This window comes from Streptomyces tagetis, from assembly GCF_018069565.1.
In the GTDB taxonomy this organism is placed as follows: domain Bacteria; phylum Actinomycetota; class Actinomycetes; order Streptomycetales; family Streptomycetaceae; genus Streptomyces; species Streptomyces tagetis.
Genome location: NZ_JAGPNL010000007.1, coordinates 283,127 through 339,730, shown reverse-complemented (window position 1 = coordinate 339,730; position 56,604 = coordinate 283,127). Strand labels below are relative to the sequence as shown.

The following is a 56,604-nucleotide window of genomic DNA, read 5'->3' as shown; positions in this document are numbered from 1 at the left end:
GGTGAGCTGGTTGGCGTGGACGCGCGGGCGCAGGCCCCGTTCCCGGCCGGCGGTGAGGACGGCACGCGCCTGGTCGCCGTCGAAGGCGCCGCGTTCGCAGAAGACGTCGATCCAGCCGGCGTGCGGGGCGCAGGCGTCGAGCATCTCCCCGGTGACCAGGGCGACGTAGCCGGCGGGGTCGTCGGCGTACTCGGGGGCGACGATGTGGGCGCCGAGGTAGGTGACCTCGTCGGTGTGGTGGGCGGCGATGCGCAGCGCGCGGGCCTCGTCGTCGACGGTGAGCCCGTAGCCGGACTTGGTCTCCAGGGTCGTGGTGCCCTGGCGCAGGGCCTCCCGCAGGTGCCGGACGAGGGTCGCCTCCAGTTCCGCGTCGGTGGCGGCGCGGGTGGCGGCGACGGTGGTGCGGATGCCGCCGGCGCTGTAGGGGCGGCCGGACATGCGGGCGTTGAACTCCTCGGTGCGGTCACCCGCGAAGACCAGGTGGGAGTGGCTGTCGACGAAGCCGGGCAGGACGGCCCGGCCGCCGGCGTCGACCCGGTTGTCAGTGGCGGGTGCTTTCCTGGTCTCACCGGTCCACACGACACGGTCGCCGTCGATGACGACGGCCGCGTCGCGGACCAGTCCGAGGGGGTCGCCGTCACGGAGGGAGGGGTCGTTGGTGACCAGCGCGGCGATGTTGGTGATGGCGGTGCTGCTGCTCATGGCGTCCTCGTCGGCGTCGCGGGGGATGCGGGGGCTGCGGTCGGGGGCGGGCGGCGGGAGTGCCCGGGGGGCGGCGGGCGGGAGTGCCCGGGGGGCGGCGGGCGGGGGTGTCAGCCGCCGAGGGCGGCCACGGCCCGCGCCAGTTCCCGGGGCACGTCGGGGACGAGGGTGTGCGCCCCGTCGCGCACCACGTGCCGTCCGCCCACGACCGTGTGCCGGACGTCGGCGGCCGTGGCCGCGAATACGGCCGTCTCGGCGCCGAGCCGCGGCGGCGGTCCCGCCGTCCTGACCGAGTCCAGCGCGAGGGTGGTGAGGTCGGCCAGGGCGCCGGTCTCGATGCGCCCCGCCTCGGGCCAGCCGAGCGCCGCGTGTCCGTCGGCGGTGGCGGCGCGCAGCAGGGCGGCGGCCGTCCAGTGGCCTCGGGTACGGGTGCGCAGGCGCTCGTTCAGCTCCATCGCGCGGGCCTCTTCGAGCAGGTCTACGACGGCGTGGCTGTCGGAGCCGAGGGAGAGCGGCGAGCCGGCCCGCTGGAGCGCGACGGCGGGTCCGATGCCGTCGGCGAGGTCCCGTTCGGTGGTCGGGCACATGCAGGTGCCGGTGGTGGTGCCGCCGAGCAGGGCGATGTCCTCCTCGGTGAGGTGGGTGGCGTGGACGGCGGTGGTGCGCGGTCCCAGCACGCCCTGGTCGGCGAGGAGCCGGGCGGGGGTGCGTCCATGGGCCTCGCGGCAGGCGTCGTTCTCGGCGGTCTGCTCGGAGAGGTGGACGTGGAGCGGGGCCCGCCGTTCCTCCGCCCACCGCGCCACGGTCGCCATCTGGTCCGCGGGCACGGCCCGTACGGAGTGGATGGCGGCGCCGATCCGCGCGTGATCCCGTTCCTTGAGAAGTGCACAGCGTTCCGCCCAGGAGTGGGCGGTGCCGTCGGAGAAGCGGAGCTGGTGGCCGTCGGGGGCCCGTCCGAAGCCGGCGGAGAGGTAGCAGGTGTCGAGGAGGGTGATGCGCACACCGGCCTCGGCGGCGGCCTCGACGAGCGCCTCGCCCATGGCGTTGGGGTCGGCGTAGCGGGTGCCGCCGGGGGCGTGGTGGACGTAGTGGAACTCGCCGACGGCGGTGATGCCGGCCAGCGCCATCTCGGCGTAGGTGGCACGGGCGAGCGAGAAGTAGCTGTCCGGGGTGAGCTTGTCCGCGATGGCGTACATGACGTCGCGCCAGGCCCAGAACGAATCCGGCGCCCGCTCGGCGTCCGCATCGCCCGTTCCCCGCGGACGCGGGGGTGCTCCCGTGCCGGAGCCGGCCTGGACGGTGCCGCGCAGGGCTCGGTGGAAGGCGTGCGAGTGGGCGTTGGCCAGTCCCGGCAGGGTCAGTCCGCGCAGGATCTCGGCGCCGGGCGGCGGGGCGGGGACTCCGGTGCGGACGGCGGCGACGCGCCCGTCCCGTACATCCACGGCGACGCCCGGCTCGACGTGGGTGCCGAGCCAGGCGTGCTCCAGCCAGTACGTGCGCGGGGTGGGGTTCACGTGCGGGCCAGCCCTTCCAGTACGTCGGCGAGCGCGGCGACCCCGGCGAGGCAGTCGTCCTCGGCGGCGAACTCGGCCGGGGAGTGGGAGACGCCGGTGGGGTTGCGCACGAACAGCATGGCGGTCGGGACGCGTCCGGAGAGGATTCCGGCGTCGTGTCCGGCGCCGGTGCCGAGGACGGGGACGGGCACGCCGGTCCTCGCGCCCAGGATGCGGGCGAGTTCGTCGCGCAGTACGTGGTCGAACTCGACGACGGGGCTGAAGGACTCGCGGACGATGTCGAGGTCGACGCCGTGGGCGGCGGCGTGGTCGCGGGCGGCCTTCTCGATCCCGGCGACCACGGTGTCCAGGCTCTCCTGGTCGGCGGCGCGGGAGTCGAGCCAGCCGCGTACGAGGGAGGGGATGGCGTTGACGCCGTTCGGCTCGACGGCGATCTTGCCGAAGGTGGCGACGGCGCCCGCGAGCCGGGCCTCCCGGCGGGCGGCGAGGACGGTCTCGGCGTAGGGCGGCATCGGGTCGCGGCGGTCGTCGAGGCGGGTGGTGCCGGCGTGGTTGGCCTCGCCGCGGAAGTCGAACCGCCAGCGGCCGTGGGGCCAGATGGCGGAGGCGATGCCGACCCGGTCGCCGGACAGGTCCAGGGCGCGGCCCTGTTCGACGTGGAGTTCGACGAAGGCGCCGATGCGGGCGAGGCGTTCGGGGTCGGGGCCGAGGGCGTCCGGGTCGTGGCCGGCGGCCTCCATGGCCCGGGGGAGGGTGACGCCGTCGGCGTCGGTGAGGCGGTGGGCCTGTGCGGCGGTGAGCGCGCCGGCGGTGAGGCGGGAGCCGACGCAGGCGAGGCCGAAGCGGGCGCCTTCCTCGTCGCCGAAGTTGACGATGCCGAGCGGCCGGGCGAACCGGACGCCCCGGGCGCGGAGTTCGTCGAGGGCGGCGAAGGCGGAGACGACGCCGAGGGGCCCGTCGAAGGCGCCGCCGTCGGGGACCGAGTCCAGGTGGGAGCCGGTGACGACGGCGTCCCCGGCGGCCGGGTCGCCGAGCCAGGCCCACTGGTTGCCGTTCCGGTCGGTCTCGTAGGCGAGGCCGCGCTCCTCGGCCTGCTGCCGGAACCAGGCCCGGCAGTCGGTGTCGGCGCCGGTCCAGGCGAAGCGGTGGTAGCCGCCGGAGACGGGGCTGCGGCCGATGGGCAGCAACTCCGCCCACATCCTGTGGAAGGTCACGCCTCGTCACCCTCGCGCGCCTCGTCACCCTCGCGCACGTCGTCGCCCTCGCGCATCGGCACCCGTACGCCCCGCTCGGCGGCGACGGCCTCGGCGCCCTCGTAGCCGGCGTCGACGTGGCGGATGACGCCCATGCCGGGGTCGTTGGTGAGCACGCGGCGGATCTTCTCCCCGGCGAGCGGGGTGCCGTCGGCGACGGTGACCTGTCCGGCGTGGAGCGAGCGGCCCATGCCGACGCCGCCGCCGTGGTGGAGGGAGACCCAGGAGGCGCCGGAGGCGACGTTGACCATGGCGTTGAGCAGCGGCCAGTCGGCGATGGCGTCGGAGCCGTCGCGCATGGCCTCGGTCTCGCGGTAGGGGGAGGCGACGGAGCCGCAGTCGAGGTGGTCGCGGCCGATGACGACGGGGGCGGCCAGCTCACCGCTCGCGACCATGTCGTTGAAGCGCTCGCCGGCCTTGTCGCGTTCGCCGTAGCCGAGCCAGCAGATGCGGGCGGGCAGGCCCTGGAAGTGGACGCGCTCGCCGGCCAGCCTGATCCAGCGGGCCAGGGACTCGTTCTCGGGGAAGAGGTCGAGGACGGCCCGGTCGGTCTTGGCGATGTCGGCGGGGTCGCCGGAGAGGGCCGCCCAGCGGAAGGGGCCCTTGCCCTCGCAGAAGAGGGGGCGGATGTAGGCGGGGACGAAGCCGGGGAAGGCGAAGGCGCGGTCGTATCCGGCGAGTCGGGCCTCGCCGCGGAGGGAGTTGCCGTAGTCGAAGACCTCGGCGCCGGCGTCCTGGAAGCCGACCATGGCCTCGACGTGCCGGGCCATGGACTCGCGGGCGCGGGTGGTGAAGCCGGCCGGGTCCTCGGCGGCGGCGTCGGCCATGTCCTCGAAGGCGATGCCGGTGGGCAGGTAGGCCAGCGGGTCGTGGGCCGAGGTCTGGTCGGTGACGATGTCGATGGGGGCGCCCATGGCGAGCAGTCGCGGGACCGCCTCGGCGGCGTTGCCGAGGACGCCGATGGACAGGGGGGTGCGCCGGTCGCGGGCCTCGGTGGCGAGGTGGAGGGCGTGGTCGAGGGAGTCGGCCCTGACGTCGAGGTAGCGGTGCTCGATGCGGCGGTCGATGGCGCGCGGGTCGCAGTCGACGCAGATGACGACGCCGTCGTTCATGGTGACGGCGAGGGGCTGGGCGCCGCCCATGCCGCCGAGGCCGGCGGTGAGGGTGATGGTGCCGGCGAGGGTCCCGCCGAAGCGCTTGGCGGCGACGGCGGCGAAGGTCTCGTAGGTGCCCTGGAGGATGCCCTGGGTGCCGATGTAGATCCAGGAGCCGGCGGTCATCTGCCCGTACATGGTCAGGCCGAGGGCCTCCAGGCGGCGGAACTCCTCCCAGGTGGCCCAGTCGCCGACGAGGTTGGAGTTGGCGATCAGCACGCGCGGCGCCCACTCGTGGGTCCGCATGACGCCGACCGGGCGGCCGGACTGGACGAGCATCGTCTCGTCCTGCTTGAGCCCCTCCAGCGTGCGGACCATGGCGTCGAAGGAGCGCCAGTCGCGGGCCGCCTTGCCGGTGCCGCCGTAGACGACGAGCCGGTCGGGGTGTTCGGCGACCTCGGGGTCGAGGTTGTTCTGCAGCATCCGCAGCGCGGCCTCCTGCGGCCAGCCCTGGGCGGTGCGCCGGGTGCCGCGGGGCGCCCTGACGGGGCGGGCGTCGGATGGGCGGGGTCCGGACATGGTCTGCCTCCTGGTGGCTGGCTCCCGGCGACTGTTACTGCGGATATTCACATCCTGTCCCGCTGAATATGGCTAGTCAATACACGGCGCGGGGACGCGCGGCGGCGCGTCTCGGATGTGTGGCCGGTTAGGGGGCAGGGGCAGCGGGGACGCGGAGGGTCACGGCGACGGGACGGAGAAGCGCGTGAGCGAGGGCACGGACAGGATCGGCGGACCGGGCGGCGGGGAGCGGGCCGCCCGCCGGGACCGGGCGGTGCGGGCCGCCGTGGAGCAGGGGCTGCTCGGACCCGGCGCCCCGCTCGTGGCGCTGCTCGACGTGACCGGCATCCGGGAGTCGGCGGCGGCGCTGCGCTCGGCGTTCGCGGCGGTGACGGCGCCGGGTACGCCGGTGCTGCACGCCTTCGCGGTGAAGGCGACCCCTCTGGTGCCGGTGCTGCGGCTGCTGCACGAGGAGGGCATCGGGGCGGAGGTGGCGAGTCCGGGCGAGCTGGCGCTGGCCCGCACCGCGGGGGTGCCGGCGGCGCGGACGGTGCTGGACTCGCCGGCCAAGACGCCGGAGGAGCTGCGCGAGGCGCTGGCCCTGGGCATCGCCGTCAACGTGGACAATCCGCAGGAGCTGGCCCGCCTCGACGCGCTCCTCGCCTCCGGCCGGACCGCCTCGCCGATCGGCATCCGGGTGAATCCGCAGGTCGGCGGCGGTGCCATCGAGGCGCTGTCGACGGCGACGGCGACCTCGAAGTTCGGGGTGGCGCTCCGGGACGAGGGGGCCCGGGAGTGGGTCGTCCGGGCGTATCTGGACCGGCCCTGGCTGACCCGGCTGCACACGCACACCGGCTCGCAGGGCGTCCCGCTCACGCTGATGGCCCAGGGGGTGGCCGCCGCCCACGCCCTCGCCGAGGAGATCAACGAGCGGGCCGGGCGGCGGCAGGTCGACACCCTCGACATCGGCGGCGGACTGCCGGTGAACTTCGCCTCGGAGGAGACGGCCCCGACCCACGCGGAGTACGCGCGGGTGCTGCGGGAGGCGGTGCCGGGGCTCTTCGACGGGCGGTACGGGCTGGTCACCGAGTTCGGCCGGTCGCTGCTGGCCGAGCACGGCACGATGCTGGCCCGGGTGGAGTACGCCAAGAGCGCCGGGGGGCGCCCGGTCGCGGTGACGCACGCGGGCGTCCAGGTGGCGACGCGCACGGTGTACGCGCCGGAGGCGTGGCCGCTGCGGATCGCCGCGTACGACGCCGGGGGCCGGCCGAAGGCGGGGCCCGGGGTGGTGCAGGACGTGGCGGGCCCGGCGTGCTTCGCCGGGGACCTCCTGGCGACGGGCCGCGCGCTGCCGCTGCTGGAGCAGGGGGACTACGCGGCGGTGCTGGACACGGGCGCGTACTACTTCGCCCACCACTACGCCTACAACTCCCTCGCCCGCCCCGCCGTCCACGGGTTCCTGCCGGACGACGGCGGCGGGATCGCCTTCGCCACGGTGCGCGAGGCCCAGTCGGTGGCGGACATCGTGGCGGAGTCGGGCGGGGCGCGGGCGGACGCCCTGGTGGGGCGGGACCGGGGGGCGGGCCGGGCCTGACGGGGGCGGCGAGGCCCCGGCCCCGCGCGGGCGGGCCGCCGCGCCCCGGCCTCACCGAGTCCACCGGGGCCCCGCGCTCACGGAGCCGGGCCGGGGCGGCGCGAACGCCCCCGTCCGCTCAGGCCAGGCTCGCCGCCTTGCGGCGGGCGCCTCCCGGGGCGGCGTCGCCGGCGGCGATGCCGGTGCTGCTGTAGGCGCGGACCGCGGGGCCGGCCGGACGGCCGCCGTTGCGGGCGAGCCAGTCGACGCGCACCCACAGCAGGGCCCCGCCCGCCTCCTCGCGGCGCCCGATCCAGGCGGACTTGAGCCACAGGCCGAGCCCGCAGCCGGCCATCAGCAGCCCTGCGGCGGCGGGGACGGCGAAGGAGGCGCCCACGGCGGCGAGGAAGGCGAGCAGCAGCCACCATCGGTGACCCCGGCGCCAGTTGCGCAGGCTCACCGCGCGGTCCTGGAGCACGTCGTGCCGGCCCGCGCGGGTGGCCGAGCCGGCCAGCGCCGCGTACCGCCCGCGCTGTACCGTCGCCACGACGGGCACCGCGATCACGAACAGCGCGGCGCCCGCCAGGACGCCGATACGGCGTCCGGTCAGCCCCGGCACCAGCGCCCCGATGCCCGCCGCGAGCAGGCCCAGCCACCACAGCGGTGCCGCCCCCGCCCGTACGACGACGGCGACCCGGGCCAGTCCCCGTCCTCCACCCTGTCCTGCGCGCGCCACGTCGGCCTCCTGTTCCGGTTGTGCGAAGCGAACGTCCGAAGGGTCTGTCAGCGTAGGCACGGTAGCGGGAGAAGGTGAGACGCGTCTGAGAGAACCGCGCCCGGCGGAACCCCTCGCCCGTCACTCCACGAACAGCCCCCGGGCGGCGGCCCGCGCGTCGAACTCCTCCAGCCGGGCCTGGGCGTCCGGGAGGTCGTCGCACATCGCCTCCAGCAGCACCCGGCCGAGCAGCATCGGCGCGCAGGCCGTGTCGAAGGCGAGCCCGGTGCCGACGGCGGCGGGCAGCAGCAGGTCGGACACCTTGGCGACGGGCGCGAAGGCCGAGTCGGCGACGGTGACGACGGTGAGCCCCGCCTCCCGCGCGTGGGCGAGGGCGTCGAGGACCTCACGGGGGTGCCGGGGCAGGGCGAAACAGAGCAGGGCGCTCGCGCCGGCCCGGACGGCGGCGTCGATGCGGTCGTGGAGCATGGTGCCGCCCTCGTTGAGGAGCCGCACGTCGGGGTGGACCTTGGCCGCGAAGTAGGCGAAGCCGTGCGCCTGGGCGGCGGCGGCCCGCAGCCCGAGCACCACCAGGGGGCGGCCGGCGGCGAGGGTGCGCCCGGCCTCCCGAACGGGGGCGGGGTCGGCGAGCGCCTCGGCGAGGTGCCGCAGGTTCTCGATTTCGGCGACGACGGCCTGCTGGTACTCGTTGTGCCCGGCGGCCCGCGGGGCCGGTTCGGCCGAGGGCACCACCTCGCGCAGGTGGCGGCGGAGCGCGGGGTAGCCGTCGAAGCCGAGGGCGACGGCGAAGCGGGTGACGGAGGGCTGGCTGACCCCGGCGAGTTCGGCCAGCTCGACGCTGGAGAGGAAGGGCACCTCGGCGGCGCGGCGCACCATGCTGTGCGCGATGCGCCGCTGGGTCGGCGTGAGCCGGTGCCCTTCGAAGAGCGTCTGCAGCCGCGCGGCCGGGCTGTCGCTCCCGCTCATCCCCTGCTCCCCCTCGCCCCTATTCACGTTCCCCGTTTCCTGCATACCGTTATACAGCGAGCCACGCCTCCGGGCACGGTCACGGTCCCCACGGCCCCCGGCACCGCGCCGTATCCCCTCGAACCCCGGCGGCCGGAACCCGTCGGACCGGGCGTGCCAGGTCCCCGCGGAGGGCGGCACAACTGGCCGAAGAGCATCGGAAAGACACCGAAAATATTCTCTTCGCCGGTTATGCAAACCGAGAGCGGGTGCACATTTGAGCCATCCGCGACCCCCTCTCCCGATCTCGCATCCTGGACAAGAGTTGCCCGTGCCAAAGTGCATATGCCTAAGCTGACGACCCGTTGATTCCGCACAATCGCACCGGACGCCGGGGGGCCTCCATATGGGTATCCGTCATGTCGTGCTGTTCAAATTCAAAGACGGACTCGACTGGTCTGACCCCAGAGCGGCCGAAGCGGAATCCGTGACACGGCAGCATCCCCGGCACATTCCGGAAATCGTGCACTGGCAGTGCGGCAGGAACGTCTCGGGGCGCCCGATCGCGCATGACTTCGCCCTGGTCGGCGACTTCACCGACCGGCAGGCGGTCGACCGTTACCTGACCCACCCCGACCATGTGCGGGGAGTCGAACTGTGGCGAGCCATCGCCGACTGGTCCGTAGTGGACTTCGAAGTGCTCCTGAAATCCGACACGTGACCGACCATTCACGCCGGCTCGGCCGGAATACTCCGTGCGGCGGACAGGAGCGCGTATGAACGAAGGCGTGAATTTATCGCCCCCTTCCGATACCAGTCCGCCATGGACGGCATTACTGGCGATCGTCGCCGCCGCATTGATATGGAGCACTTCCTTCGCCGTGACGAAGGTCGTGCTCGACAATGTGCCACCCATGACCATCGGCGCCATTCGGTTCGCCGCCGCCGCCCTGATTCTCGCGTTGCTGGTGCGGATGCAGAAGGGCTGGAAGCCGGTGGGGCGCCGGCCGGCGCTGGCCATGGGCGGGGCCGGTCTGCTGGGCATCACCGCGTACTTCGGTCTGGAGAACATCGGCGTCGACCTGGCGACCGCCACCGACGCGGCCATCATCGTGGCCGCGTTCCCGATCATCACGGTGATCCTGGAAGCGGTCCTGCACCGCGTTCTGCCCTCGCTCCCCCGCATCCTGGGCATGACGCTGGCCGTGGCCGGGGTGTGGCTGATCGTCCGGCAGAGCGCGAGTTCGGGGGGCGGACACCGCGTGCTGGGAGACGTCATCCTGCTGGCCGCCGGCATCGCCTGGGCCGCGTACAACATCGTCGCCCGCCGCACCAGCCCCGGGTACTCCCCTCTCACCAGCACCTACTACCAGACGGTGGCGGGCGCGCTCGGCTTCGTCCTGCTCTGTCCGCTCGAATACCGCGAGTGGCACCGGCCCTCGGCCGCCGACCTCGGCATGCTCGCCTTCCTGGCGGGGATGTGCTCCATCGCCGCGTTCGTCCTCTACAACTTCGGTCTGCGTGACGTCCCGTCGAGCACCGCCGTGAACGTGCTCAACCTCGTCCCGGTCTTCGGGCTCCTGTCCGCCGTCGTGGTCACCGGCGAGTCCGTCGGTGTCACCGAGGGGGTGGGCTGCCTCATCGTCATCACCGGTGTGGTCCTCGGCTCCGGGGTCCGGCCCCGCCCGGCGGGACGTGCCGCCCCGGACATCCACGACCGCGCGGGAGAGGCCCCGCGGAAAGAATCCGAGCTGGAAAAGAAATGAACCAGGACATCAAGAACAGCAAGTGTGTGATCGTCGTCAACGGCGACCTGCCGACGGGACTGACCGTGAACGCGGCCTCCGTGGTGTCGTTGACCCTCGGCCGCAGCGTCCCCGAACTGATCGGCCCGGACGTGAAAGACGCCGACGGGGGCGTCCACCTCGGCATCACGCTCATCCCGGTACCGGTCCTCACGTCGTCCGCCGAGCGGATCGCCCAGATCCACCGGCTGGCCGTCTCCGATCCGGAGGTGGTCGTGGTCGGCTTCAGCGACCTGGCGCAGTCGTGCCGCACCTACGAGGAGTACATGGAGCGGATGTCCGGCACGGCACCGGCCGACCTCGCCTACTCCTCGATCGGCCTCTTCGGGCCCCGCAAGCAGCTCAACAAGTGGACCGGCAGCCTGGCGCTGCTGCGCTGACCGGCCGTAACCCACCCGCACACACAGCGGGTGCCTGCGGCTCCTAACCCGCAGGCACCCAAGCCCCGTAGCCCGTCGACAAAACGCAGAGGCTGGGACCATGTTCACTATATTCGACGACCGACTTGACGCCTTCGCGCGTCGCACCCTCGCCGATCACCGCCGCTTCGACGCGGCCGGATGGCCACGGGAGGAACTCGAAGCGCACCAACTGACCGCGCTGCGCGAGACCCTCCGCCATGTGACCGGGAACTCGCCCTTCTACGGCGAACTCCTCGGCCACCTCGACGAGTCCGCGATCGCGGGACTCACGTTCGACTCCTTCGCCGAGCTGCCCTTCACCACCAAGGACGACCTGCGCGAACGGCTGTTGGACATGCTCTCCAAGCCCGTCCACGAGGGCTGGGTCTTCTACGAGACGACCGGCACCACCGGCCGCTCCACCCCCTGCCCCCGGGACCACGTCGACTCCCTCGTCAACAACACGGCGCTGTCCGTCTGTTACGACCACGTCTTCCGCGCCCACGGCGACCGCCACGTCATCGGCGTGATGGGGCCCAACGAACTGCACTCCACCGGGGACACCTTCGGCGACGTGTGCCGCAACCTCGGCCACGCCCACGCCAAGATGTGGCCGCACTCGCCCGTCGTCGGCTTCCGACGCGCGCTGGAGGTCATCCGGGAAGTCTCCGTGACGGGCGTCTTCTGCACCCCCAACGTCGCCATGTCCCTGGCGAAGGAAGCGGTGCGCGCCGGGCTGGAGCCCGCCGGCCTCGGCATCCGCTTCTTCATGTTCACCGGCGAACTCGCCACCCCCGGCCTGCTGCGGAACATCGGGGAGATGTGGGGCGCCACCGCCTACAACTGCCTCTACGCCTCGCAGGAGGCGTCCGTCCTCGGCGCCACCCACGGCGACGGGCGGCTGCGCACCCTGCCGCTCAACGTCTACTACGAGCTGATCGACCCCGGGACCGGCCGGCCCGCCGCCCCACGGGACGGCTTCCGTCAGGGCGAGCTGGTCGTCACCCACCTCTACCAGGGCAGCAAGCCGCTGGTCCGCTACCGTACGGGCGATCTGGTGCGGCTGTACCCCGCGGCCCCGGCCGCCGGCTACCCGTCCGACGTCCTGCTGCCGCTGGGGCGCGTCCGCGATCTCATCGACCTCAACGGCCGCCGGGTCACGGCCTACGAGCTGGAGTCGCTCATCCTGTCCCGGCTCGCCGGAGCCATGGACTACCAGCTCGTCATCGACCGGGCCGACGGCACGGACACGCTCACCGTGGAGGTCGAGACCCGCGACGGCGCCCCGCTGCCCCCCGCCGCCGTCGACGACCTGGCGGGCGCGGCCCACGAAGCCTGGGGCTGCCCCGTGGAGATCGGCTACCGGCAGCTCGGCGGGATCACGACCACCGGCGCTCTGGTGAGCTGGAAGGCCGCCCGGGTGCACGACCGGCGCCGGGCGCCGGACGAAGAGCGGAAGGTGGCGCTGGCCATGGCCGGCGGGAGGCGGGGCCGGTGAGCGCCGCCCCGCACGAGCGGTGGGCCTTCCACCAGGGAGAGTTCGTCCGGGCCGGCGACATACGGCTGGGCGTCGGCACTCAGGGCCTGCACTACGGCACGGGCGTGTTCGAGGGCATCCGCGCCTACGCCGCCGCGGAGGGCGGCGACTCGCTCCTCTTCAAGGCGAGGGAGCACTACGAACGCCTGCACGCCTCGTGCCGCCTGCTCCGCCTCGATCTGCCCTTCGGTCCCGCCGAGTTGGTCGAGGTGACCCGCGAGCTGATCCTGCGCAACCGGCTCCTCGGCGACGTCTACGTCAGGCCCGTGGTCTACAAGCAGGCGCTGGAGCCCGGCACCCCCTTCGGCGTCAGGCTGAGCGGCGTGTCGACGGCGGTGTCGATCGTCACCCTGCCGATGGGCGATTACGGCAAGGCCGGGGGCATCCGCTGCGGCGTCAGCTCCTGGCGTCGCGTCCCCGACGCCTCCCTCCCGGCCCGGGGGAAGATCACCGGCGCCTACGCCAACAACGCGCTGGCCGTGGAAGAGGCCACCGCCGCCGGATACGACGACGCCATCATGCTCAACCAGCGTGGAACGGTCGCCGAGGCGAGCACCGCGAACGTCTTCGTGGTCGGCTCCGGCTCCGTCTCCACACCAGGGCCCGACTCCGACATCCTCCCCGGTCTCACCCGTGCCGCGGTGATCCGGCTGCTGGCCGACCAGGCGGAGCTCACCGTCGTCGAACGCACCGTCCAGCGCTCCGAACTCCACCTGGCCGACGAGGTGTTCCTGACCGGCACCGGCTGCCAGATCGTGCCGGTGACGGAGATCGACGGGCGCCCGGTCGGCGACGGAACACCGGGCCCCGTCACCACCCTGGTGCGCGAGGCGTACCAACGCGCCGCGCGCGGGGCCGATCCGGTCCACCGGCACTGGAACACACCCGTGGGCTTCCCGGTCCGGACGGCCGCCCGGGGCTGAGCGCGGCGCCGTCCCGGCGGGTGTGCGGACGGTCCATGCCGTCCCACCCGCCGGCCGGGCCCCGGCTCGCCTCCCGACCCTCCGGGTCCCTTCCTGCCTTCTCTTCGCCTCTCTGGGGGAATTGTGATCAACCGGTACCGCTTCGACGTGCCCGACGGCCGGGAGATGACCGATGTCGCTCTCTCCCGGCTCCCCATGACCAAACCCCTGCGGATCTCCTCCCTGGGCCCGGCCGGGACCAGCAGTGAGCAGGCGTGCCGTGTGCTCCAGGGAAACCTGGTGCGGCGCGGCCACGAAAGCGTCCTGATCGAGCTGTGCGACCAGTACGAAGAGGCCGCCGACCGCCTCGGCCGCGGCGACTGCGAACTGGTGGTGGCCGCCAACGCCTACGCCCGCGTCGACCGCTTCTACATGGACCCGGCGCTGCGCCTGGCCGCGGTGTTCGTGAAGGACACCCCTCACTACGGCATCGCCGCCCGCCCCGGTGCCGGCCTCGGCCCGAAGGCCGCGGTGATCACCCACCCCGCGCCCCGCGCCCTCGTGGACGAACTCCTGCCGGAGCGGTTCGACCTCACCGAGGTGGTGTTCGCCTCGTCGACGAGCGCGGCGGCCCAGGCCGTGGCCAGGGGGGACGCTCCGCTGGCCCTGACCACGGCGCCGGCGGCCCGTCTGCACGGGCTGGAGTTCCTCTCCCGTACCCGGCCGATCCGGATGGTGTGGTCGGCGTTCACCCGGGCGGACCTCCTCGACGAGGACCGCCCCGTGCCGCCCCGTCCCGGAGTGAGCACCCGGAGCACGGCGTGGTGAGCGGGGCGGTCTTCCTGGACGACGACGAGGTCCGGGATCTGTTCCCGCCCGCCACCGCGGTCGCGGCGATGCGGCAGGCCATGCGGGCCTTCTCCGCCGGCGAGGTGACGCAGCCGTTGCGCACGGTGCTGCGACCGCCCTCGCGCGAGGGCGGGGAGCCGGGGCTGTTCGGGTCGATGCCCGCCCACGTGCCCTTCGAGGGGCGGCACTGGTTCGGCGTCAAATCCGTCGTGGTCCGGGCCGACAACCCGGCGAAGGGGCTGCCCACCCACGTCGGGACGGTGACGGTCTTCGCCCCGGACACGGGGGTGCCCGTCGCGGTGCTCCCGGCCGGCACCGTCACCGAGCTGCGCACGGCCGCCGCGTCCGCGGTCGCCGCCGAGGCGCTCGCGCTGCCGGGGCCCACCACGCTGGCGGTCGCCGGGGCCGGTGCGCAGGCACGGGCGCATGTGACGGCCATGGCGGCGGTACGGCCGATCCGGCGGGTCAGGATCTGGAACCGCGGCCCGGACGGCGCGGCGGGCCTGGCGGAGTGGGTCCGCACCGAGCACGGCTTCGAGACCGACGTGTGCGCCACGCTCGCCGAGGCCACCCGAGAGGCGGGGCTGATCTGCACCACCACGTCCGCCCGGGAGCCGGTGCTCCACGACGCGGACGTGGCTCCCGGGGCCCTGGTGTGCGCCGTGGGAGCCTGCCGGCCCGGCGCCCGGGAGCTGTCCTCCGCTCTGGTGGCCCGGTCCACGGTGGTCCTGGACAGTGCCGAGGCGGCGGAGCGGGAGGCATCCGAACTGCTGGTCCCGCTCCGGGAAGGGCTCATCGGGCGGGACCACGCGCGGGGGGAGATCGGTGCCGTGCTGGACGGACGGGTTCCCGGGCGGCGCGGCGAGCGCGAGCGGATGGTCTACCTGTCACTGGGGCTGGCCGTCCAGGACGTCGTGGCGGCCGTCCTCGTCGCGAAGCTGCGGGCCGTGCGGGCCGGGGCGGACCCCGCGTCCGCGTGGTGGCGGGCATGAGGTGACGGCCGGTCATCACGCCCTCGCGCGGCGGCCGGCCGCCCCGAAAGGGGTTCAGTGGGTTTCGTAGATGCCCTGGTAGTGGGTGAGGGCGGTGGTGTGGACGTGGTGGTCGGGCCAGGAGGCGAAACGATCGGGGGCGAGCCGTGCCGGGTCGACGAGGGGGTCGCCGGTGTCCAGCAGCAGGTGCGCGAGGTGGCGGCCGACGCCACCGGCGTGGGTGACCCAGGACGCCTCCGCGAACCACAGGCCCGGCACGCCCGGAGCGGGACCGACGAGCGGCAGTTCGTCGGGGGTCAGGGCGAAGGCGCCGTTGAGCCGGCGGCCGGGGGGTGCCGTGCGGAAGGCGGGCACCAGGGAGGTGGCCCGGCTGAGGGCGGCGCCGAAGTCCTCTTCCCGGAAGGGGAGTTCGGCCGAGGTGAGGCCGGCGGAGGGGGTCAGGGGCAGCGGGGCGTGCGCGTAGCTGCCCAGGCCGTAGCGGCGGCCGTGCCGGCGGGTGTAGACGGCGTGCTCGGGATAGCGCACGATCGGCGCGTCGATGACCGTGTCGTCCAGTCCCGGGACGTCGGCGGTGTAGAGGTACGGGTGCTGCACCGCCACCATCGGCAGCCGGACACCGGCGTCCGCGGCGAGGACGGGCCCCCAGATGCCCGTGGCCAGCACGACCCGCCCCGCGCCGATCACCTCGCCTCCCGGCCCCGTGCGCACGCCGGTCACCCGGCCGCCCTCCCTCTCCAGGGCCACGACCGGTGTCTCGAAGCGGAGCCGGGCGCCGGCCCGCTCCGCGTCGTCCAGCAGCAGGCGGGTGAGCAGGGCGGGGTCGGCGGCGCCGTCGCCGGGGATGTGCAGGGCGCCGTGGACGATGCCGGGGTCGACGAGTGCGGGGGCCAGGGCGGCGGTCTCGCCGGGGCCGATCACCCGCGCCTCGACGCCGAGGCGCCGGCCGTGCTCGGCGTCGCGGTGGGCCCGTTCCAGCCGGGCCTCGGTGGTCGCGACCTCCAGGCAGCCGACCTGCCGGAAGGCCCACCCGGGGCCGTCCCCGGAGAGGGCGCGGTAGGTGCGGACGCTGTCCCGGGCCAGGGCGGTCAGCTCCGGGCTGGTGCTGAGCCGGCCGACGAAACCGGGGGCGAGGCCGGTCGACCCGGGCAGTTCCGTACGGGTACGGGAGTCGAGCACCACCACGTCCTCGCAGCCCAGGCGGGTGAGGTGGTGGGCGACCGAGGCGCCCACCACACCGGCGCCCACGATCAGCGTCCGGTCGTCCGGCCGTCGTCCCCTGGTCATCGTGTCCGCCCTCTCCGCTCCACGTCCACCGACTCCGGTCCTTTACCCAGGCCGCACGCCGCGACCCCTGGAGTCCCCCGGTGGAGACGGGGGTTAGCACCAGTGTTCCGGGGCGGGCGGGTGTCTAGCGTGGGGGCATGACGGGAATGGACGCGCGGGACGCCGATCTGAAGAAGGACCTCGACGCCACTCTGCGGGCCCGCAGGGAACTGGGCGAGGAGTACGACTCCGCCCTGGTCGACTCGTTCCTGGAGAAGGTCGACCAGCGCATCGACATCGCGGTGGACCGCCGGGTGCGCCGGCAGCTCGCCGAGCAGCAGGTGACGGCGGTGCGGGGAGCGAGGTCGCCGCGGCCCGCGGACTCCTGGGGCGAGCGCTTCGGCTTCGCCATCGTGTCGCTGGTCCTCGCCATGCCGCTCTCCGCGATCGGCGGCGGGGTCGCCAAGCTGCCGGGGCTCCTGGTGGTGTGGGCCGGCATCGTCGGCGTCAACCTGATCCAGGCCGCGCGGAGCACGCCCGAGCTGTTCCACCGCCGCGAGGGCCGCCGGGACGACCGCGGCGAGGACCGCTGGAAGGACTGACCGCGGGCCCCGGCGGGTGACCGGCCTCAGGTCCCGGGAGGAAGAGGCGCGCGGGGACCGGCGTACCCCCGGTCGCCCGGGGGTCGGGACGACGGCGGTCCCCGCGCGGGACGCGGCGCCCCGGCCCGAGCGACCGGGGCCCCGCGTCCGTGGCGTCCTTGGAGGTCCGGGAGCCGCTCCGGAAGGTCCCCGACGCCGTTCGGTGCCGGCCGGGCGGGGCGCTCCTCCCGTTCCAGACCCGAGAGGCGCCCCGCTCGCCGACGTGTCCCACTGTGCCGGAGGCGTGTTAAGCCCGTGCTGCGGGCACGTGACGCGCGCGTACCGCTTCCGCGAAGTCCGCGAGGATCACCGTCGGGGGCGTCGGCGTCCGTCCCTTGCCCGGGGCCGCCGCTACTTGCCGCCCTTGGCGAGGAAGGCCAGCAGGTCCTGGCGGCTGACCACGCCGGTCGGCTTGCCCTCCACGAGGACGATCGCCGCGTCCGCGCCGCCGAGCACCGACATCAGGTCCTCGACCGGTTCGCCGGAGCCGACCTGCGGCAGCGGGGCCGACATGTGCTTCTCCAGCGGGTCGTCCAGCGAGGCGCGCTGGGTGAACAGGGCGTCCAGCAGCTCCCGCTCCACGACCGAGCCGACCACCTCGGCGGCCATCACGTCCGGGTGACCGGCGCCCGGCTTGACGATCGGCATCTGCGAGACGCCGTACTCGCGCAGTACCTCGATGGCCTGGCCGACGGTCTCCTCGGGGTGCATGTGGACCAGGGAGGGGATGTGGCCGCCCTCCTTGTGGTCGAGGACGTCGGCGACGCGGGCGCTGGGGCCGGTGTCGTCGAGGAAGCCGTAGTCGGCCATCCACTCGTCATTGAAGATCTTGCTGAGGTAGCCGCGCCCGCTGTCCGGCAGCAGGACGACCACCACGTCGTCCTCGCCTAGCCGCTCGGCCACGCGCAGCGCCGCGACGACGGCCATGCCGCAGGAGCCGCCCACCAGCAGGCCCTCCTCCTTGGCGAGGCGCCGCGTCATCTGGAAGGAGTCCTTGTCGGAGACGGGGACGATCTCGTCGGCGACGTCACGGTCGTACGCCGTCGGCCAGAAGTCCTCGCCGACGCCCTCGACCAGGTACGGCCGGCCGGAGCCGCCGGAGTAGACGGAGCCCTCGGGGTCGGCGCCGATCACGCGGACCCGGCCCTCGCTGGCGTCCTTCAGGTAGCGGCCGGTGCCGGAGATGGTGCCGCCGGTGCCGACGCCCGCCACGAAGTGGGTGATCTTCCCCTCGGTCTGCTCCCACAGCTCGGGGCCGGTGGAGTGGTAGTGGGAGAGCGGGTTGTTCGGGTTGGAGTACTGGTCAGGCTTCCAGGCGCCCGGCGTCTCGCGCATCAGCCGGTCGGAGACGTTGTAGTACGAGTCCGGGTGGTCGGGGTCGACCGCGGTGGGGCAGACGACCACCTCGGCACCGTAGGCGCGCAGTACGTTGATCTTGTCCGTGGACACCTTGTCCGGGCAGACGAAGACGCACTTGTAGCCCTTCTGCTGGGCCACGATCGCCAGGCCCACGCCCGTGTTGCCGCTGGTCGGCTCGACGATGGTGCCGCCCGGCTTCAGCTCGCCGCTCTTCTCGGCCGCCTCGATCATGCGCAGGGCGATGCGGTCCTTGACCGAGCCGCCGGGGTTGAAGTACTCCACCTTGGCCAGGACGGTGGCCTTGATGCCCTTGGTGACGCTGTTGAGCCGTACCAGCGGAGTGTTGCCGACGAGGCTGATCATCGAGTCGTGGAATTGCACCGTTGTCTCCGGATGCTGCAAAAGGTGTGGTCGTAGTGGTTCCGCCACCCTATGGCCTGTCGCCCCGGGGGTGTCCCGGGGCACCGTTCACCCCCCGTCGAGATTGGGCGACGGTCCGTACGGGGCAAGCAGTGGATGTACGGCTTCTAGGAGGTGGCGGCCAGGCATGACCAGCATGTCGAGGGCGAGGGTGGCCCGGCGGATCGCGGCAGGCGCGGCCTACGGCGGCGGCGGGATCGGGCTGGCCGGTGCGGCCACGATCGGTCTGCTGCTGGCGGAGGTGCAGCTCGCGCGGCGCCGGGTGGGCATCGGCACGCCCGACCGGGTGCCGAACGCGCAGGGGCTGTACGGCGGTGCGCTGCCGGCGCCCGGAGGGCTGCCCCTGCGGATGGTGATGCTCGGCGACTCCACGGCCGCCGGGCAGGGCGTGCACCGGGTCGGCCAGACGCCGGGCGCGCTGCTGGCCTCGGGGCTCGCCGCGGTGGCCGAGCGGCCGGTGGAGCTGTTCTCGGCGGCGGCGCCGGGGGCCTGTTCGGACGACCTGGACCGGCAGGTGAGCGAGGTGCTGGCGGACCCGGGGCGGGTGCCGGACATCTGCGTGATCATGATCGGGGCCAACGACGTGACCCACCGCATGCCGGCCACGCGGTCGGTCAGGCACCTGTCGTCGGCGGTACGGCGGCTGCGGACGGCCGGGGCGGAGGTGGTCGTCGGCACCTGCCCCGACCTGGGCACCATCGAGCCGGTGCCGCAGCCGCTGCGCTGGCTGGCCCGGCGGGCCTCGCGGCAACTGGCGGCGGCACAGACCATCGGCGCGGTGGAGCAGGGCGGTCGTACGGTGTCGCTGGGCGATCTGCTCGGCCCCGAGTTCGCGCAGAACCCGCGCGAGCTGTTCGGCCCGGACAACTACCACCCCTCCGCCGAGGGGTACGCCACGGCCGCGATGGCGGTGCTCCCCTCGGTCTGCGCGGCGCTCGGGCTGTGGCCGGCCGACGAGGAGCGGCCGGACGCCGCCCGCCGCGAGGGCTTCCTGCCGGTGGCCCGTGCGGCGGCGGAGGCCGCCTCGGAGGCGGGTACGGAGGTCGCGGCGGCGATGCCGGCCGGCCCCCGGGGCCCATGGGCCCTCCTCAAACGCCGACGCCGCCGCCGCGTCCCCGAATCGGAACCGACCTCATCCACCCAACCAACCTGACCCCGGCCGACCCCGCCCGCCGGTGCGGGCCGCCGGCCACCGCCGCGGGCCACCAGCCACCGTCGCGGGCCGCCGGCCACCAGCCGCCGTCGCGGGCAGTCGTGCCGCTGGGGCGGCACGGGTGGGCGCGGCGGCACCCGGCCGGCGCCGGGTCAGCCCGCCCACCCGCGCCCACCCCGGCCCACCCGCACACATGCCCCCACCGCACCCGACCCCCGGCCCACCTCAACCCCCAGGCCCCCAGCCCCCGGGCCCCCGGCCCGCCCCTCACCCACCCCACAAACAAAAGCAAGCGCTTAGAAAGCTGCGTCCGAAGTCACACCCCCACCCCCGTGACCCCGCCCATACCTCCGGGTAACTTCCCAACCGTCCGCCCGTTCCCCGTCCGTACGCCACAGGAGCCCGCGATGCCTGAAGCCGTGATCGTCTCTGCCACCCGCTCCCCCATCGGCCGCGCGTTCAAGGGCTCCCTGAAGGACCTGCGCCCCGACGACCTGGCCGCCACGATCATCCAGGCCGCCCTCGCCAAGGTCCCCGAGCTGGACCCGGGGGACATCGACGACCTCATGCTCGGCTGCGGCCTCCCCGGCGGCGAGCAGGGCAACAACCTGGGCCGGATCGTCGCCGTGCAGATGGGCATGGACCACCTGCCCGGCTGCACCATCACCCGGTACTGCTCCTCCTCCCTCCAGACCTCCCGCATGGCGCTGCACGCCATCAAGGCCGGCGAGGGCGACGTCTTCGTCTCGGCCGGTGTCGAGACCGTCTCCCGGTTCGCCAAGGGCAACTCGGACAGCCTGCCGGACACCCGCAACCCGCTGTTCGCCGAGGCCGAGGCCCGTACCGCCGCCGTCCAGGCACAGGAGGGCACCACCTGGCACGACCCGCGCGAGGACGGCCTGCTGCCCGACCCCTACATCGCGATGGGCCAGACCGCCGAGAACCTGGCCCGCTGGAAGGGCGTCACCCGGCAGGAGATGGACGAGTTCGGCGTCCGCTCGCAGAACCTCGCCGAGGAGGCCATCAAGAACGGCTTCTGGGAGCGCGAGATCACCCCGGTGACCCTGCCCGACGGCACGGTCGTCGCCAAGGACGACGGCCCCCGCGCCGGCGTCACCCTGGAGGGCGTGGCCGGACTCAAGCCCGTCTTCCGCCCCGACGGCCTGGTCACCGCCGGCAACTGCTGCCCGCTCAACGACGGCGCCGCCGCCCTCGTCGTCATGAGCGACACCAAGGCCCGCGAACTGGGCCTGACCCCGCTCGCCCGCATCGTCTCCACGGGTGTCTCCGCCCTCTCCCCCGAGGTCATGGGCCTCGGCCCGGTGGAGGCGTCCCGGCAGGCGCTGCGGCGGGCCGGGCTGACCATGGACGACATCGACCTGGTGGAGATCAACGAGGCGTTCGCCGCCCAGGTCATCCCGTCCTACCGGGAGCTGGGCATCCCGCTGGAGAAGCTGAACGTCAACGGCGGCGCCATCGCCGTCGGCCACCCCTTCGGCATGACCGGCGCCCGCATCACCGGCACGCTCATCAACTCCCTCCAGTGGCACGACAAGCAGTTCGGCCTGGAGACCATGTGCGTCGGCGGCGGCCAGGGCATGGCGATGGTCATCGAGCGCCTGAGCTGACCCGAGCACGGGACCCTGGGTGCCGGTCGCGGCACCCAGGGTGACGAACGGCCCGGAATCCCGCCGCCGGCGAGGTTCCGGGCCGTTCCGTGACCCAATCTCCCCCAGGATGTGACCTATCTCCCTCTCGGAACCATCATCGCAGGTCAGAGCCGTTGAGCCCCTACCTTCCGGGCCCAAAGTCCTGTCCGTTTCGTGACGTTACGCACTGACAGAAGGTTAGTCCGCCCTTCAAGCTGATGTAGGAAGTCGGGGGTCGACTTTGAACCGGGAGTATGTCAGTGAGCGCCATATCGATCGCCCTGCTGCTCACCACGGCAGCCACCGGCGCCGTGGGCGTCGCCGTCCTGCGCGCCGTACTGGTGCTGCGCCGCCAGGTGGCGGCCCTGCACGCCGAGCTGACCGAGAGCAGGACAGCCGACGCGCGGGGCCGCGTCCCCGCCGCCCGCACCACCGCGGACACCGACGAGATCCGCGCCGCCGTCGCCGCCGCGCTCGCCGAGGAACGGGAGCGTGAGCTGGCCGAGGCGCGCGCGTTCTGGGCCGCGCAGGAGGCGCGCGACGCCTCCGACGCCCCGCTGCTGCTGGGCCTGTCCGACAGCGAGCTGTTCCTGCCCCGGCAGGCGGACCTCGCCGGTCTGGAGCCGGTGGTCGAGCAGGGCCCCGGCTTCGACGAGGCTCCCGGGGACGCCGTCCAGGAGGACGCCCCGAAGGAGTCGGCGGAGCTGGCCGCCGCCCGGCGCCGGCACCCCTCCCACCCGGACTTCGTGCCCAACCCCTCGCCGGTCGTCAACGATCACGAGCACACCGTCGACACGCTGGAGGAACTGGCCGCGGCCGAGGTTCCGCTGACGGACGTGCGCCCCGGCCCGCTGGGCACGCTCGACGTGTACGTCTTCGCCGACGGCACCACCCTGTGCATGACGCCGGGCCACCGCGAGACCTCCGAGCGCCTGGCCGACGCGCTGCACGCGGGGGCCGCCCCGTACCTGCTGGGCGGCTCGGGCATCTCCGGCGCCTACACCCTGACCTTCGCCTGCGGCGAGGAGACCGTCTACATCCTGGCCGACCGGGTCATCGCGTCCCTGTAGTCCCGGAACCCGGTAGTCCCGGTAGTCCCCGTCGCTGTGGTCCCGCGGCCGGTCTCCGTTTCCGGGCAGGCCGCTCGACACGGACGGCGAAGACTCCCCCGTACGCGCCCGACCCGGTGTCAGACCCCGGCCCGTCCGCGGGCCTCGTGGACCAGTCCCGCCGCCTCCGCCACCTGGCCCTCGTCCTGGAGGACGAGGGCCAGGTCGTGTGCGGCGACGGCGATCTGGTCGGCCGCCGCGAACATCCCCGCGTCCGGCATCTCCCGGGGCTCCGCGCCCGGCTCCTCCACGCTCTGGGCCCACCGGGCCAACTCGCGGGCCAGCCCCAGCGCCTCGGCGGCGGCCCCCCGTTGCAGCCGGCTCTGCGGGGCGGCCCGCAGGCGGTCGGCGAAGTCGTCCACGGCACGGGTCAAAGGCGTCGTATCCACCACGGCGCGAGCGTACGCGGCCCCGCGCGGCCGGTGCCAGCGCACCCCCGGCCACGGGCGCCCCCGGGCGGTCCGGGGGACGACGAGGGCCCCGGACCGTACCCGGTCCGGGGCCCTTCGTACGCGGCGTCGCCCGGAGGACGTCAGTCGCTGCTGTTGAGGATCGAGATGAGCCGCAGGAACTCCATGTAGATCCAGACCAGCGTCAGCGTGAGGCCGAAGGCGGCGAGCCATGCCTCCTCGCGCGGGGCGCCGTAGGCGATGCCGTCCTCGACCTGCTTGAAGTCCAGGGCGAGGAAGCAGGCGCCGAGGAGGATGCCGACGATGCCGAAGACGATGCCGAGCGTGCCGCTGCGGAAGCCGAGGCCGTCACCGCCGCCGAAGACGGCGAACAGCATGTTCACCATCATGAGCAGCACGAAGCCGAGCGCGGCGGCCATCACGAAGCCGTAGAAACGGCGGTTGACGCGGATCCAGCCGGCCTTGTAGGCGATCAGCACGCCGACGAAGACCGCCATCGTGCCGATCACGGCCTGCATGGCGGCGCCGCTGGCGATGTGGGTGTCCACGATGTTGGACACCACGCCGAGGAAGACGCCCTCGAACGCCGCGTACGCCAGGATCAGCGCGGGCGACGCCTTGCGCTTGAAGGACTGCACGAACGCCAGCACCATGCCGATGACCGCCGCACCGATGCCGACGCCGTAGGCGCGGCCGATGTTGGCCTCGTCGACGGGCAGCAGCGCCCACGCGAGCGCGGCGGTGACGACCAGCAGGCCGAGCGTGCTCGCCGTGCGGACGACGACGTCGTCCATCGTCATCCGGCCGGTGGCCGCGGGCGCCTGGGGCGGCGCACCGTGCTGCAGGTCCTGCTGCGCGTACGGGTTCTGCGCGTAGGGGTTGCCGGCCGGCTGGGCGTACGGGGCGCCCTGCGCGTACGGGTTGCCCTGCGTGGCGACGGCGGGACCCCCGGCCTGCGGCGCGGCGTTGAAGCCCGCGTAGCCGTTGTCGCGGCTGAACCCCCGTCGCGAGAAGACCGGGTTTCTGCTCCTCATTTCACTCCTCCATGGCCACACGGCGCAGCCTTGGCTCAAGAGTAATAGAACGGCAAAGGCTTGACCCTACTGCCTGCGGAGGATCTTTCCCTCACCCTGCCGGGCCACACGCTACGCGCAACGGTGATTCCCCTCACGGCCGGGGGGACGTGCGCCGCCCCGTGCCGGGACCCGTTCAGCCGATCGGGAAGCCCGTGTAGGACTCGGCGAGGTCGGTCTCGGCGGCGCGGGAGGCGGTGACGCGCTCCAGCCGGGCGAGTTGGAGGCGCAGATCGAAGCCGTTCGCCTCGGGGTCGCGGTGCAGCATGGTCGTCATGTCGTACGAGAACCGCTCGGCCTGCCAGACGCGGCGCAGGCAGGTGGCGGAGTAGGCGTCGAGCAGCTCGTCCGAGCCCGTCTCGTCACGGTGCGTCAGGGCGCGGGCGAAGGTGACGACGTCTCCGACGGCGAGGTTGAGGCCCTTGGCGCCGGTGGGCGGCACGATGTGAGCCGCGTCACCCGCGAGGAAGAGGCGGCCGTGGCGCATCGGCTCGTGGACGTAGGAGCGCATCGGCGTGACGGACTTCTGGGTGATCGGGCCGCGCTCCAGCGTCCAGCCGTCGGCGGTCTCGAAGCGGCGGTCCAGCTCGTCCCAGATCCGCTCGTCGCTCCACTCCTCGGCGTCGGTGCCCTCGGGCACCTGGAGGTAGAGGCGGGAGACGGACGGGGAGCGCATGGAGAGCAGGGCGAAGCCGCGGTCGTGGCGGGCGTAGACCAGCTCGTCGTGCGAGGGGGCGACGTCGGCGAGGATGCCGAGCCACCCGAAGGGGTACGTCCGCTCGAAGGTACGGCTCAGCTCCGCGGGGAACGCCCGGCGGGCGACGCCCCAGAAGCCGTCGCAGCCGACGACGTAGTCGCATTCGAGGACGTCCTCCACGCCCTCGTGCCGGAAGCGGACCCGGGGACGGTCGGTCTCGGCGCCCTCGACGGCGAGCGCCTCGGCCTCGAAGAGGAGCGGGCCGCCGTCCTTGAGCTGGAGGGCGATGAGGTCCTTGCAGACCTCGGTCTGGGCGTAGACCATCACGGACTTGCCGCCGGTGAGGGCGGGGAAGTCGACACGGTGGCGCCGTTTGCCGAAGCGCAGCTCGATGCCGTCGTGGCGCAGCCCCTCGCGGTCCATCCGCTCCCCCGCGCCGGCCTCGCGGAGCACGTCCACGGTGCCCTGCTCCAGGATGCCGGCGCGCTGCCGCCGCTCGACGTAGTCGCGGTCGCGGCTCTCCAGGACGACCGAGTCGATCCCCGCGTTGTGGAGCAGCCGGGCGAGGAGGAGCCCGGCGGGGCCGGCTCCGATGATGCCGACGGTGGTGCGCATCGGTCGTTCCTTTCGGTCGTGCGTCGCCGCGCGTTGTTCGCACAGTGAAGTTTCCTTCACCATCTACCACCCGTGAGTCTCAGCCCCTACCCCCCACCTGTCAACGGTTCACGCCATACCGGTCCCCTGCGGGGGCGTCTGCTGCGACCATGGCCGCCCCTTGCCCGGCCCGCGCAGCGGGCACCCCGCGTCCCCCGCGAGAGGAAGACCCGGTGGCAGACCTGGTCCTCTGGGGAGCGGGCGGGCATTTCTCTTCTGGTCGGTGACGGTGGCGGCAGAGCACCGACCGCGTCCCTACCGGCGCGGCGCCGGCCTACACGTCGGCTTGGTTGACGAACCCCAGCGAGGCCAGGCCCTCGGCCCGGCAGAGCCGGTCTGAGGCGCCCCCGACCTCGGTCTGCAGGAGTTGGTAGGCGGCCCCGTGCTGGTGCCCCCAGTGCATTGCTGCGCGCCACAGGGCCCGCCCGTAGCCGCGGCCTCGATGCCGGGGCAGGACACCGAAGTACTGGGGCAGTAGTCGCGCGTACCCCCGGGCGTCGTTCATGGTCTCCATCGGACCGATGGCGCCGGCCACCAGCCCGTCGTGGAGCACGGTCAGGACGGGGCCGACCGTCCCGGCCTGCATCTGTCCGTACAGGAACGCGAACCCGTCCTCGGCCATCGCCATGGCGAACGCCTGGAACCCGGCATCCTCGGGCAGTTCCTTGTACTCCTGGACCGGCACTCCAGGCGCATCCCCGGGCCCGGCGGTGAAGTCCTTGAGCTGGACGCGCGTCCCCTGGGCGTACGCGTCGGGCTGGTCGGGACCAAGGAACCACACGATCCGGGCCTTGGCCGCGCCGTGGGCGGGGGCCAGTTTCCGGGCCAAGTCGGCGCCGGCCGACAGGCTGTCCGGCGCCCCGTAGACGTGGACCTTGACGACGCCCCGGCCGCGCTCGGCGAGGGTCGGGACGAAGGTCTGCGCCTGGCCGTGCTCGATCGCGTCGACCAGGACCCGTTCGGCCTTGGTCTCGGCCCAGCGGCGGTCCTTGTCGTGCGGGAGGAAGCGGCCGGTACCGGCGCTGTCCACCACGGCCTCCAGGAGTTCATGGAGCGGGTCATCCCAGCGCGCGGGTCCGAGGGTGGGCACGTACGGCACGGGCATCACGGGCTCGATCCAGCCCCAGTGCAAGCGCATGACGGCACGCTACCCACGCCGCACACACGCCGCAGGCCCCGGCGCGAACTGTCCCGGAGCCTGCGGCCGGTCAGGTGACGGCTAGTGCGGGTTGTCGTCGCCGGCGGCGCACGAGCACTTGGCGCTGTCCATGACGGTGTCCAAGTCGGTCACTGCGGAGATCCGGGTCACGGGCTCCGCCTGCGCCAAAACGGGACGCGTCAGGTACGGCCGGCCGGTCTGAGTCGGCCCGTCGTCCGGCAGCGGGCGCCGCGGCGAGATCTCGACGGCTACAGCGGTCATCTGTTCACCCTGCTTTCTTGTCTCCGTGCCGGCAGTACGCCACCGGCGGGGCCTTCGCCTCCTGGTAGTGCTTGGCCAGCGGCCTGCACACGCGGCAGGAGCTGGCCAGGCTGCATCCCGAGCAGCCTCCAGTGCGAAGCATCAGGCGGTCCGCGATCGCGCCCAGCCGGGCCAAGCCCTCGATCCCCTCGTGGGGCAGGCTGATCTGGTCGTCGCGGCCGATCTTGCAGATGGACACCAGGCCGTGCGGGTCCATGTGGAAGAAGGTGTGACCGGCGTTGCAGCCGGTGAACTGCTTGCGGACGCGCAGGTGCTCCTTGGACTGCGCGGTCAGGACTTCACCCCCGCCGTAGATGGTGGGCGTCATGTTGGTGAAGACCTCGTACTCGACGCCCCACCGCTGGCACAGGTCGACCATGTCCCGTTCCTCGTGGCCGTTGTCCTCGGTGACGACGATGCTCATGCGCAGCGGCAGCCGGGCGTGGCGGGCGGCGTTCATGCCCTGCACGAACTGGTCCCAGGCGCCCATGCGCTGCGTCAGCGCGTCGTAACTGGCCTTGGTCGCCCCGTACATGGAGACGGTGACACGGTAGGGCGGGCACTCCCGGAAGAGGCGCAGCAGGTTCTCCCGCCACAGCAGCGACCCGTTGGTCGAGACCGTGATCATCATGCCCAGCTCGAACGCGTGCCGGTAGGACCGCATGAAGTCCTTGTCGATGGTGGGCTCGCCACCGGTGACCTGGAGGAAGAGCACGCCGGCCTCGGCCATGACGTCCAGGCAGCGCCGCTTGTCCTTCCACGGCATCCCGGACTGCATCTTCAGTCCGAGGTAGCAGTGCTTGCAGTCGTAGTTACAGCCGAGGTTGACCTCCCAGGACGCCTTGCCGTAGCCCCAGGAGGACGGCTGCCGGACGAGGAGGTATTCGCCGGACGGCCGGTTGGTCACATCGAGGTCGGGCCACTGTCCGCGGACCGCGTCGACGAGCCAGGCCGGGGCAGGCTCGGCGGGGTCATGGGTACGCAGTTCCTCGTACCGGACCTCTGGCAGGAGGGCCCCGCCACGGCTGCCTGGCCTCACGAGCGTGTGCTGTTCCAGGAACGGGCTGGCGATCACAGAGTGCAAGAAGACTCCCCGGGTGGGTTGGTGCCGCTCCCGGCCGTACGCACCGGGCAGCACGGGCAGGAGCGGAAGGCCGACTGTCAGGACGGTGTGGACGGAAGAGCCATGGCCGCGAGTTGCCCGGTCTCTTCCTCGTGCGAGCAGATCGCGGACAGAGCACGGCATTTTTCTGGGCCCGGTCGCCGTTGTCCGCAGCGGTGAGCAGCCAGTTCGAGACGGCCCTGTCCCGGTCCTGCACCAGCGCACCCGCGGTGGTCACGACTGCCACCTTCGAGCCGTCGCCTTGCCGAACGGGTCCCATGTCTCGCTGCCTCCCTCTACGCTCGGTCGCGTGATGGCCTCGACACTAGAAACCGCAGGTCGGGGCTGGAACTGACTGCGAGTACAGGTGACTTGAGCTCTAACCGTCGGGATGGACACCCCATGCGGCCTAGCCCTGACCGAACCCAGACCACCAGTACGGGAACGCCTCCGCGTCCCCGCGCCGGCCTCATCTCCGGCTACGTCCTGCGCGTCATAAGGGAGCAGCAGGGCTACACGCAGGAGGAGGAGGCCGAGTACCTGGGCGTGAGCCTGGACACCGTCGCGGGGTGGGAGACAGCGCGCCGGCCGCTGACCTCCGTTCCGTACAAGCAGATGCTCACGTACCGGCACAAGCTGATGTTGATGAGTGCCTCGGCCGCTCTGCTCCAGGCGTGGGAGCGGGCCCTCGAGGCAGACGTCCTCCTCGCAACCGTCCTCGACGAGGAGGCCCGCGTCGAGGAGAGCCCCCTCGCGGTGATGGTGATGCAGCGCGAGCTGGCCGCCGTGCTGGCCTGGCCCCTCAACGGCGTGCCCCCGGAGCCGGTGCGGACCCTGCCCGCCTCTGCCCGGCCCCGGCGCGGACCAACGCCGTCCGGGCCACAGCTCACCGGCGCAGAGCGCCGGCGCTTCTTCACACGGATGCGGACCACCGCCGAGCAGGCCCGCGGCCCCGGCCGGTTCCTGCTGCGCCGCCAGGCCCTCTACCTGTCCGGGTACGACACCACCACGGACACCGCCGACTGGCTCGCCCACCAGCAAAGGACCGAGCGCCCCGACGATTGGCTCACGAACTGGCTCAACGGCCGTTCCGTGGCAGCCGTCGCCGCCCGCCAGGGCGACCGCGACCGCATGGACCACTGGATCGACACGGCCCTCCACGACGACGCAGGCGAGGCCGCCAACCTCAACTACTGGGCGTACTGGGTCGGCGAGATGCAGCACGTAGAGCTGTCCGACGATTTCATCGCCGCCCGGACGCCGCGCCGCTGGCCCGGAGACCGGCTGCTCGACCACCTCGTCCAGGGCATCGCACCCGAGCACGGATACGTGGGCCTCAACATCCACACCGTGTGGTCCCTGCTCCAGCTCCGGCCCGACCTCCTGCGCTCAGGAGCTGCCTCCCGCGCCCTGCGCGACCGGCTACCGATCATGTTGGATAGCCGGGAGCTCTCGCCACGTGGCAGACGGGAGCTGGAGAGCATCCGCTACGCAATCCGCCTCGCCGAGGCGTGAGAGGAGCCCGAAGTGTCAGACGACCTTTCCGCGGTGGCGAACTTCCTCTACGAGGCGGGGACGCTCAAGCAGACGAAGCGCACCGGATGGTGGATGGCGGGCGTCCGGGACCCCGAGTCGGTGGCCGAGCACTCGTGGCGCACCAGCCTGATCGCGTCGATCATCGCGAAGCTGGAGGGCGCCGACCCGGCGCGGGCCGCGTTCCTCGCCGTCTGGCACGACACGGGCGAGACCCGGACCGGGGACGTCAACCACCTCGGCAAGAAGTACACCGACGGCGAAGCCGACCCGCGCGCGATCGCAGCCGATCAGGTCACCGGCATGCCCGAGGCATTGGCGCGTGCCGTGACCGGCCTGATCGGCGAGTACGAGGCGCGCGAGTCCCCCGAGGCGGTGTGCGCCAGGGACGCCGACAAGCTGGAGTGCATGATCCAAGGCATCGAATACCGAGCCCGGGGATATGAGAACGCTCAGCGGTGGATCGACAACAGCCGCGGCCGGATCGTCACCAAGAGCGGCCAGGCCCTCGCGGACGCCGTCCTGGAGACCGGTTCCCTCGACTGGCTCCGCACCGCCCTCGGCGAAACGAAGCGCTGACCTGGCTGCCCGGTCGTCCTGGGCGGTGGAGGACGACCATGCGCCGCCCAAGAGCGGGCCGTATCTCGTGACGGCCTCGACGTGGCACTGGCCGTACAGCGGACTACGCGCTCCCTAGCCGTAGTTGTGGGTGATCCGGTGGCACTTCGGCGCACGGGCCGCGCTGGTCACCACGGCAGGCACGGGCAGAGGTGTCCAGCTCGGTCACCGGGGGCACAGGGGCGGCAGTACGAGGGCAAGGCGGGCGGTCGGGCGAGCGACGTGACCTGCCTGCGGGTGGCAACGCTGACCGCGAGGTCACCCGGCGGACGTGGCAGGCGGCCGGGCGGTGGGCGTGCGGGTGATCGGTGTCGCCACCGGGCGGGCCTCGGCCGGTGACCTCCACGACGCGGACGGCGTACTGGACGGCCTCACCGATACGGACACGGTGCTGGCCGCCATCGGGGTGTGACGCCTGGGCCGGCCCCGCGGGGAGGCGTGTGTGCGGGGAGGGGAGGGAGGGGGATGCCCCCCGAGCGGCTTTGTGCTGTTCGCGCCGCTTTGGGAGGTTGTGCCCGGAGCCGGACTTGAACCGGCACGCCCGCGAAGGGGCAGCGAGGTTTAAGCTCGCCGTGTCTGCATTCCACCATCCGGGCAGGCCATGGGCTCCGCGTCTCGTGCCTTGACCCTATCGGGACACCCCCGCCGAACAGCGGGCGGGAGGACCGATGTTGTCTTATTTTATTGGCGCCTGAGGGTGCATCAGCTTCGTGGGTAGGCCATCCGCACTTGCCAACAGCCTGGCGCGCGGCAACCGGGCGTGCATGCGGAATGACGGAATTTCACCGTCTCGACAAGGGCGCGCGCCCCGTTCTCACATCGCGCGCCCCCCTGGGGCCCGTCAGGGGTGCTCGTCCTCCCCAGGTATGACACGGGCCCGCGCCGTCCGACCGGAGTCTCCCCCGGGAACGGGAGCAGCGGCTGACGCCCCGGCCTCCCGGCGCCGGGACGATGGAGAACGTCCCCTCCACCGGTCTCCGTACCGGCCCCCGTACCGATCCCTTCGTACCGATCCTCCGTACCGATCCTCCGTACCGACAGGAGCGCCCTTCCGTGACCACCGCATCCCTCGCCGACCGGTCCACCACCGTGGCCGCACGCGCCACGGAGCTGTCCAAGATCTACGGCCAGGGCGAGACCCGGGTGGTCGCCCTGGACCAGGTCTCCGTCGACTTCCGCCAGGCCGAGTTCACCGCGATCATGGGTCCGTCCGGTTCCGGCAAGTCCACGCTGATGCACTGCGTCGCGGGGCTGGACACCTTCTCCTCCGGCTCCGTGCGCATCGGCGAGACCGAGCTGGGCTCCCTGAAGGACAAGCAGCTCACCAAGTTGCGCCGGGACAAGATCGGCTTCATCTTCCAGGCGTTCAACCTGCTGCCGACGCTGACCGCGCTGGAGAACATCACCCTGCCGATGGACATCGCGGGCCGCAAGCCGGACCGGGAGTGGCTGGACTCGGTGATCGGGATGGTCGGGCTGGCCGACCGGCTCGGGCACCGCCCCTCCCAGCTCTCCGGCGGACAGCAGCAGCGCGTCGCCGTGGCCCGCGCGCTCGCCTCCCGGCCGGAGATCATCTTCGGGGACGAGCCCACCGGCAACCTGGACTCCCGTTCCGGCGCCGAGGTGCTGGGCTTCCTGCGCAACTCCGTGCGGGAGATGGGCCAGACGGTCGTCATGGTGACCCACGACCCGGTGGCCGCCGCCTACGCGGACCGGGTGGTCTTCCTCGCCGACGGACGCATCGTCGACGAGGTGCACGCGCCGACGGCCGACTCGGTGCTGGACCGCATGAAGCGGTTCGACGCCAAGGGCCGCACGAGCTGACGCGTCCCGGGGCCGGGGCCGGGGGCCGTACGAGCCGGCGCCCGCAGCCCCGCATCCCGCGCGCCGCAACTCGCGCGCCCCATCCCGCCTCCCGCGCCCCGCGCCCCGCGCGCGCTCACGCCCGCCCCCCTTCCCGCACGTACCTCCGGACAGAGAAGACCCATGTTCCGTACCGCCTTGCGCAACGTGTTCGCGCACAAGGCCAGGCTGTTGATGACCGTGCTCGCCGTGATGCTCGGCGTGGCGTTCGTGTCGGGCAGCCTGGTCTTCACCAACACCCTCTCCGACGCCCTCCAGAACAGCTCGGCCAAGGGCTTCGCCCACGTCGACGTGGCCGTCCGCGCCTCCTACCAGGACGCCGAGGGCGACAAGGTCGGCACGGTGCCCGAGCTGACGCAGGCGGTGCTCGACGACAGCGCCCGGGTGCCCGGCGCCGAGTCCGCCCTCGGCGTGGTCGGCGGCTTCACCGCCATCGCCGACCGGGACGGCAAGCTGATCGGCGACGGCTTCAGCACCCTCGGCGGCAACTACTGGGGCACCGAGGACCCCCGGTATCCGCTGGTCGCCGGAAAGGCCCCGCGCGGCGAGGGCGAGATCCTCATCGACTCCCGCACCGCCGAGCACTCCGGGTACACCGTCGGCGACACCGTGCGCCTCTCGGTGAACGGCCCCGTCCTCACCCCGAGGATCGCCGGCGTCTTCACCACCGACGACGGCACGGTCGCCGCCGGCGGCAGCCTCGCCCTGTTCGACACGCCGACCGCGCAGAAGCTGTTCGGCAAGCCGGGCACCTTCGACGAGATCGACGTCAAGGCCAAGCCGGGCGTCAGCGAGGCGGCCCTCAAGAAGCAGCTCGACGAGGCGCTGCCCAAGGGCCTGGTGGAGACCACCACCGGCGGCGAACTCGCGAGCGTCCAGGCCGAGATGATCGCCGCCTCGATGAGCGGGATGAAGCAGGGGCTGCTGGTCTTCGCGGGTATCGCGCTCTTCGTCGGCACCTTCATCATCGCCAACACCTTCACCATGCTCGTCGCCCAGCGCACCAAGGAACTGGCCCTCATGCGGGCGGTGGGCGCCTCCCGCCGTCAGGTGACCCGGTCGGTGCTGATCGAGGCGTTCGCGGTCGGCGCGGTCGCCGCGGTGACCGGACTGGCGGCCGGTGTCGGCATCGGCGCGCTGCTGCGCTCCCTGATGAACGCGATGGGCGCCACCATGCCCGACGGGCCGCTGGTGGTCACCTGGCAGACGGTCGCCGCCGCCCTCGCCGTCGGCATCCTGATCACGATGCTGGCCGCGTGGCTGCCGGGCCGCCGCGCGGCGAAGATCCCGCCGGTCGCCGCGATGAGCAGCGTGCACGCCGCCGCCACGGCCAAGTCGCTGGTGGTGCGCAACGTCCTGGGCGCCCTGTTCACCGGCGCCGGCATCGCCGTGGTCCTCGCGGCGACGACCATGGACGGCTCGGACGGGCAGGCCCCGATGGCCCTCGGCGCGGTGCTGCTGATCATCGGCGTCTTCATCCTGACGCCGCTGCTGTCCCGGCCGCTGATCGCCGCCGCCGGACCGGTGCTGCGGGTCTTCGGCGTCGCCGGCAAGCTGGCCCGGCAGAACGCGGTGCGCAACCCGCGCCGCACCGCCGCCACCGCCTCGGCGCTGATGATCGGCCTGACCCTGATCACCGGCATGACGGTGATGGCGAGCAGCCTCCAGACCTCCATCGACAAGATGGCGTCGGCGGCGATCAAGGCCGACTACGTGGTCTCCATGGCCAACGGCAACGACCTCTCCCCGGACGTCGGCGAGAAGCTGCGCACCGCCGAGGGCGTCACCGCCACCAGCCCCCTGCGCAACGCCGCCTCCCGCATCGACGAGCGCACCGAGTACCTCACCGGCGTCAACGGCTCGGTCTTCGGCGAGCTGACCGACCTCGCGGTGGCGGACGGCGCCTTCCGGATCGGCGGCACCGACGTGATCGTCGACGAGGACACCGCCAAGGAGCACGACTGGCGGGCCGGCTCGTCCTTCACCGCCGCATACGGCGACGGCGAGAAGCAGCGGCTGACGGTCGCCGGGGTGTACGAGGGCAACGACATGCTGCGCGGCATCATGGTCGACAACGCCACCCTCGCCCCGCACGTGTCCGAGCCGTCCGACATGCTGGTGCTGGTCAAGACCGCGGCCGGCACCTCGGACGCGGCCAGGGACGGGCTGCGCGAGGCGCTCGGCACCAACCCGGCGATCAAGATCCAGACCAAGAAGGACATCTCCGAGGAGATCGCGCAGATCTTCACGCTGCTGCTGAACATGCTCTACGGGCTGCTCGCCATGGCCGTGATCGTGGCGGTCCTCGGCGTCATCAACACCCTGGCCATGTCGGTCTTCGAGCGCTCCCAGGAGATCGGCATGCTGCGGGCGGTCGGCCTGGACCGGCGGGGCGTGAAGCGGATGGTGCGCCTGGAGTCCCTGGTGATCTCCCTGTTCGGCGGGGTGCTCGGCATCGGCCTCGGCGTGTTCTTCGGCTGGGCCGCCGGTGAGCTGATGGGTACGGCGATACCGACGTACGAACTGGTCCTGCCGTGGGACCGGATGGCCCTCTTCCTGCTGCTGGCCGCCGTGGTGGGCATCCTCGCGGCGCTCTGGCCGGCGAGGCGGGCCGCCCGGCTGAACATGCTGGAGGCGATCAAGGCGGAGTAGCCGGTACGCCGGACGCCGTGCGCGGCGCGACGTGCGAGGGCCCCGCTGCCGTACCCACGGCGGCGGGGCCCTCGTCCGAACACCGGCCCGGTGGGGCTCAGTTCCAGGTGCGGGAGCGCAAGGGCAGGCCGGAGCGGCCCGACTCGGGGGTCTTCACGGCGAGGACCTGGTTGACGCCGATGCGGTTGCGTTCGAAGGCGAGCGCGGAGGCGGCCATGTAGAGGCGCCAGACGCGGGCGCGGCCGGGGCTGACCATGCGGGTGGCCGCCGCCCACTCGGACTCCAGGTTGGCGACCCAGCGGCGCAGGGTCAGCGCGTAGTGCTCGCGGATCGACTCGACGTCGCGCACCTCGAACCCGGCGCGCTCCAGTTGGGTGACGGTGGTGCCGACCGGGGCCAGTTCGCCGTCGGGGAAGACGTACGCGTCGATGAAGGCGTCGACGGTGTAGGCGGACTCGTCGCCCTGGGGGCGCCGGGCGATCTGGTGGTTCAGCAGCCGGCCGCCCGGCCTGAGCAGCCGGAACAGGTCGCCTGCGTAGCGCAGGTACGGTTCGGCGCCGACGTGTTCGGCCATGCCGAGGGAGGAGATGGCGTCGTAGGGGCCGTCGGCGACGTCCCGGTAGTCCTGGACGCGGATCTCCACCCGGTCGGTCAGCCCCTCCTCGGCGACCCGCTTGCGGGCGTACGCGGCCTGTTCCTGGGAGAGGGTGACGCCGACGACCCGCACGTCGTGCTCGCGGGCGGCGTGGATCGCCAGGGAGCCCCAGCCGCAGCCGACGTCCAGGAGGCGCTGACCGGGGCTCAGGTCGAGTTTGCGGCAGACGAGTTCGAGCTTGTCGCGCTGGGCGTCCTCCAGGGTGCCGCCCTCGGCCTCGGGGGCGCTCCAGTAGGCGCAGGAGTAGACCATGGACGGGCCGAGGACCAGCTCGTAGAAGTCGTTGCCGACGTCGTAGTGGTGGCTGATGGCGCGGCGGTCGGTGCGGCGGGTGTGCAGGTTGCCGCGGACCCGGCGGATCTCCTCCGGCGGCGGGGCGGGCGGCAGCGGCGGCCCGGCGAGCCGCAGCAGCCCCCGGGCGGCGGCCCGCGCCCCGGGGTCGCGCAGCGAGGCCAGCAGCCCGGGGGCGTCCTCGCCGCGCTCCCAGACGAGGCCGGCGAGCGACGCGAGGGCGGCGTAGAGGTCCCCGTCGATGTCGAGGTCGCCGGCCACCCAGGCGCGGGCGAGGCCGAGTTCGCCCGGCTTGAAGAGGAGACGGCGCAGGGCCCTGCGGTTGCGGACGACGAGCGTGGGCGCCCCCGGCGGCCCGGCCTCGGAACCGTCCCAGGCGCGGATACGCACCGCGAGGGGGGTTCCCAGCAACTGTTCGAAGAGGTTCTGCAGCCGCAGCGCGGCGTCAGCCATGGCGTACCTCCGTGATGAACGATCCCGGAATGTCCAACACCACGTAAACACCCGGGGACCCGCCGAACAGTCCCGCCACGAAGTCACGGCTGGGCAAAATGGGTGCCCATGTCACCCTTCCGGTAACGCCCGCCCGCGCCGGGCGCCGGCTCGGCCCCGGGGGGCGGGGAGACTTGCCGGGCCCGGCGTCGTGCCGGGTGCGGAACGGGCGAAGGGGCCGCCCGCACCACGGATGGCGGGTGGCCCCTTCGGGGACTGCTGGTGACCGGGGGTCAGGAGGCGGTGGCCTTCTCCGACTCCGCGGACTTCGGGGCGGGCTCGGTCTTCGGCGCGGCGGCCGGGGCCGGCTTGGCGGCCTCGTAGAACTCCTCGCGGGGAGTCTCGATCGCGCCGAGGGAGACGACCTCGCGCTTGAGGAACATGGCGAGCGTCCAGTCCGCGAAGACGCGGATCTTCCGGTTGAAGGTCGGCATCGCCAGGCCGTGGTAGGTGCGGTGCATGTACCAGGCGAGCCGGCCCTTGAGCTTGATCTTCACCTTGCCGACGACGATCATCGCGACGCCCTTGTGCAGGCCGAGGCCCGCCACCGCGCCCTTGTTGGCGTGGCTGTACTCCTTCTGCGGGAAGCCCCGCATGCCGGAGATGACGTTGTCGCCGAGGGTCTTGGCCTGGCGCAGCGCGTGCTGGGCGTTCGGCGGGCACCAGGCGTTCTCGTTGCCCGCCTTGCGGCCGACGAGGTCGGGCACCTGGGCGTTGTCGCCCGCGGCCCAGACGTAGTCGGTTCCCTTGACCTGGAGGGTCGGGTCGACGTCGACGTGGCCGCGGGGGCCGAGCGGCAGGCCGAAGCGGGACAGCGCCGGGTTGGGCTTGACGCCCGCGGTCCACACGATCGTGCCGGAGTCGACCTCCAGGCCGTTCTTCAGCACCACGTGGCCGTCGACGCAGGAGTCCATGGAGGTGGACAGGTAGATCTCGACGCCGCGGCTCTCCAGGTGCTCCTTGCCGTACTGGCCGAGCTTGGGACCCACCTCGGGGAGGATCTTGTCGGCCGCGTCGACGAGGATGAAGCGCATGTCGTCACGGGAGACGTTCCGGTAGTACTTGGCGGCGTCGCGGGCCATGTCCTCGACCTCGCCGATGGTCTCCGCGCCGGCGAAGCCGCCGCCCACGAAGACGAAGGTGAGCGCCTTGCGCCGGATCTCCTCGTCCGTGGTGGAGTCGGCCTTGTCGAGCTGCTCCAGGACGTGGTTGCGCAGTCCGATGGACTCCTCGATGCCCTTCATGCCGATGCCCTGCTCGGCGAGGCCGGGGATCGGGAAGGTGCGGGAGACCGCGCCCATGGCGATGACCAGGTAGTCGAACGGCAGCTCGTACGCGTCGCCGACCAGCGGGGCGATCGTGGCGACCTTGCGGTCCTGGTCGATGGTGGTGACCCGGCCGGTGAGGACCTCCGCCTTGGGAAGCACGCGCCGCAGGGGGACGACGACGTGCCGCGGGGAGATGTTGCCGGCGGCGGCTTCGGGGAGGAAGGGCTGGTAGGTCATGTACGACCGCGGGTCGACGACGGTGACGGTCGCCTCGCCGTAACGCATCTTCTTCTGGATGCGTCGAGCTGCGTACAGGCCTACGTACCCACCGCCTACTACGAGGATCCTGGGACGCTCCGTGGTGCTCATGCCATCGAGTATCCACCTGCCCGTGGGGGGTGGTTAGTGCGCCCCTTCACAAGGTTGGTCGGGCCTTGTGTTACCATCCGCGACCCCCGTGACCAAGATCATGACGGAGGGGGGAACCGGTGGGTGGTCTGCCCCCTTGTCAAGGCCGCGTGAGCTGCTCATCCGCACCTTCCGGCGGGCCGTACGGCGCCCCGGAAGAGGGTTTCCGCGACCCCCCGCGACACCGACCTGAACACGTTCAAACGGCAGTTGACCCCCCAAAAGGGTCAGCCCTCGTGGTTTTGACGCCCATCAGGGCTGATTTCCTTGTGAAGAACTTCACGAAGTTTCCTCCGCGGAGTGCCCCCAAGGGCCCTTTCCGGGGCTCCCCGGGGCCCGCTCAGATGCCAACCGCCCTGCTCAGCGGGAGGCTACCAGCCAGTAGGAACCACGGGCCGGGCCGCCCCCGAGAGCCCCTTTCCGGCGGGGCCGGACACCCCTGGCAGGCCGATGCACATGTCAACCGAGCGCTCTCCCGCCCAGAGCGTGCGTACACGTGCGCGCGTACGCTTTTCTCATGACGGAGAACGAACCCGTCGTCCTCGTCGTCAAGGTGGGCGACCGGCGGGACGCCCACCGCAGCCGGTAGACGCTCAGGCCAGGGACCAGGCGATGCCGTCGAGCATCGCTCACGAACGCGACTCCCGAACCGGGCCGCGTGTACACGTGAGCGCGTACACTCGTCTCATGACTGAGAACACCGTGACCGTACGGGAAGCCCGCGCGCACCTCGCCGACCACATCAACCGGGCCGAGGAAGGCGTTCCGACCGTCATCACGCGCAACGGCGCTCCGGTGGCAGCCGTAGTCCCGATCGCGGACTTCGAAGCGCTGGAGGAAGCGGCCGACGTCATGCTGGCGCGCGAAGCCGAAGCGGTCCTGGCCGAGGGCGGTCCCACAGTGACGATGGCGGAACTGCTGGCAGACCTGTTCACCGAGCAGGACGGCGAGGCGGCGTGAAGTACGCCTTCCGATTCACCACGGCGGCACAGCGGCAGCTCCGGGCCGTCAGCCGGCCCGACGCCATGCGCATCCTGACCGCGCTGACCGCGCTCGGTGACGACCCGTACCGCGAGGACGCCGACGTCAAGAAGCTCACCGGCCCGTCCGGGCTCTACCGGCTCCGGGTCGGAAGCTACCGGGTCGCCTACCAGATCAACGATGGTGAACTCGTCATCCTCGTCGTCAAGGTGGGCGACCGCCGGGACGTGTACCGCAACCTGTAGGCGGTCAGGCCAAAGACCATCCGGTCCCGTCGAGGATGGCCTACGAAGGCGACTCGGCCGCGTAATAGGCGATGCCGTCGAGGATGTCGTGTTCGCTGACGACGACCTCCTCGGCGCCCGTGCGTTCCATGATCGAGAGCAGGACGAGGGCGCCCGCCCCGATCACGTCGACGCGGCCCGGGTGGAGCGAGGGGATGGCCGCGCGCTCGGCGTGGGTGGCGCGCAGCAGCCGGCCGGTGATCTCGCGGATCCGGTCCCGGGAGACGCGGGAGTGGTGGATGGCGGCCGAGTCGTACGCGGGGAGGTCCTGCGCGATCGCGGAGACCGTCGTCACCGACCCGGCGAGCCCCACCAGGGTGCGCGCCTCGCGCAGCGGCACCGACCGCTCGGCCGTGTCGAGGGCGGCCTCGATGTCGGCCCGCATCGCGGCGACCTGCTCCTCGGTGGGCGGGTCGGCCACCACCCCGTCGCGCACCAGGTGACGTTCGGTCATCCGTACGCAGCCGACGTCCACGGAGCGGGCCGCGCGCACCCGGTCGTCGCCGACGACGAACTCGGTGGAGCCGCCGCCGATGTCCACGACGAGGTAGGGCCCGCCGACCCGGTCCGCGGACGCGGTGCGCCCGGCCAGCTCGCGGGTGGCGCCGGTGAAGGAGAACGCGGCCTCCTCGTCCCCGGTGATGACCTCGGGCTCCACGCCGAGGATCTCCCGCACCCCGCGCACGAAGTCGTCGCGGTTCTCGGCGTCCCGGGAGGCGGAGGTCGCCACGAAGCGGAGCCGGCCGGCGCCGTGCCCCTCGATGGCCCGCGCGTACTCGCGGCAGGCGGCGAAGGTGCGCTCCAGCGCCTCGGGCGCCAGCCTGCCGGTGCGGTCGACGCCCTGGCCGAGCCGCACGATGGTCATGCGCCGGTCCAGGTCGGTCAGGACGCCGGTGGCCGGGTCGGCGTCGGCGACCAGCAGGCGGATGGAGTTGGTTCCGCAGTCGATGGCGGCAACCCGGGTCACCGGCGCTCCCCCTCGTTCTCGTCGGTGTCGTGGGTGCCCTCGGCGGCGTCGGCGCCGTCGAGGGTGACGCACGGGCCCTTGCGCCACCACTCGGGCAGCAGGGCGAGGGCCTCGTCGCCCAGCGGGTTGACGCCGGGTCCGGCCGCCAGCGAGTGGGCGACCAGGACGTGCAGGCACTTGACGCGGTCGGGCATGCCGCCCGCGCTGGGGAAGCCGGTCAGCTCCTCGATCTCGTCGCGCCGCCGGATGTAGTCCTCGTGCGCGGCCCGGTAGGCGCCGGCCAGTTCGGGGTCGGCGGCCAGCCGCTCGGTCATCTCCTTCATCACGCCGTTCGCCTCCAGCGTGCCGATGGCGGAGGCGGCCTTCGGGCACGTCAGGTAGTACAGCGTGGGGAAGGGCGTGCCGTCGGGCAGCCGGGGTGCCGTCTCCACGACGTCCGGCTGTCCGCAGGGGCAGCGGTGCGCGATGGCCCGCAGCCCGCGCGGGGGGCGTCCGAGCTGCTGCCGGAACGCCCGGACGTCCGCGTCGGTGGGTTCGGTGCGCGGGGTGGGCGGCGGAGGGGTCTGCATGACTGTCTTCCGGATGTCTCTCTGTCGGTTCACTGGTCCCGGGCGTCGGACTTGTCGACGCCGTCCCAGAGGTTGCTGTACCAGGGGCGGTCGTCGGCGCCGTCGTCGCCCCGGGAGGGCTCGGAGGCGTCGGGGCCGACGACGACGAAGCCCTTCTCCCCCGGCAGCACGTAGTGCAGCCGCTGCCGGATCTGCTGCTCGGCGTAGGCGTCGTCCTGCCAGCGGGCCTTCAGATCGCGCAGCTCCTCGACGCGGCCCCGGGCGCGCTGCTGCTCCTGGCGCAGGTCGGCGATCTCGGCGCGCTGGGCGACGTACTGCCGTATCGGGTAGGCGAGGGCCACCACCAGGGAGCAGAGGACCATGGCGAGCAGCGCGGCGCGGCCGGTGAGCCGGGAGCGGCGGGCCTGGCGCTTGGTCTGCGAGCGGTAGACCCGGGCCGCGGTCTGCTCGCCCAGCAGCCTGATCCTGGTCGCGGTGGAGAACCGGTCCCGCTCCTTCACCGCCATGTCCCGCGCCTCCCGTTCGGCTGGTGCGTCGTCCTACGTGCGTACGTCCCCGCACACGGTACGGGACCGGGTACGGGGACGTACGGACGTCGCTGCCTAGGCCGCGGCTGTCGCGGTGCTCACTGCGCGGTGCGGAACCGCGGGAAGGCGCTGCGGCCCGCGTAGACCGCGGCGTCGTCGAGGATCTCCTCGATGCGCAGGAGCTGGTTGTACTTGGCGACGCGCTCGGAACGGGCCGGGGCGCCGGTCTTGATCTGGCCGCAGTTGGTGGCGACGGCGAGGTCGGCGATGGTGACGTCCTCGGTCTCGCCGGAGCGGTGGGACATCATGCACTTGAAGCCGTTGCGCTGGGCCAGCTCGACCGCGTCCAGGGTCTCGGTCAGCGAGCCGATCTGGTTCACCTTGACCAGCAGGGCGTTGGCGGCGCCGTCCTCGATGCCGCGGGCCAGCCGCTCGGGGTTGGTGACGAACAGGTCGTCACCGACGAGCTGGACCTTGTCGCCCAGGCGCTCGGTGATGGTCTGCCAGCCCTCCCAGTCGTCCTCGAAGAGCGGGTCCTCGATGGAGACCAGCGGGTACGCCTCGACCAGCTCGGCGTAGTAGTCGGTCATCTCGGCGGCGGTGCGCTCCTTGCCCTCGAAGACGTAGGAGCCGTCCTTGTAGAACTCGGACGCGGCGACGTCGAGCGCGAGGGCGATCTGCTCGCCGGGGGTGTAGCCGGCCTCCTTGACCGCCTCCAGGATGAGGTCGAGCGCCTCGCGGTTGGAGCCCAGGTCGGGGGCGAAGCCGCCCTCGTCGCCGAGGCCGGTGGCCAGGCCCTTGCTCTTCAGGACCTTCTTGAGGGTGTGGTAGACCTCGGTGCCCCAGCGCAGGGCCTCGGAGAAGGACTCCGCGCCGATCGGGGCGATCATGAACTCCTGGATGTCCACGTTGGAGTCGGCGTGCGAGCCGCCGTTCAGGATGTTCATCATCGGCACCGGCAGCAGGTGCGCGTTGGGACCGCCCAGGTAGCGGAAGAGGGGCAGGTCGGACGCCTCGGAGGCGGCGTGGGCGACGGCGAGGGAGACGCCGAGGATGGCGTTGGCGCCGAGGGAGCCCTTGTTGTCGGTGGCGTCCAGGTCGAACATGGCCTGGTCGATCAGGCGCTGCTCGGTGGCGTCGTAGCCGACCAGCTCCGGGCCGATCTGCTCGATGACGGCGAGGACGGCCTTCTCGACGCCCTTGCCGTGGTAGCGGTTGGGGTCGCCGTCACGAAGCTCGATGGCCTCGAAGGCGCCCGTGGAGGCGCCGGACGGAACGGCGGCACGCCCCGTGCTGCCGTCGTCGAGGCCAACCTCGACCTCGACCGTGGGATTGCCTCGGGAGTCCAGGATTTCCCGGGCTACGACGACGTCGATGGACGGCACGAGCATCTCCATTCTCGGGATGTGACGCGTTGTGGCGGGCCGCGGTGGCTCCGCGGTCCGCGCCTGTGGCTCTGCGGGATGAGCCTAACCGGCTCCGGACGATCGGCCAGCCGGTCGCCCACCCGTCGGACAGGACCGAGCGTAGATTGTTTCTGCCCGGAACAAAATAGGGGCGCACAGACTCCGCCCGCGGCGCCTCCGCTCCCGCCGGTAACCCCTCCCCCGGCACCCGGACACGGAAAGAGCCCCGCCCCGGCGCGTACGGGGGAACACGCGCCGGGGCGGGGGGCCCGGAAGGGACGGGACGGATCGTCTGCGGCCCTTACTTCAGGTGGAGCTGCTGACCCGGGTAGATGAGGTCGGCGTGCTCGACGATGTCCTTGTTGAGCTGGAAGAGCTTGTTCCAGCCGCCCTTGACGCCGTGCTTCGCGGCGATCCCGCTGAGGGTGTCGCCCTTGACGACCTCGTACTCGCCGTCGCCCTTCTCGACCTTCTTGCCGGCCGGGGTGGTGACGGTCTTCTTGGCGGCCGGGCGCTCGGTGGAGCGCGAGGACTGCTGCTCGCCGCGGCTCTGCGAGGAGCCGGTGGACTGCGCCTTCGGCTTGGCCGGGGCCTGCGGCTTCGCGGGGGCCTGCGGCTTCGCCTGGGCGGAGCCGGAGGACTGCGAGGTGCCGGTGGACTGCGAGGTGCCCGACTGCGAGGAGCCGGTGGAGGTGCCGCCGGTGTACGCGGCGCTCGACAGGCCACGGCCGCAGACCGGCCAGGCGCCCTTGCCCTGGCCCGCGAGGACCTTCTCGGCGACGGCTATCTGCTGGGCCTTGCTGGCCTGGTTGGCGGTCGCGGCGTACTGGGTCCCGCCGTAGGCGGCCCAGGTGGAGGCGGAGAACTGGAGACCGCCGTAGTAACCGTTGCCGGTGTTGATGGACCAGTTGCCGCCCGACTCGCACTGGGCGACGGCGTCCCACTCGGCGGCGGTGGCGGCGGAGGCGTTGCCGGCCGCCATCAGCGGGGCGGCGACGGCGGCACCGGTGACGCCGGCGACGGCGATCACACGGGTGGCCTTGGACGGACGACGGTGCTTGCCCTTGCCGGAAAACAGCATGGTGGAATCCCCTCACCGACGCCTGCGAGGTGAGCTGTCGGGTTCGGGCCGGTTGAGAGTTGCCCGGCCGCGTCCCTCGCGGGACGCGGCTTCACCCCAAGCCGCTCCGGCCAACTGCCCGGTGCGGCACTTACCTTGGGTCCCCCGCTCCTGCCTGCGGCGCTTGACGCGACGACTGTTCCCGGACCGCCGCTGGCAGGATTCGGCGTTGCGGCGGTCGGGGCCCGCGGTGGCGAGCGGTCATGACCGTAGCCACGCCGTCGGGGGAAAGACAAAGACGATCAGGGCTTCTGAGACCTATCTCTCACGGAGTTTAAACCGGGCATATGGCCTGAACCGTGACGGTAACTACCCCTGGTTATCGACCGATTCGCCCGGAATCTCAAGCGTCTGACCGGGCACGATGTGGTCAGGATCGATTCCGACGACGTCCTTGTTGCCGGCGTAGAGCGCGGGCCATCCGCCGTCGACGTCAAGGGAGTCGGCGATGCCCCAGAGGTTGTCCCCGGCGCGGACCGTGTACGAGCCGTCCGGGAGGTCCCTGGCACCGCCGTCGCCGCGCGAGGCGTGGCGGCCGGACCGGTCGGCCCCGCGGCCCTCGGCGGCGCCCTCCTCGGCGCTGTCGCCGCGGTGGCGGCCCGAGCCGTCGTCGCCGGTCTCGGCGAGGCCCGAAGAACCGGCCCCCTGGTCCGAGTTGCCCGATTCGCCACCCTTCGCCCCATCGGCGGAGGAGTTGCCCCCACTCTGCCCCTGACCGTTCCCGCCGGCACCCGAACCGGAGGAGTCGCCGTAACCGGACGATTCGCCCGACGCGCCCGAGGAGGCGTCAGCGGACGGCGAGGGGGAGGCCGAGGGGGACGATCCGGACGTCGACGGACCCAGACCGGCCAAGCCGGACGAACCGGGCGCCTGCGGGGTCGCCGAGGCGACGCCGCCCGCGGTGCCCGCGTCCACGCCGATCGACGCCGAACCGCTGCCGAGCCCGGCGAGCGGCCCGCAGGTCGGCCAGGCGGCGACGCCCTGCTCCCCGAGCACCTGCTCGGCCACTCTTATCTGCTGCGAGCGGCTGGCCTGGTCAGGGCTGGGCGCGTAGTCGAGACCGCCGAAGCGTTCCCAGTCCGCCTGCGACAGTTGCAGACCGCCGTAGTAGCCGTTTCCACTGTTCTGGCTCCACGCGCCGCCGGTCTCGCACTCGGCGACCCGATCCCAGCTCACCGCGTCCGCCGCGTGGGCGCCGGTGGCGCCGAGAAGCGGGATCGCGATGGCGGAGCCGGTCACTCCGGCGGCGACGACCAGGGCGGGAGCCTGGCGGGGGCGACGGTGACGACCGTTCCCGGAGAGCATGCGACAACCTTTCGCGAGGCAGCGATGAGCACGTGACGCTTGATGCGGGGCACCACGTTGATCCGTGAACGTATAGGCAGACGATCACTTGTCACAAGTTCATGCCGCGCAGATCACATGACGATCACAAAGTTGAGGAAGTGTCATCTTCGCTCTTGTCACGGACCGTTGACGGCTCCTGACGGAATCGGGGTGAAGGACACCGGCAGCGTCCGCAGTCCCCGCATGATGAGCCCACCGCGCCAGCGTAGTTCGGCGGGGTCCGCCGCGAGGCCGAGATCCGGCAACCGGGTCAGCAGCGTGGCGAGCGCGGTCTGCCCCTCCAGCCGGGCGAGGGGGGCGCCGAGGCAGTAGTGGATGCCGTGGCCGTAGCCGAGGTGCTGGTTGTCGCGGCGGGCGAGGTCCAGGGTGTCCGGGCCGGGGAACCGCTCCGGGTCCCGGTCGGCGGCGGCCAGCACCACGAGGACGGGGTCCCCGGCCGCGATGTCCTGCCCGCCGACGGTCAGCGGGCGGGTGGCGAAGCGCCAGGTGGCCAGTTCCACCGGGCCGTCGTAGCGCAGCAGTTCCTCGACGCCGGTCTCCAGCAGCCCGTGCTCGCCCGCGGCGAGGGAGTCCTGGAGGAGGGCGCGCTGCCGGGGGTGGGTGAGCAGGGCGTAGGTGCCGTTGCCGATGAGGTTGACGGTGGTCTCGAAACCGGCGAAGAGCAGGATGAACGCCATCGCCGCCGCCTCGTTCTCGGTGAGGTGCTCCCCGTGGTCCGAGGCGCGGATGAGGCCGGAGATGAGGTCCTCGCCGGGGCCCGGTTCGGGCGGCAGCGCGGCCCGCTTGCGGTGGATCAGGTCGGCGAGGTAGCCGCGCATCTTCTTGACCGACCGCGCCACCCCGCCCCTCGGGCCGCCGCCGTGGCGGATCATCATGCCCGCCCAGTCGCGGAAGTCGTCCTGGTCCTCGCGGGGGACGCCGAGCAGGTCGCAGATGGCGTAGATGGGCAGCGGGAAGGCGAACTCGTGGATCAGGTCGGCGGAACCGGTGCCGGCGAAGCGGTCGATGAGGCCGTCCGCCAGCTCCTGCACGCGCGGCGCGAACTCGGCGACCCGGCGGGGTGTGAACGCCTTGCTGACCAGCCGGCGCAGCCGGGTGTGGTCCGGCGGGTCGATGTTGAGCAGATGCGTCATCAGTTCGGCCTTGCGCTCCCCCGGGATGCCGGTCTTGCCCCGGGCGTGCGCCGGCTCGTCGTGGTGCGCCGGGTTCTTCGACAGCCGCTGGTCGGCGAGGGCCTGCCGGGCGTCGGCGTACCGGGTGACCAGCCATGCCTCCACCCCGCTGGGCAGGGTGGTGCGGTGCACGGGCGCGTGCTCGCGCAGCCAGGCGTATGCGGGGTACGGGTCGCTCGCGAACTCCCAGGTGAAAAGCTCGGGGGCGGGGCGGTCGAGGGCGGGACGGTCGGGCAACGGACGGTCGGGCACGGGCTGGTCGGTCACCCCCCGACCGTATCGGTCACGGCGGGGGCGGTCGGGGCGCCGTCCGGCGGGGGCGGTCGGTGAGGCGGGGGCCTCCGGCGGTCGGTGAGGCAGGGGGCCTTCGGGCGGGCTGTGAGGCAGGAGCCTCGGGCGGCTGTGGGCGGGGCCGGGGCGGTGCTCCCTATATATACGGGTTCCGCACGCGGGTTCACTCAGGGTGCCGTTCACGCGCTACGGGGCAGCCGTGCTCGTGCGCCGGTGCGTGCGCGGGCGGGGGTGGGGCGGGGTGCGTACGCGGGCGGGGGCGGGAGCGGGCCGGGGCAGGTGGGGGCGCGGTGGGGTCAGGTGTCCGTGCCGTCGGCCGGTCCGGCGTCCTCGGCCGGTCCGGTGTCCTCGGCCGGTCCCGTGTTCTCGGTCCGGGCGGCGTCCTCGGCCGCTCTGATGGCGTCCCGGTAGGCCCGTGCCGCCGCGCGCAGCGCCGTCTCCGGGTCGGTGCCCTCCGCCTCGGCGCGGGCGGCCAGCGCCAGCAGCTCGTACCCCACGCCCTCGCCCCGGGGCAACGGCACGTCGAGGCCGGCCGTACGGACCCGGAAGGCCAGCTTCGCGGCGAGGGCCAGAGCGGGCTGGCCGAGCGGGATGCCCTCGGTGACCGAGGTGCGCCGCTTCTCGACCGCCTTGGTCCGCAGCCACTGCGCCCGGACCTCCTCGGGGGTCTCCACGGTGGCGTCGCCGAAGACGTGCGGGTGACGGTGGACCAGCTTGGCGACGAGGGTGGCGGCCACGTCGTCCACCGAGAACGGCGCCTCGGGGTGGTCCTCGGCGATCCGGGCGTGGAAGACGACCTGGAGCAGGACGTCCCCCAGCTCCTCGCGCAGCTCCTCCCGGTCGCCGTCCTCGATCGCCTCGACCAGCTCGTACGCCTCCTCGATGCCGTACTTCACCAGGTCCTCGTGGGTCTGGCGGGAGGACCAGGGGCATGCGGCGCGGATGCGGTCCATCACCTGGACCAGGTCCAGCAGGCGGGCGCCCGGCAGGTCGTAGGAGGCGGGGAGCAGCTCCAGCTCGGGCATGGCCACCCGGCCGGAACCGGCGAGGCGGGCCAGCCCGTCCGTGAGGGCCGGTTCGCCCTCGCCGGTCGCCACGACGACCACGGTGTGCCCGCCGGCGCACGCCCCGACCAGGTCCTCGGCGGCCGGGGACGCCTCGTCGACGCGTATCCCCGCCTCGCGGAGGTACGGGAGCTGCGGATGCGTCCCGTCGGCGCACAGCACGCGGTCCGCGGCGCGCAGCGCCTGCCAGGCCGGCCAGGACAGCAGTCCGGGGGCGACGCGGTGGCTGGTGGTGAGCAGGACGATCCGGCCCGGGTCGGCGGCGGAGTCGGGGCTGAGTGCGTTCACCCTCCGAACGTAACGCACGGCGCCGGCCGGCCCCGAGTTGTCCACAGGTGGTTGTCCACAGGGGCCGGCCGGACGCCGGTCAGGTCTGCTCGGAGACGTCGCGGAGCCAGGGGGTGCCGGAGTCGACGCGGCTGCTCTTCTGGACGTCCCAGGAGCCGTAGCGCGGGTTGAGGTCCACGTCGAGCTTCTCGGACGCCGCGGAGAGGGCCTTCCAGAACTCCGGGCGACTGGTGTCGGTGCCGAGGTGCTCGGCGAGCTTCTGCGCCTCCAACTGGAGCCGCAGGTTCTCTTCGAGGCGGACCGGGGGCACGCCGTACTGCTGGAGCCAGACGGTCTCCAGCTCCCGCGCGCCGCCCGCCTGCTGCTCCAAGCCGGTCCGCATGTGCTGGACCTCCTTGCGGGACACGCTCACGCCCGCGTCCTCGGCGGCCCGGTGCAGCACCCGGTCCAGGACCATGCTGTGCAGCGTGTCGCGGGTGAGGGACCCGGTCCGCGCCACGACCTGCTGGTACTGCTCGTCGTCCGGGACGGCGGCCCGCTGCGCCTCCCGCACCTCGCCGACCCGGCCCTCCAACTGGGAGACCGTGATCCGCTGGTCGCCCACGACGGCCGCCGCACCGGGGTGCGCGTCGCTGCCGCAGGCGGAGAGCAAGGGGGCCGCGGCGACGAGGGCGGCGGTGAGGAGGAGCGCGGTACGACGACGGCGGTGCAAGGAGACCTCCCGTGATGAGCGCGGCAGACGGGTGCGGCCTCCGGCGTCCCGGCCGGTGTGACGGTCGGGGGCCGGGCGGTCGCACGTGGTCCTTGTGAAGATCGATGGTAGGCAGTGGCCCAGCTCTGGCCAACCCATTCGACCAACGATTCACCGGCGCTTCGGGCACCGCCACGCTCCGCCGCGGCCCCCGCCTGGGCCGCGCAGCGGTCAGCCGCGCACCTGGCCGAGCCACTGGAGCGTGCGCCGCACCTCCGCGGCGAGCGGGTGCCCGGGGCCGTGGAGGCGCTCCACGTCGTGCAGGAGCCGGGCCAGCGTGTCGTGGGCGGCGGGGCGGTCGCCGAGGGCCAGCAGGAGGTGGCCGATCCGGCGGCGGACGTCGTGGGCGAGGTCCGGGTCGCCGGCCACGTACTGGTTCTCGTAGTACGGCAGCAGCGCCCGGTACTCGGCGAGGGCCGCCGCCGGGTCGCCGAGCTGCTCCAGGCACTGGGCGGCCTCGTAGCGGTGGCGCAGCGACTGCGGGTCCGCGCTGCCGACCTCGGCGGCGCGTTCGTCGGCGAGCCGGCGCAGTTCGGGCAGCGCGCGCCGGTACTGGCCGTCGTCCAGCAGCGTGGCCGCGTACTGCCGGCGCAGGGTGCGTACCACCGGGGAGTTCTCGCCGTGCTCCTCGGCGGCGGTGGGCAGGATCGCGCCGAGGATGTCGACGGCCTGGGTGATGCGGCCCTCGCCGAGCAGCCGCTTGACCTCGTCGACGGCGTGGGCCACGTCCGTCTTCCGGGCCTCGGTGGAGGGCGTGACCGGGGCGGGCCGGGGCGCGGGGGTGCGCGCCCGGTCGGGCCAGGGGGCGTGCGGGCGCACGAAGGGGCGGGTGGGGTCGAGCGGGCCGCCGGTGGGCACGCCCCGCGAGGGCAGGAGCAGCGCCAGGACCTCGTAGACCTCCTGGGCGGAGGCGGGGCGGTGCTGCGGGTCCTTGGCGAGCAGGCGCAGGACCAGGGCCTCCAGCGCCTCGGGCACCTCGGGGCGCAGGCGGCGCACCGGAAGCGGCGGTTCGTACAGGTGCCGGTGGAGCACGCCGAGGGCCGTCGAACCGGCGAACGGCACGTTGCCGCTGAGCAGTTCGTGCAGCAGCACGCCGAGCGCGTACAGGTCGGTGTACGGGCCGACGGCGCCGCCCATCGCCTGCTCCGGCGCCATGTAGGCGGGCGAGCCGATGGGCGTGCCGGTGTGGGTGAGGCGGGTGGTGTCCGCGTCCATCACGGAGGCGACCCCGAGGTCGAGGACGGTGACGCTGCCGTCCTGCTTCACCATCACGTTGCGCGGCTTGAGGTCGCGGTGGACGATCGGCACGGCGTGCACGGCGCTCAGCACGGCGCAGAGCTGGGCCGCGACCGCCACCGCCCACTGCCACGGGTACGGGTCGTGCTCGGCGAGGTGGTCGGAGAGGTCGGCGCCGTCGACGTACTGCATGACGAGGAAGAGTTCCTCGCCCTCGCTGCCCGCGTCGTGCACGGTGACCAGCCCGGGGTGGTCGACCTGGGCCGTCACCCGGCACTCGCGCAGGAAGCGGCGGCGCAGTTCCTCGGCCTCCTGGCCGGCCACCTTGTCGGGGCGGAGCAGCTTCACCGCCACGCGCCGGTCGAGCCGGCGGTCGTAGGCGGCCCACACCTGGCCCATGCCGCCCTGTCCGATGAGCGTGGACAGTTCGTAGCGGCCGGCGACGACACGTCCCGCCGTCACGGTCACCTTCCGCCCTCGTGGTCGCCGTCGTGGTTGCCGTCGTGCCGGCGCAGGTAGTCGCTCAGCTCGTCGAGTTCGGCGCGCACCTGGTCGATGCGGGCGGGGCCGGGCGGCACCGGGCCCGCCGGCCCGGCAGGGGCCTGGGGCACGACCGGCGGCGACGGCTGGAGCGGGACGTACGGCGGCTGCCGCACGTCGCCGTAGGGGGACTGCTGCGGGCCGGGAGGGGCCTGCCGCCCCGGCGGGGGCGTGGGCGTGGGCCCGTACGGTCCGGCCGGCGGGCCGGGCACCGGTCCTTGCACCGGGCCTTGCGCCGGTCCGGGCACGGGTCCTGCGACCTGGCCCGGGTGGCCGCCTCTCACGTGCGTCTGCCCGTAGTACGGGGCGGCGTTCGCGGGACCCGGCGGTGTGTACCCGGCGTACTTCCACGGCTCGGAGTGCACCCGTATGTCGCCCACCAGGAAGTAGACGCTCGACGCCGCACCGGTCAGCAGCATGATCATGACGGCGACGTCGGTGGCCGGGTTGTCCTCCCGCAGCAAACCGAGCACGAACAGGCATCCGAAGGACACCGGGAGCGCGATCCAGGCCAGCACCCAGTCGACCGCCCGGCCGCGCACGAAGGCGAGCCGGAACAGCGGCAGGCTGGCGAGGAGCCCGCAGGAGAGGAAACCGATCATGGCGAACAACACGCGCAGGGTGATGACGGTGGCCCTCCCGGAGGAGGGCGGTCCCGCGCTGTTGCCGTACATGACTGCTCCTGGACCGGTGTCGCCGATGGGCCGAACGGACGGACGAATCATCCGCCGGGTACGTCCGAGCGTATCCGCCGTCACCGGCCGGCGGTCCCGGGATGTGCCGAACCGTTGCCGTACCGATCACGTCCCGGTCACCGCGCGGGGCCCGGCCGGGTCCTGACGGGGCGGCGGGCCGGCCGGGAACGGAGGTTCTCAGCCGCCGGGCGACACCGTCCCGTCCGTCAGGCCGTCGTACGTCCCGCGCACGAGCCGCTCCCCGAGCCGGCCCGAGAGCCGCAGCGTGCGCTCGAACTCGTCGAGCGCCCTGAAGCGCGCCCCGTAGGGCCGCTGCGCGTCGAGCGTGAGCCGGGGAAGGTGCAGGCGCCGCACGTCGAGACGGGTGGCGGTGGACGCGTAGCTGCTGGCCTGGCGGTTGTTGGCGGAGCCGCGCAGGAAGCCCGCGAGGAACCACGGGTCCAGGGCCGCCGGGTCGGGGCGCAGCAGGACGAGGTTGCGCCCGAGGGCGGCGCCGGCGGTCGTGTCGTCGATGACGCGCGCGACCGAGCCGCCGCCGAGGACGGGCAGGACGACGTCCCCGGCTTCGGTCAGCACCGGTTCCTCGTCGCTCTCCGGAAGCGTGCCGGACGGCCTGTTTCCGGTCAGCACGTCGTGGTCGGTGAGGACCGGCACGCGCGCGGGGCCGCCGTTTCCGCCGGTACGCATCACCAGGGCGCCGCCCCGGGCGAGTTCACCGACGGTGGTCAGCGTCCAGCGCGGGGCGGACCGGGTGGCCTCGGCGGCCTCCGGGGCGAGGCCGGCGGCCAGGCTCAGGGTCTCGCCGAGGCGGGCACGGACGTCGCCGAGTTCGTCGGCTCCGTCGGCCGCGGTGGGCGGGGGGAGGTGGCGGGCGGGGGCGAGGTCGACGTCGTCGTCGAGGAGTTCGATGACGGGCAGCGAACGGGCGAGGCCCGGCCGCTCCTCCAGCCGGCCCTCCGCGTCGAAGGCCCGCCAGGCGTCGAGCACCGCCTCCCGCACGGCCCGCCAGTCCGGCCCACCGCGCCCCTCGGCGCCGAAGCGCCCCACGTCGGCGAGGAGCACCTCCGGCTGCGCGGGCGCCCTCTCGGGCCGGCGCAGCACCCACAGGTGCAGCGGGATGTTGTACGGCGGTGCCGCGCCGACCGGCAGCGCGACCACGGCCCGCAGCGCGCCCCGGCGCAGCAGGTCGGCGCGGACCCGGCGTCCGGAACGGCGGGAGGCGGCGGCGGGCGGCATGAGCAGGACGGCCGTGCCGCCGTCGCGCAGCCGGGCGAGGGCGTGCTGCACCCAGGCCAGCTCCGATTCGGTGCGGGCCGGGAAGCCGTACTCCCAGCGGGGGTCGTAGGCCAGTTCCTCGTGGCCCCAGTTGCGCTCGTTGAACGGCGGGTGGCACAGGACGACGTCGGCGCGCAGCTCGGGGAAGGCGTCCGCGCGCAGGGTGTCGGCGGCGGCGCCGCGCACGGTGGCCCGGGTGTGCAGGGCGAGGCGGAGCCCGGTGAGCGCGGCGAGGTCGGCGGCGGCGTCCTGGGCGTAGAGCGCCTGGTGGGGGGTGCGGGGGTGGTGGGGGTGGTGGGGGTGGTCGGGGTGGGGGGTGCGGCTGGAGCGGTCGGTGCGCTCGGGGCGGCCGGTGTGCTCGGGGCGGTCGGTGCGGCGGACGGCGGCGCGGAGCAGGGCGCCGGTGCCGCAGGCGGGGTCGAGGACGGTGCGGGCGGGGCGGGCGGGGGCGGTGAGGGCGGCGGGGGCGGCGGGGCCGGCGAGGTCTGCCAAGTCGGCCAGGTCGGCCATGAGGTCCGCGAGGTCGGTGGGGGTGAGCGTGTACTGGCGCGGGTTGGCGTCCAGGTGCCGGCCGAGCAGGAACTCGAAGGTCTGCCGGGGGCCCAGCTCGGCGGCGAGTTCGGCGACGCCACGCAGGAGGGGGACGGAGGCGAGGAGGGAGGGGGCGGTGGGGGTACGGATGGCGGATGAGGCGGGTGGGGCGGGTGAGGGCTGTGGGGTGGATGAGGGCTGTGGGGTGGGTGGGGTTTGTGGGGTGTGAACCGGTGAGGGGGTGTTCACAGGGGGTGCCGCCTGGCCGGGCGGCGAGGTGTGAACTGATGTGTCACTGTGAACCGGGGTTCCGCCGCGAACCGGTGCATCACTGTGAACCGGCCCGCCGCTGTGAACCGGCGTGTCACTGTGAACCCCGGTCGGGGAGTCCGCCGCCGGCGTCACCGTTAGGCCGTGAACCGACCCGTTCGTGTGAACACCCGTAGCGGTACTCCCGCCGGATACCCCGTTCACGCCGCCACCCGAGTTCACAGCAGCGTCGGGGTTCACAGCGACACCGGAGTTCACACCCGTATCCCCGCTCGCGCCGCCCCGCGTGTGAACAGCTCCCCCCGACCGGCCGCCCCGGCTCCCGTGGCCCCCCTGACCGCCTCGGCCTCCCCGCGCCAGGCCGAAGCGCGGCACCAGCACCTCGTCCAGCGCCTCCGGCAGCATCGCGGCGAGCCGTTCGTCGGACCCGGCGGCCAGCTCCGGCCACACCGCGGGCCGGTCGTGGATCAGCAGCAGGGCACAGCCGGCGTGGGCCAGCGCGGTGACCGGCCCCTCGGGGTGGCCGACGAGTTGCTGCCAGACCCGCTCGCGGAGCGGTACCTCGGCGAGTTTGCCGTGTCGGCGCAGCCAGCCCTCCACCTCCGCCAGGGCGAAGGAGGGGCTGGTCTCGGTGCCGCCGACGGGTTTGGGGAAGTCGTCGTGCCGGCGTCGCCAGTTGCTCACGGCGGCACGGCCCACACCGGCGAGCCGCGCGATCCCGGCGGCGGTCACCTCTGTCGCGTTGTCCTGCACCCGGCCGGCTCCCCTCGTTCCATGTGTGACGCCGAGCATACCGATGGACGCGCGTTCGAAGACTTCACGGCGTGTACTGCTCGCACCGTGTGAACGTGGTTGACTCGGTTCACAGGCTCTGATCTTATTGACCCCGCGAACGAGCAGCCGTCGACCGATGACGGTTGCCGCGTTGGGAGGGGACACCCGTCATGGGCACGAAGGGCAAGATCGCGCTGGGGGCCGTCGTGGGGATCGTCGTCATCGGCGCCATCTCGGCCAACGCCGGAGGCGGCGACGACGACAAGAACACGAGCGGCAAGGACTCCTCGGCGTCCGCGTCCGCTTCCGCGGGCCGGGGGTCCGGCGACGACAAGGGCAAGGGGGCGGCGGACGAGTCGAGGCCGGCGAAGAAGAAGGCGGACATCAAGGGAAGCGGCGACTTCGAGGTGGGCTCGGACGTCAAGCCCGGCACCTACCGCAGCTCCGGCAACGACGGCATGTGTTACTGGGAGCGCGCCAAGGACGCCTCGGGCGAGCTGGACTCCCTCCTCGCCAACGACAACGTCACCGGCACCACCTACGTGACCATCAAGGCCACCGACAAGATCTTCAAGTCCAACGGCTGCGAGGACTGGGAGGTCGTCGACCCCGGCGCCAAGGGTTCGCCCGCCTCGTCGATGGCCGGGGACGGCGGCATGTTCGCGGTCGGCACCGACATCGCCCCCGGCACCTACAAGTCCACGGGCAACAGCGACATGGGCTGCTACTGGGAGCGGGCCAAGGACGCCGGCCACTCGCTCGACTCGATCATCGCCAACAACAACGTCTCCGGCTCCGCGGTCGTGACGATCAGCGCCTCGGACGGCTACTTCAAGACCACCGGCTGCGAGGACTGGAAGAAGACCGGCTGACCGGCCGGCCTCACGCCACCGACCGAGCCCCGCGACGCGCCGAGCGCCGCCCGGAAACCCGGCCCCGCCCGGCAGCCCGCCCCGCCCGGCGCCCCCGCCTCGCCAACACCCCGGCCCCAGCGCCCCGGCACCCCGGCCCTGGGACACCTCGCCCTGCCCGGCGCGCACCCGCGCCCCGCCCCGCCTCACCCGGCCAACCTCGCCCCACTCCACCCCACCCACCAAGGAGCCCGCATGCGGCGCACCCCGCTCGTCGTCCTCTGTCTCGCCGCCACCGCCGCCCTCACCGTCGCCGGCTGCCAGTCCGACCCCGCCTCCGCCTCCGCCTCCCCCTCCGGCAGCGGCAAGTCCGCACAGTCCGAGAAGTCCGAGACATCCGAGAAGTCCGGTGCGACGCGGGTGGCGGACCCGTTCGACGGGCTGTCGGCCGCGGAGATCGCCGACCGGGCGTTCAAGGCGACCAGGGAGGCCGGTTCGCTGCGCATGAGGGGCGACGTCCCCGACGAGGAGACCGGCGGCACCATCCGGATCGACATGGCGGTGGACCGGGACGGCCGGTGCGCGGGCACGATGAGCCTGGACGGCGAGGGGAAGACGGAGCTGATCCGGACCGGCGACACGCTGTACATGAAGTACGACGAGCGGTTCCTGCGGGCGCAGAGCGAGGGGGAACCCGCGGCGGACGTCGACGCGGCCGTGGCGCTCCTCGCCGACCAGTGGACCAAGACGTCCGCCGCGGGCGAGGACGCCAAGGACGCCGGGGGCCTGTGCGATCTGGACGCGGTGCTGGGCGAGGCAGAGCCGGCCGGTACCGGCCTGACGCGGGGCGAGTCCGCCGACGTCGACGGCAGGCAGGCGGTCGTCCTGCACGAGAAGGACGGCGCGGACCGCCACACGGTGTACGTCGCCGCCGAGGGCAAGCCCTACGTACTGCGCCTGGACAGCGAGTCCGCGAAGGAGCCCGGCACGCTCACCTTCAGCGCGTACGACGAACCGGTGTCCGCCGAGGCGCCGACCGGCAAGGTCATCGACCTCGACGCGCTGGACGGCTGACCCCGTACGCGGCACCGCCCCGCGAGAAGAGCGGGCGCAGGGCGCACCCCCGGCACATCGCCCGGGGGTGCGCCACAGCCACAGCCGCAGCCGTCGCCGCAGCCACGGCCGATGCCACAGCCGACGCCGTCACCGCAGTCGCACTCGCAGCCCTAGCCGTCGCCGGCCGGTGTACGGCCCGTCAGCCGCCGCACTGGCGCAGCATCTCGTCCCGGTCGGGGGCGGTCACGGGCATCTCGTACTTGACGGCGACCTGGGCGAAGCGGACCGCGTAGGCGCAGCGGACGCTCTTGTTGGGCGGCAGCCAGGTGGCGGGGCCGGAGTCGCCCTTGGCGGAGTTGGCGCGGCCCTCGACCGGTATGAGGTTGAGGACGTCGTTGGCGAGCTGCTTGCGCTTGCTGACGGGCCATTGCTTGGCGCCCATCTGCCAACTGTAGGAGAGCGGGACGACGTGGTCGATCTGGACCTCGCTCGCCTTCTCCTTGCGCCAGTCGATGGTCGTCCCGGTGTACGGGTCGTCGATGGTCATGGAGATGACCACGCAGTCGGAGCCCTCGCGGAAGCGCAGGTCCTGGCCGTCGCGCTGGAGCAGGTCGTTGCGGGTGTCGCAGCCGTTGCGGGCGAGTGGCACGCCGTCGGCGGTGTCCATCCAGGCGTAGCCGAACTCGTCGCGGGCGTACCCGGTCTTGGGGCCGCGGCCCTTGGTCTTGACCTGCTCGATGATCTCGCGGGCCTTGGCCTGGTCCGCCTCGCCGGTGACCGGCGCGAGGCCGGGTTTCGTCCCGTCGGGGTTGTCCAGGGGGCTGACGGACCGTCCGTCGGCCGCCGCCTCCCCGCCGCCCGCGGCGGACGGGGTCTCGTCCAGGCCCTCGCATCCGGTGACCAGGGCCAGCGCCAGACACGCCGCCACCGCTCCGCCGACCCGGCGGAACGTTCCCGCCGTCTTGTTGTGACGCCTCGC

At 73.0% G+C, this 56,604-nt stretch carries 50 protein-coding genes, 1 tRNA gene and 1 riboswitch (2 of these 52 only partly in view); of the genes, 21 read left to right on the top strand and 30 right to left on the bottom strand.

Features of this window, described 5'->3' with window-relative positions:
• From hutI to hutU, 4 genes are all read right to left on the bottom strand, one after another.
• A protein-coding gene (hutI, locus tag J5Y05_RS24120; RefSeq protein WP_210875157.1) for an imidazolonepropionase crosses the window boundary here: on the bottom strand, window positions 1–702 show its 5' portion. The gene continues 474 nt to the left of window position 1, outside the view; only the first 702 of its 1,176 coding nucleotides appear in the window; the start codon lies at window positions 700–702; its stop codon lies beyond the left edge, outside the window.
• Window positions 703–812: 110 nt separating this feature from the next.
• Complete coding sequence (locus J5Y05_RS24115; protein ID WP_210875156.1) at window positions 813–2,216, bottom strand: formimidoylglutamate deiminase; 1,404 nt, start codon at window positions 2,214–2,216, stop codon at window positions 813–815.
• Window positions 2,213–3,430: an allantoate amidohydrolase gene (locus J5Y05_RS24110; protein ID WP_210875155.1), complete on the bottom strand. Its 1,218-nt coding sequence runs from the start codon at window positions 3,428–3,430 to the stop codon at window positions 2,213–2,215. The genes J5Y05_RS24115 and J5Y05_RS24110 overlap by 4 nt, the downstream gene beginning before the upstream one ends.
• Entirely contained in the window at window positions 3,427–5,142 is a 1,716-nt protein-coding gene (hutU, locus tag J5Y05_RS24105) for a urocanate hydratase (protein ID WP_210875154.1), read from the bottom strand. The genes J5Y05_RS24110 and hutU overlap by 4 nt, the downstream gene beginning before the upstream one ends.
• Window positions 5,143–5,257: 115 nt before the next feature.
• Here hutU and J5Y05_RS24100 point away from each other — a divergent pair, with 115 nt between their 5' ends.
• Window positions 5,258–6,715, top strand: a complete 1,458-nt coding sequence (locus tag J5Y05_RS24100; protein WP_210875153.1) for a type III PLP-dependent enzyme domain-containing protein — start codon at window positions 5,258–5,260, stop codon at window positions 6,713–6,715.
• Window positions 6,716–6,833: 118 nt separating this feature from the next.
• Here the strand turns inward: J5Y05_RS24100 and J5Y05_RS24095 are convergent, their stop codons facing one another.
• Window positions 6,834–7,430, bottom strand: coding sequence for a hypothetical protein (locus tag J5Y05_RS24095; protein ID WP_210875152.1), 597 nt, complete (start codon window positions 7,428–7,430; stop codon window positions 6,834–6,836).
• Between the two features lie 120 nt (window positions 7,431–7,550).
• Window positions 7,551–8,396, bottom strand: coding sequence for a MurR/RpiR family transcriptional regulator (locus J5Y05_RS24090; RefSeq protein WP_210875151.1), 846 nt, complete (start codon window positions 8,394–8,396; stop codon window positions 7,551–7,553).
• 403 nt (window positions 8,397–8,799) lie between these two features.
• Here J5Y05_RS24090 and J5Y05_RS24085 point away from each other — a divergent pair, with 403 nt between their 5' ends.
• The 7 genes from J5Y05_RS24085 (at window position 8,800) to J5Y05_RS24055 (ending at window position 14,861) form a co-directional block, all read left to right on the top strand.
• A complete protein-coding gene (locus tag J5Y05_RS24085; RefSeq protein ID WP_307854066.1) occupies window positions 8,800–9,096 on the top strand; it encodes a Dabb family protein in 297 nt (98 codons plus the stop codon).
• A gap of 55 nt (window positions 9,097–9,151) precedes the next feature.
• Window positions 9,152–10,141 carry a DMT family transporter gene (locus tag J5Y05_RS24080; RefSeq protein WP_210875149.1) on the top strand — a complete coding sequence of 330 codons (990 nt, stop codon included), beginning with the start codon at window positions 9,152–9,154 and terminating at the stop codon, window positions 10,139–10,141.
• Window positions 10,138–10,560, top strand: coding sequence for a DUF2000 domain-containing protein (locus tag J5Y05_RS24075; RefSeq protein WP_210875148.1), 423 nt, complete (start codon window positions 10,138–10,140; stop codon window positions 10,558–10,560). The genes J5Y05_RS24080 and J5Y05_RS24075 overlap by 4 nt, the downstream gene beginning before the upstream one ends.
• A gap of 100 nt (window positions 10,561–10,660) precedes the next feature.
• On the top strand, window positions 10,661–12,079 hold the full coding sequence (locus J5Y05_RS24070; RefSeq protein ID WP_210875147.1) for a phenylacetate--CoA ligase family protein: 1,419 nt from the start codon (window positions 10,661–10,663) through the stop codon (window positions 12,077–12,079).
• On the top strand, window positions 12,076–13,041 hold the full coding sequence (locus J5Y05_RS24065; protein ID WP_210875146.1) for a branched-chain amino acid transaminase: 966 nt from the start codon (window positions 12,076–12,078) through the stop codon (window positions 13,039–13,041). The genes J5Y05_RS24070 and J5Y05_RS24065 overlap by 4 nt, the downstream gene beginning before the upstream one ends.
• Before the next feature lie 165 nt (window positions 13,042–13,206).
• Window positions 13,207–13,848 (top strand): hypothetical protein, encoded by a 642-nt coding sequence (locus J5Y05_RS24060; protein WP_210875145.1) that lies wholly within the window; start codon window positions 13,207–13,209, stop codon window positions 13,846–13,848.
• Window positions 13,842–14,861, top strand: a complete 1,020-nt coding sequence (locus J5Y05_RS24055; RefSeq protein WP_210875144.1) for an ornithine cyclodeaminase family protein — start codon at window positions 13,842–13,844, stop codon at window positions 14,859–14,861. The genes J5Y05_RS24060 and J5Y05_RS24055 overlap by 7 nt, the downstream gene beginning before the upstream one ends.
• A gap of 54 nt (window positions 14,862–14,915) precedes the next feature.
• On the opposite strand, the gene J5Y05_RS24050 is transcribed toward J5Y05_RS24055, so the two are convergent.
• On the bottom strand, window positions 14,916–16,145 hold the full coding sequence (locus J5Y05_RS24050) for an NAD(P)/FAD-dependent oxidoreductase (RefSeq protein WP_210875143.1): 1,230 nt from the start codon (window positions 16,143–16,145) through the stop codon (window positions 14,916–14,918).
• Window positions 16,146–16,291: 146 nt separating this feature from the next.
• Here J5Y05_RS24050 and J5Y05_RS24045 point away from each other — a divergent pair, with 146 nt between their 5' ends.
• Entirely contained in the window at window positions 16,292–16,726 is a 435-nt protein-coding gene (locus J5Y05_RS24045; protein ID WP_210875217.1) for a hypothetical protein, read from the top strand.
• Between the two features lie 390 nt (window positions 16,727–17,116).
• Here J5Y05_RS24045 and J5Y05_RS24040 read toward each other — a convergent pair whose 3' ends face one another.
• Window positions 17,117–18,505 carry a cystathionine beta-synthase gene (locus J5Y05_RS24040; RefSeq protein WP_210875142.1) on the bottom strand — a complete coding sequence of 463 codons (1,389 nt, stop codon included), beginning with the start codon at window positions 18,503–18,505 and terminating at the stop codon, window positions 17,117–17,119.
• Between the two features lie 166 nt (window positions 18,506–18,671).
• Between J5Y05_RS24040 and J5Y05_RS24035 the strand changes: the two genes are divergently transcribed.
• From J5Y05_RS24035 to J5Y05_RS24025, 3 genes are all read left to right on the top strand, one after another.
• On the top strand, window positions 18,672–19,697 hold the full coding sequence (locus tag J5Y05_RS24035) for an SGNH/GDSL hydrolase family protein (RefSeq protein ID WP_210875141.1): 1,026 nt from the start codon (window positions 18,672–18,674) through the stop codon (window positions 19,695–19,697).
• A 407-nt stretch (window positions 19,698–20,104) separates the two neighbouring features.
• Window positions 20,105–21,325 (top strand): acetyl-CoA C-acetyltransferase, encoded by a 1,221-nt coding sequence (locus J5Y05_RS24030; RefSeq protein WP_210875140.1) that lies wholly within the window; start codon window positions 20,105–20,107, stop codon window positions 21,323–21,325.
• 281 nt (window positions 21,326–21,606) lie between these two features.
• The gene (locus J5Y05_RS24025) at window positions 21,607–22,416 is read left to right on the top strand and encodes a hypothetical protein (RefSeq protein WP_210875139.1); all 810 of its coding nucleotides are present in this window, start codon (window positions 21,607–21,609) and stop codon (window positions 22,414–22,416) included.
• A gap of 119 nt (window positions 22,417–22,535) precedes the next feature.
• Here the strand turns inward: J5Y05_RS24025 and J5Y05_RS24020 are convergent, their stop codons facing one another.
• The 6 genes from J5Y05_RS24020 to J5Y05_RS23995 form a co-directional block, all read right to left on the bottom strand.
• Window positions 22,536–22,847 carry a hypothetical protein gene (locus J5Y05_RS24020; RefSeq protein ID WP_210875138.1) on the bottom strand — a complete coding sequence of 104 codons (312 nt, stop codon included), beginning with the start codon at window positions 22,845–22,847 and terminating at the stop codon, window positions 22,536–22,538.
• Between the two features lie 140 nt (window positions 22,848–22,987).
• A complete protein-coding gene (locus J5Y05_RS24015) occupies window positions 22,988–23,899 on the bottom strand; it encodes a Bax inhibitor-1/YccA family protein (RefSeq protein ID WP_210875137.1) in 912 nt (303 codons plus the stop codon).
• 175 nt (window positions 23,900–24,074) lie between these two features.
• Window positions 24,075–25,250, bottom strand: coding sequence for a 4-hydroxybenzoate 3-monooxygenase (locus J5Y05_RS24010; RefSeq protein WP_210875136.1), 1,176 nt, complete (start codon window positions 25,248–25,250; stop codon window positions 24,075–24,077).
• A gap of 313 nt (window positions 25,251–25,563) precedes the next feature.
• On the bottom strand, window positions 25,564–26,427 hold the full coding sequence (locus J5Y05_RS24005; protein ID WP_210875135.1) for a GNAT family N-acetyltransferase: 864 nt from the start codon (window positions 26,425–26,427) through the stop codon (window positions 25,564–25,566).
• An 81-nt stretch (window positions 26,428–26,508) separates the two neighbouring features.
• Entirely contained in the window at window positions 26,509–26,709 is a 201-nt protein-coding gene (locus tag J5Y05_RS24000) for a hypothetical protein (protein WP_210875134.1), read from the bottom strand.
• 4 nt (window positions 26,710–26,713) lie between these two features.
• Window positions 26,714–27,832 (bottom strand): radical SAM protein, encoded by a 1,119-nt coding sequence (locus J5Y05_RS23995; RefSeq protein WP_210875133.1) that lies wholly within the window; start codon window positions 27,830–27,832, stop codon window positions 26,714–26,716.
• A 420-nt stretch (window positions 27,833–28,252) separates the two neighbouring features.
• On the opposite strand from J5Y05_RS23995, the gene J5Y05_RS23990 reads away from it, so the two are divergent.
• The 3 genes from J5Y05_RS23990 to J5Y05_RS23980 all read left to right on the top strand — a co-directional run bounded on the left by J5Y05_RS23990 (window position 28,253) and on the right by J5Y05_RS23980 (window position 30,413).
• Window positions 28,253–29,365, top strand: a complete 1,113-nt coding sequence (locus tag J5Y05_RS23990) for a helix-turn-helix domain-containing protein (RefSeq protein ID WP_210875132.1) — start codon at window positions 28,253–28,255, stop codon at window positions 29,363–29,365.
• Window positions 29,366–29,377: 12 nt separating this feature from the next.
• Window positions 29,378–29,962, top strand: a complete 585-nt coding sequence (locus tag J5Y05_RS23985) for an HD domain-containing protein (RefSeq protein ID WP_210875131.1) — start codon at window positions 29,378–29,380, stop codon at window positions 29,960–29,962.
• Between the two features lie 310 nt (window positions 29,963–30,272).
• Window positions 30,273–30,413, top strand: a complete 141-nt coding sequence (locus J5Y05_RS23980) for an HAD family hydrolase (RefSeq protein WP_210875130.1) — start codon at window positions 30,273–30,275, stop codon at window positions 30,411–30,413.
• A gap of 100 nt (window positions 30,414–30,513) precedes the next feature.
• Here J5Y05_RS23980 and J5Y05_RS23975 read toward each other — a convergent pair.
• Window positions 30,514–30,597: transfer RNA gene (locus J5Y05_RS23975), tRNA-Leu, on the bottom strand.
• A gap of 457 nt (window positions 30,598–31,054) precedes the next feature.
• Here J5Y05_RS23975 and J5Y05_RS23970 point away from each other — a divergent pair.
• Together J5Y05_RS23970 and J5Y05_RS23965 are read left to right on the top strand one after the other, a co-directional pair.
• The gene (locus J5Y05_RS23970; RefSeq protein ID WP_210875129.1) at window positions 31,055–31,825 is read left to right on the top strand and encodes an ABC transporter ATP-binding protein; all 771 of its coding nucleotides are present in this window, start codon (window positions 31,055–31,057) and stop codon (window positions 31,823–31,825) included.
• A gap of 162 nt (window positions 31,826–31,987) precedes the next feature.
• Window positions 31,988–34,516, top strand: a complete 2,529-nt coding sequence (locus J5Y05_RS23965) for an ABC transporter permease (RefSeq protein ID WP_210875128.1) — start codon at window positions 31,988–31,990, stop codon at window positions 34,514–34,516.
• A gap of 97 nt (window positions 34,517–34,613) precedes the next feature.
• Here J5Y05_RS23965 and J5Y05_RS23960 read toward each other — a convergent pair whose 3' ends face one another.
• On the bottom strand, window positions 34,614–35,915 hold the full coding sequence (locus tag J5Y05_RS23960; RefSeq protein ID WP_210875127.1) for a class I SAM-dependent methyltransferase: 1,302 nt from the start codon (window positions 35,913–35,915) through the stop codon (window positions 34,614–34,616).
• Between the two features lie 272 nt (window positions 35,916–36,187).
• Window positions 36,188–37,591, bottom strand: coding sequence for an NAD(P)/FAD-dependent oxidoreductase (locus J5Y05_RS23955; protein ID WP_210875126.1), 1,404 nt, complete (start codon window positions 37,589–37,591; stop codon window positions 36,188–36,190).
• Between the two features lie 726 nt (window positions 37,592–38,317).
• Between J5Y05_RS23955 and J5Y05_RS23950 the strand changes: the two genes are divergently transcribed.
• Window positions 38,318–38,590 (top strand): type II toxin-antitoxin system Phd/YefM family antitoxin, encoded by a 273-nt coding sequence (locus J5Y05_RS23950; protein WP_137302729.1) that lies wholly within the window; start codon window positions 38,318–38,320, stop codon window positions 38,588–38,590.
• Window positions 38,587–38,856 (top strand): type II toxin-antitoxin system RelE family toxin, encoded by a 270-nt coding sequence (locus J5Y05_RS23945; protein WP_210875125.1) that lies wholly within the window; start codon window positions 38,587–38,589, stop codon window positions 38,854–38,856. The genes J5Y05_RS23950 and J5Y05_RS23945 overlap by 4 nt, the downstream gene beginning before the upstream one ends.
• 40 nt (window positions 38,857–38,896) lie before the next feature.
• Here J5Y05_RS23945 and J5Y05_RS23940 read toward each other — a convergent pair whose 3' ends face one another.
• The 12 genes from J5Y05_RS23940 to J5Y05_RS23885 all read right to left on the bottom strand — a co-directional run bounded on the left by J5Y05_RS23940 (window position 38,897) and on the right by J5Y05_RS23885 (window position 53,697).
• The gene (locus J5Y05_RS23940) at window positions 38,897–39,862 is read right to left on the bottom strand and encodes a Ppx/GppA phosphatase family protein (RefSeq protein WP_210875124.1); all 966 of its coding nucleotides are present in this window, start codon (window positions 39,860–39,862) and stop codon (window positions 38,897–38,899) included.
• On the bottom strand, window positions 39,859–40,431 hold the full coding sequence (locus tag J5Y05_RS23935) for a DUF501 domain-containing protein (protein ID WP_210875123.1): 573 nt from the start codon (window positions 40,429–40,431) through the stop codon (window positions 39,859–39,861). The genes J5Y05_RS23940 and J5Y05_RS23935 overlap by 4 nt, the downstream gene beginning before the upstream one ends.
• A 29-nt stretch (window positions 40,432–40,460) precedes the next feature.
• Window positions 40,461–40,937, bottom strand: coding sequence for an FtsB family cell division protein (locus J5Y05_RS23930; protein WP_210875122.1), 477 nt, complete (start codon window positions 40,935–40,937; stop codon window positions 40,461–40,463).
• A 119-nt stretch (window positions 40,938–41,056) separates the two neighbouring features.
• Window positions 41,057–42,343 carry a phosphopyruvate hydratase gene (eno, locus tag J5Y05_RS23925; protein ID WP_210875216.1) on the bottom strand — a complete coding sequence of 429 codons (1,287 nt, stop codon included), beginning with the start codon at window positions 42,341–42,343 and terminating at the stop codon, window positions 41,057–41,059.
• Window positions 42,344–42,665: 322 nt separating this feature from the next.
• Window positions 42,666–43,445, bottom strand: coding sequence for a LysM peptidoglycan-binding domain-containing protein (locus J5Y05_RS23920; protein ID WP_210875121.1), 780 nt, complete (start codon window positions 43,443–43,445; stop codon window positions 42,666–42,668).
• Window positions 43,446–43,449: 4 nt separating this feature from the next.
• A riboswitch (cyclic di-AMP (ydaO/yuaA leader) is annotated at window positions 43,450–43,617 on the bottom strand.
• Window positions 43,618–43,793: 176 nt separating this feature from the next.
• Entirely contained in the window at window positions 43,794–44,789 is a 996-nt protein-coding gene (locus J5Y05_RS23915; RefSeq protein ID WP_210875120.1) for a transglycosylase family protein, read from the bottom strand.
• Window positions 44,790–44,947: 158 nt separating this feature from the next.
• Window positions 44,948–46,270, bottom strand: coding sequence for a cytochrome P450 family protein (locus tag J5Y05_RS23910; protein WP_210875119.1), 1,323 nt, complete (start codon window positions 46,268–46,270; stop codon window positions 44,948–44,950).
• 320 nt (window positions 46,271–46,590) lie between these two features.
• Window positions 46,591–47,646: a nucleoside triphosphate pyrophosphohydrolase gene (locus tag J5Y05_RS23905; protein ID WP_210875118.1), complete on the bottom strand. Its 1,056-nt coding sequence runs from the start codon at window positions 47,644–47,646 to the stop codon at window positions 46,591–46,593.
• 79 nt (window positions 47,647–47,725) lie between these two features.
• Window positions 47,726–48,358, bottom strand: a complete 633-nt coding sequence (locus J5Y05_RS23900; RefSeq protein ID WP_210875117.1) for a SurA N-terminal domain-containing protein — start codon at window positions 48,356–48,358, stop codon at window positions 47,726–47,728.
• A 210-nt stretch (window positions 48,359–48,568) separates the two neighbouring features.
• Window positions 48,569–50,059: a serine/threonine-protein kinase gene (locus tag J5Y05_RS23895; protein ID WP_281730815.1), complete on the bottom strand. Its 1,491-nt coding sequence runs from the start codon at window positions 50,057–50,059 to the stop codon at window positions 48,569–48,571.
• A gap of 38 nt (window positions 50,060–50,097) precedes the next feature.
• Window positions 50,098–50,847, bottom strand: a complete 750-nt coding sequence (locus J5Y05_RS23890) for a hypothetical protein (protein ID WP_210875115.1) — start codon at window positions 50,845–50,847, stop codon at window positions 50,098–50,100.
• Between the two features lie 198 nt (window positions 50,848–51,045).
• Window positions 51,046–53,697, bottom strand: coding sequence for an HsdM family class I SAM-dependent methyltransferase (locus J5Y05_RS23885; RefSeq protein ID WP_210875114.1), 2,652 nt, complete (start codon window positions 53,695–53,697; stop codon window positions 51,046–51,048).
• A 191-nt stretch (window positions 53,698–53,888) separates the two neighbouring features.
• On the opposite strand from J5Y05_RS23885, the gene J5Y05_RS23880 reads away from it, so the two are divergent.
• Complete coding sequence (locus tag J5Y05_RS23880; RefSeq protein WP_210875113.1) at window positions 53,889–54,590, top strand: Rv1352/Rv1906c domain-containing protein; 702 nt, start codon at window positions 53,889–53,891, stop codon at window positions 54,588–54,590.
• A gap of 234 nt (window positions 54,591–54,824) precedes the next feature.
• Window positions 54,825–55,643 (top strand): hypothetical protein, encoded by an 819-nt coding sequence (locus J5Y05_RS23875; RefSeq protein WP_210875112.1) that lies wholly within the window; start codon window positions 54,825–54,827, stop codon window positions 55,641–55,643.
• A 181-nt stretch (window positions 55,644–55,824) separates the two neighbouring features.
• Here the strand turns inward: J5Y05_RS23875 and J5Y05_RS23870 are convergent, their stop codons facing one another.
• Window positions 55,825–56,604: the 3' portion of an HNH endonuclease family protein gene (locus tag J5Y05_RS23870; protein WP_210875111.1), read on the bottom strand. It continues 24 nt past the right edge of the window; 780 of the gene's 804 nt are visible here — the last part of the coding sequence; the start codon falls outside the window, past its right edge; its stop codon occupies window positions 55,825–55,827.

Bases quoted from the DNA above. Each gene is read 5' to 3' on its own strand.
- hutU (WP_210875154.1), bottom strand. From the start codon at position 5,142: ATGTCCGGACCCCGCCCATCCGACGCCCGCCCCGTCAGGGCGCCCCGC.
- J5Y05_RS24100 (WP_210875153.1), top strand. From the start codon at position 5,258: ATGTGTGGCCGGTTAGGGGGCAGGGGCAGCGGGGACGCGGAGGGTCAC.
- J5Y05_RS24090 (WP_210875151.1), bottom strand. From the start codon at position 8,396: ATGAGCGGGAGCGACAGCCCGGCCGCGCGGCTGCAGACGCTCTTCGAA.
- J5Y05_RS24080 (WP_210875149.1), top strand. From the start codon at position 9,152: ATGAACGAAGGCGTGAATTTATCGCCCCCTTCCGATACCAGTCCGCCA.
- J5Y05_RS24075 (WP_210875148.1), top strand. From the start codon at position 10,138: ATGAACCAGGACATCAAGAACAGCAAGTGTGTGATCGTCGTCAACGGC.
- J5Y05_RS24070 (WP_210875147.1), top strand. From the start codon at position 10,661: ATGTTCACTATATTCGACGACCGACTTGACGCCTTCGCGCGTCGCACC.
- J5Y05_RS24060 (WP_210875145.1), top strand. From the start codon at position 13,207: ATGACCGATGTCGCTCTCTCCCGGCTCCCCATGACCAAACCCCTGCGG.
- J5Y05_RS24050 (WP_210875143.1), bottom strand. From the start codon at position 16,145: ATGACCAGGGGACGACGGCCGGACGACCGGACGCTGATCGTGGGCGCC.
- J5Y05_RS24045 (WP_210875217.1), top strand. From the start codon at position 16,292: ATGGACGCGCGGGACGCCGATCTGAAGAAGGACCTCGACGCCACTCTG.
- J5Y05_RS24035 (WP_210875141.1), top strand. From the start codon at position 18,672: ATGACCAGCATGTCGAGGGCGAGGGTGGCCCGGCGGATCGCGGCAGGC.
- J5Y05_RS24030 (WP_210875140.1), top strand. From the start codon at position 20,105: ATGCCTGAAGCCGTGATCGTCTCTGCCACCCGCTCCCCCATCGGCCGC.
- J5Y05_RS24015 (WP_210875137.1), bottom strand. From the start codon at position 23,899: ATGAGGAGCAGAAACCCGGTCTTCTCGCGACGGGGGTTCAGCCGCGAC.
- J5Y05_RS24010 (WP_210875136.1), bottom strand. From the start codon at position 25,250: ATGCGCACCACCGTCGGCATCATCGGAGCCGGCCCCGCCGGGCTCCTC.
- J5Y05_RS24005 (WP_210875135.1), bottom strand. From the start codon at position 26,427: ATGCGCTTGCACTGGGGCTGGATCGAGCCCGTGATGCCCGTGCCGTAC.
- J5Y05_RS24000 (WP_210875134.1), bottom strand. From the start codon at position 26,709: ATGACCGCTGTAGCCGTCGAGATCTCGCCGCGGCGCCCGCTGCCGGAC.
- J5Y05_RS23990 (WP_210875132.1), top strand. From the start codon at position 28,253: ATGCGGCCTAGCCCTGACCGAACCCAGACCACCAGTACGGGAACGCCT.
- J5Y05_RS23965 (WP_210875128.1), top strand. From the start codon at position 31,988: ATGTTCCGTACCGCCTTGCGCAACGTGTTCGCGCACAAGGCCAGGCTG.
- J5Y05_RS23960 (WP_210875127.1), bottom strand. From the start codon at position 35,915: ATGGCTGACGCCGCGCTGCGGCTGCAGAACCTCTTCGAACAGTTGCTG.
- J5Y05_RS23955 (WP_210875126.1), bottom strand. From the start codon at position 37,591: ATGAGCACCACGGAGCGTCCCAGGATCCTCGTAGTAGGCGGTGGGTAC.
- J5Y05_RS23950 (WP_137302729.1), top strand. From the start codon at position 38,318: ATGACTGAGAACACCGTGACCGTACGGGAAGCCCGCGCGCACCTCGCC.
- J5Y05_RS23935 (WP_210875123.1), bottom strand. From the start codon at position 40,431: ATGCAGACCCCTCCGCCGCCCACCCCGCGCACCGAACCCACCGACGCG.
- J5Y05_RS23930 (WP_210875122.1), bottom strand. From the start codon at position 40,937: ATGGCGGTGAAGGAGCGGGACCGGTTCTCCACCGCGACCAGGATCAGG.
- J5Y05_RS23920 (WP_210875121.1), bottom strand. From the start codon at position 43,445: ATGCTGTTTTCCGGCAAGGGCAAGCACCGTCGTCCGTCCAAGGCCACC.
- J5Y05_RS23915 (WP_210875120.1), bottom strand. From the start codon at position 44,789: ATGCTCTCCGGGAACGGTCGTCACCGTCGCCCCCGCCAGGCTCCCGCC.
- J5Y05_RS23890 (WP_210875115.1), bottom strand. From the start codon at position 50,847: ATGTACGGCAACAGCGCGGGACCGCCCTCCTCCGGGAGGGCCACCGTC.
- J5Y05_RS23880 (WP_210875113.1), top strand. From the start codon at position 53,889: ATGGGCACGAAGGGCAAGATCGCGCTGGGGGCCGTCGTGGGGATCGTC.
- J5Y05_RS23875 (WP_210875112.1), top strand. From the start codon at position 54,825: ATGCGGCGCACCCCGCTCGTCGTCCTCTGTCTCGCCGCCACCGCCGCC.